We start from the raw sequence: 57254 nt of genomic DNA on the forward strand, positions 1-57254 counted from the left end.
TCGGCTCAACCACCGAAAAAGCACCGCCTACTCACCGTTCCGGCAGTGCTCCCCCGACGCTCAAGGCGATCGCGGGCAGGGAGTTGCAGATCAGGTCGAGCAGTTCGTCGCGGGTCATCACGTCGGGGTCGGTGAGCCACGAGATGGTGACCTCCTCGACGAAGGTCACCCATCCGGACACGGCGACGCGCGCGCGTGGGGTCACCTCCAGACCGAAGGCGGGGGCGTGTTCGAGGACGCGGTCGACCATCACCGAGCGGGTGGCGTCGGCGGCCTCGCGGACGGCGGGGTCGGCGCTCGAGGAGCCGCGCAGGAAGGCGGTGTAGGCGCCGCCGTGTTCGCTGACGTAGTCGACGAACGCCGACAGCGAACTGGTCAGGATGGCGATCGGGTCGTCGAGGGAGTCGTCGGGAGTGGTGCAGGCGATCAGCTGCTCCCCCTGGGCACGCAGGATGGCCAGGTGGAAGTCCTGTTTGGAGGCGAAGTAGTGGAACAGCAGCGCCCGGGACACCCCGGCGACCTCGGCGATCGCATCGATGGTCACCTGGTCGAGCGGCTTCTCGTCGACCATCGCCATGCCGAGTGCGATCAACTGGTCGCGCCGGGCCTCGGGACTCATCCGGGTGCGGCGTCCGGAGCGGGCCGTGTTCGCTGTGGTCACGTGGACGATCCTAGCTTATTGATCTGTCGTCAATAGCTATTGACCGCGGTTCAATAGATGTCTATCGTGACTTCCATGACAACGCATGATGTAGAGATCGCGATCGTCGGGGCCGGGTTCTCCGGCCTCGGAGCCGCCATCAAGCTCACCCAGAGCGGCGTCGACGACTACGTGATCCTCGACCGCGGCCGCGACTTCGGCGGCACCTGGCGCGACAACACCTACCCCGGTGCCGCCTGCGACGTCGCGTCGAACCTCTACTCCTACTCGTTCGCCCCCAACCCCGACTGGTCGCGGACCTACTCGCACCAGCCGGAGATCCACCGCTACATCAACGCGGTCGCCGACGCCCACGGTGTCCGCGACAAGGCGCGCTTCGGCACAGAGGTCACTCACGCCGCGTGGGACGAGGACTCCCGGCACTGGCTCGTCGACACCACCACCGACGGCGTCGACACCCGGTACCGCGCACGCCACCTGGTCGGCGCGGTCGGACCGCTCTGTGAGCCCAACCTGCCCGACATCGACGGCATCGAATCGTTCGGCGGGACGGTGATGCACTCCGCGCGCTGGGACGACACCGTCGACGTCACCGGCAAGCGTGTCGCGGTGATCGGCACCGGCGCCTCGGCGATCCAGATCGTCCCCGAACTGGCCAAGACCGCCGGCCGGCTCGACGTCTACCAGCGCACCGCCCCGTGGATCGTGCCCCGCACCGAACGGCCGTACACCCCGCTCGAGCGGTGGGCGTTCAAGAACATCCCGCTCACCCAGACCGCGGGTCGAGCCGGGATCTACGCCTCCAACGAGCTCATCGCGTTCGGGATGACCTACTCCCCCGCCGCACTCAAGCCGGTCCAGGCACTGGCCCGCGCCAACATCTTCCGCGGCATCCGCGACGGCGCACTGCGTGCCGCGGTCACCCCGGACTTCCAGATCGGCTGCAAGCGAATCCTGAAGTCCAACAACTGGTATCCGACGCTGGACCGGCCGAACGTCGACCTGGTCACCACCGGCATCGACCACGTCACCCCCACCGGCATCGTCACCCGCGACGGCATCGCCCGCGAGATCGACATCCTGGTGGTGGCCACCGGCTTCCACGTCACCGACTCGCCGGTGTTCGACAGCATCGTCGGCGTCGGCGGCAACAGCCTGGCCGCGGTCTGGGCCGAGGGCGGAATGCAGGGCTACAAGGGCGGATTCGTGCACGGCTTCCCCAACCTGATGCTCATGGTGGGGCCGTCCACCGGCCTCGGGCACACCTCGATGGTGTACATGATCGAGTCCCAGCTGAACTATCTCGTCGACTACATCGCCACCACCCGCCGGCTCGGCGCCACCCGCACCGAGGTGACCGCCGACGCCCAGCAGCGCTACAACGCCGGCATCCAGCACAAGCTGCGCAACAGCGTGTGGGTCAACGGTGGATGCGGGTCGTGGTACAAGGACGAGCACGGCAACATCACCACCCTGTGGCCGGGCTTCACCTTCGACTTCCGTCGCGCGACGAAGACATTCGACGCCGACGCCTACGACATCCGCACCGACGCCCCGCTCACCGCGCCGGTGTCGGCCGACGCCGTCCCGGCAGTCACCGGCGCCTGAACGCCCACACGAAACGAGAGAAGAAGCACATGAAGGACTTTCGCGACAAGGTCGTCGTCGTCACCGGAGCCGGCTCGGGGATGGGCCGCGACCTCGCCGTCAAGCTCGCCCGGCTCGGCGCGAAACTCGCCATCTCGGACCTGAATCCGGCCGGCCTCGAGGTCACCGAGAACCTGATCCGCGAGACCGGCGCACCGGTACACAGTCAGATCCTCAACGTCGCCGAGCGCGAGGCCGTGCTCGACTACGCCCAGGCCGTCGTCGCGCACTACGGCACCGTCAACGTCATCTTCAACAACGCCGGGATCGCCCACCACGGCGAGATCGAACGCACCGAGTTCAAGGACATCGAGCGTGTCATGGACGTCGACTTCTGGGGAGTCGTGAACGGCACCAAGGCATTCCTGCCGCACATCATCGCCTCCGGCGACGGCCACATCGTCAACACCTCCTCGCTCTTCGGTCTGCTCGCCGAGCCCGGCCAGGCCGCCTACAACTCGGCCAAGTTCGCCGTCCGCGGCTTCACCGAGGCCCTCAACCAGGAGATGATCGTCGCCAAGCATCCGGTCAAGGTGACCTGCGTGCACCCCGGCGGGATCAAGACCGCGATCGCCCGCAATGCGACCACCTCCGGCGATCACGACGCCAAGGCCACCGCCGACTTCTTCGACAAGTACCTCGCACGGATGTCCTCGGAGGACGCCGCCGACGTGATCATCAACGGGGTCCGCAAGAACAAGGCCCGTGTCCTCGTCGGCACCGACGCCAAGGTCCTCGACATCTGGGTCCGTCTCGTGGCGTCGAAGTACCAGTGGGTGACCGCCAAGGTGACGGGACTGGCCCTGTCGAAGGCCTGAGATCGGCCCGGGCGGCGTCTGTGCTCGCTGCACGATGACGAGCTGCTCGACCAGCACACGGCCGCCGTCGCCGTCCGCTGGTCGAGCAGCGACGTGGCGGCCGCTGGGACCCGCCGCCACCTCCCCGGTGAAAACGGACGAGTCGGGCATCACATTCGGCGTCACCCGGTCGGAGGAACCTGCCGACATCGTGACCAATGCCCCTCCCGCCCGAGGTAAGCCGTACCTAGCGTGAGAGATGTAGTCACGTGAACGTGTCTGCGGCACGGGAAGGCGGCCTTGATGACAACCCCCGATCTCACGATCACCACACCACTCGCAGATCTCCCGATCTCGGCGTCGGCGCGGATTCTCGGGTTCACCGACACCTGCCCCGACGCGGTGCGGCGGCGTCTGGCCGGGCTCGGATTCGTTCCCGGCATCGAGGTCGTCAAGATGCGCCGCGCCCCGCTCGGCAGCCCATGCGTCTACCGCGTGATGTCCTACGAGATCTGCCTGCGCGCCCGCGAGGCGGCCTACATCGAGTGCACGCCCACCGCCGTCGACGACGCCGTGGACGGGGGACGGGCATGAGCGACTGCCACGACCCGGGCGGAACCGACCTGCCCGACGCCGACTCCACCGGCGCCCCGATCGAACGTGTCGCGCTGATCGGCAGTCCCAACGCCGGCAAGACCTCTGTGTTCAACGGACTCACCGGCCTTCGGCTGAAGACCGGAAACTATCCGGGTGTCACCGTGGCCCGGTCGGTCGGCCGGTGCAAGGTGCCCACGCCGGCCGGCGCCGTCCACGGCGACTCCGGAAAGGCCAAGGCGCACACCACCGTATATCTGGAAGACCTTCCCGGCGCCTACAGCCTGAACCCGATCTCGCCGGACGAACAGATCGTCGCCGACCTCATGGCCGGCCGGCTCGCCGGGACCACCGCACCCGATGCCGCGCTCGTCGTCGTCGACTGCACGGTGCTGCAGCGATCGCTGTCGCTGGTCTCCGAGACGCTCAATCTCGGGATCCCGGTCGCCGTCGTCCTGACCATGACCGACGAGATGGAACGCCGCGGCGGTCACGTCGACCCGCAAGGCCTCTCCGATGCGCTCGGTGTCCCGGTGCGCGCGGTGATCGGCACCCGCAAGTCGACGCTGGAATCGGTCCGCGAGTTGCTGGCCGACCCGGCGTCGTGGAGCCGTCCGGCGGTCGGGCCACCCGATGACGCCGGCCCCCAGCACGCCGACTGGGTGGCATCGGTACTCGAACTCTCGGGCTACCGGGCACCCGCCCCGCACGGCGGCACCGCGATGGTCGACCGCCTGCTGCTGCACCCGGTGGCCGGGCTGCTGGCCTTCCTGGTGTTCATGTTCTTGTTCTTCCAGGTGTTGTTCACCGTCGCGGCACCGTTCCAGGACTGGATCGAGCAGTTCTTCGGCTGGGCGGGCACGATGGTCGCCGACCATGTGTCCCAACCCATCCTGGCCGACTTCCTCTCGACCGCCCTGATCGGCGGCGTCGGCGGGGTGCTGGTCTTCGTCCCGCAGATCCTGCTGATGTTCCTGCTGATCTCGCTGATGGAGAACGTCGGCTACATGTCGCGGGCGGCATTCCTCACCGACCGGGTGATGAGCCGGGCCGGCCTCGAGGGGCGTGCCTTCGTCGCGCTGCTGTCGTCGTTCGCCTGTGCGGTCCCCGGCATCATGGCCACCCGTACCCTGCCGTCGTCGAAGGACCGGATCGCCACCGCGATGTCGGCGCCGCTGATCACCTGTTCGGCACGTCTGCCGGTGTTCGTGCTGCTCACCGGCATGCTGATCCCCTCGGACTCCCGGTTCGGCCCCGTCCAGACCCAGGGTGCGGTGATGTTCGGGCTGTACCTGCTCGGAGCGGTGTCGGCGATGACCGCGGCCACGGTCCTCAAGCGCACCAAGTCGCTGCGCAGTGGCCTGATGCCGTTCTACATGGAGATGCCGCCGTATCGCATGCCGTCGCTCAAGTCGGTGGTCATGATGATGTGGGACTCCACCCGGATGTTCCTGCGCAAGGTCGGCAAGATCATCCTGCTCACCTCGATCGTGCTGTGGCTGCTGCTGTCGCTGCCCGCACACACCGAGCAGGCCGACCAGGTGCGCACCGATGCCGTTGCTGCTGCCGTCGCCGACGGTGCGACCGCCGACGAGGCCGACGCCGCCGGTGAGGCAGCATCGCGCTCGTATGTGATGGACAACAGCTTCGCGGCGTCGATCGGCAAGTTCGTCGAGCCGGTGTTCGCACCGCTGGGCTTCGACTGGCGGATCGACACCGGCATCCTCGGATCGTTCTCCGCCCGCGAGGTCGTGGTGTCGACACTCGGTCAGATCGCCGCCGCAGAGGACCCCGAGGATCCGGGGACGGCCCTGAGCGAGATGACCTACACACAGGGCCCGCACGAGGGTGAGAAGGTGTTCACCCCGCCGACGATCGTCGCGATGCTGCTGTTCTTCGTCTATGCGCTGCAATGTATGTCGACCGTCGGTGCGATCCGTCGCGAGACCAACTCGTGGCGCTGGCCGGTGATCGCGTGGACATACATGTTCGTGCTCGCCTGGGTGGCCGGCTATCTCGGTCACGTCATCACCGCAGCCGTCACCGGGTGAGGCCATGACGTCGCGGGAACGGCCGGTGATGTTGCTGCCGGCACCCACCGATCCGGCCGATCCCTCGGTGATCCGCTGGCGGGTGGGGCCCGGCCTGGTCCGGATGGACGGCGAGGTGCCGGCGACGCAGCTGCCCGGCGAGCTGCGGGCACTCGTCGACGCCGGCGTGCTCGAGGCGGTGCGGGTGCAGCCCGGTCGTGTCGACACCCGGCTGGCCGCCGGGCACGATCCGCGCACCGACGGCTCCGCCGTACGCGATGCCCTGTTCACGGTGCTCTCGCGCCCGGGCGGCTGGCCGGTCGCCGATGTCACGCCCGCGGTCGCCGCGACGGCACCCTCGGGACACCGACTCGACGACGCGGTGCAGGCCGGGGCCGACGCCGAACTGGCCGACGGCGTGCGGTCGGTGCTGGCCGGTGAGTTCGGCGGCTACACCGCTTCACACGGCGGCCGGGTGGAACTGGTCGACGTGGTCGGCGGGGTGGTGACCGTCCGGATGGGCGGTACCTGCCATGGCTGTGCGGCCGCCACGGTGACCCTGCGACAGAATCTCGCCATCCGTCTGCGCTCGCTGCCCGGTTTCACCGAACTGCGCAGTATCGGATGATCGGGGCGGCGGTCTCACCGACCGCCGCGCCGGCCTCAGATGCCGTGCTCGCCGAGCCAGTCCACCGCGAGATCACGGGGCTCGGCCCCCGACTGCACCTTGCGGGCCATGGTCGCCAGGTCGGCGGTGGTGATCTCGCCGGCGACCTTGTTGATCGTCTTGACCTGGTCGCTGCCGAGGGCCGCGGTGCGGTAGACGGGTACGAGGTCCTCGGCGCGGGGGCCGACGGTCACGGGCGGCGCGCTCTGCGGGGCCGATCCGGCCGGGGTGCTGGTCCCGGGCGACTGTTCGGGCACCGGCAGGGACTGCACCTTCCCGGCCGGACCTTCCGTGTCCTGTGCGGCGAGCTGCAGCGGGGACAGGATGCCCACCGCGGTGCCGGTGGCCACGCGCGCGACCACCGCGTGCACGTCGGTCAGGGTCTGCACCGGTCCCAGCCGGCAGCCGGCGTCGGCGAGGACATGCAGTGTCGCCTCGGACGGCGTGCCGGTCACCGCCACCGGGAGGCCGGCGGGCAGCCGCGCACAGCCGGACAGGTCGGTGACGCCGGTCGACGTGGCCAGCGAGATGGCCACCACCAGTTGCGGCGCATTGGTCACCGGGGTCGGGTCCCCCACCGAGACTCCCTGCGGCAGAGAACGATTGAGGTCGTTGTAGGTGTCCTCGGAGGTGGTCGGGGCGAGTTCGGGGGCCAGGCCGGCGAGCAGGGTTCCGGTGAAGGCACCGAACAGGTCCACCTCGGTGCGGGCCATCATCGACAGCAGCTGCGCGTCGTCACCGATCACCACGTCGCCGGAGACGGCGGTACCGGAGTTGCGCAGCGCCCCGGCATAGATCTCGGCCATCACCGACATCGCGGGCGTCCCGTCGGAACCCATCACCAGCGGATGCGGCGCCGAGGTGGAGCCGCAGCCGGCAAGGACGCCGACCACCAGCATCAGGGCAGCGAACGTGGGGATCAGCAGACGGATTCGCACGGCGTTCACGCTAGTGGGGCGGTGATCATGCGCGCGGGCGGGGGCGTCGTGCGCGGTCGCGTCGGGGCACATGAGGCGATCCTACGGTCAGCCCGGCGACGACCGAGGTGTTCGGACCGGCAGGCCCGCCCGATGGGCGTAGCATCCACCACGTGCCCCAGATCCCGAACCTCCGACCGGGAAGCCGCGGGATCGCCGCACGACGCGACCGACGGCCACTGCCGCACATCCCGGTACCGGTCGCGCGGGCGGTGGTCGACTGTGCGATCTACATCGACGGGGTGCGCCAACCCGGTCGGATCGCCTACGCCGACGCCTTCCGCACGGTCCGCGACAGCGGCGAAGGCTTCGTCTGGCTGGGACTCCATGCCCCCGACGACGACCAGATGACCGGTGTCGCCGAGGTTTTCGGTCTCCACGAGCTCGTCGTGGAAGATGCGGTGCACGCCCATCAGCGGCCGAAGCTCGAGATCTACGACGACATCCAGTTCCTCGTCCTGCGCACGGTCAAATATGTCGAGCACGACTCCATCGAGCAGGCCAGCGAGGTGGTCGAGACCGGCGAGATCATGATCTTCGTCGGACCCGACTTCGTGATCACCGTCCGTCACGGCGACCACACCCATCTGTCGGGGGTCCGGCACCGGCTCGAGGAACGCCCCGAGCGGCTCCGTGAGGGTCCGACAACGGTGATGCATGCGATCAGCGACCTCGTCGTCGACAGCTATCTGGCCGTGAGCGAGAAGATGGAGGACGACATCCTCGACATCGAACGTGCGGTGTTCGGGGCGCAGAAGAACTGGCTCAACATCGAGCCGGTGTATCTGCTCAAACGCGAGGTGCTCGAGTTGCGCCGGGCGGTCACGCCTCTGGCCGGGCCGTTGTCGAGGATCACCGCCAACGGCAATGCGCTGGTGCCCAAGGAGGTTCGGCGCCACTTCCGTGACGTCGCCGATCACCTCGCCACCGTGATCGAGCATGTGGTGGAGTACGACGAGTTGCTGAGCTCGCTGCTCGACGCCGCCGCGACCAAGGTGAGCATCCAGCAGAACGGCGACATGCGCAAGATCTCGGCATGGGTCGCGATCGGCGCCGTCCCGACCATGGTGGCCGGGCTGTACGGGATGAACTTCGAGTACATGCCCGGCTCCGACGACCGCCCCGGGTTCTTCATCGTGGTGGTCGCGCTGGTGCTCGCCTGCGTCGGACTGTGGGCGGTGTTCCGGCGTCACCACTGGCTGTGACGGCCGGGTCGTCACATGGTGGCGGGGCTGCGGTGCGGGTCGGTGACGTCGATACCCGCCTCGGACCACGCCTCCCGTAGTGCGTCAACACCTTTCAGACGCATCCAGGCCGCCTCGTTGGCGGTGATCGGAACCGCCCGCAGAAACCGGACGGGATCCATCGGATCGGGCAGCGAGAGTTGGCCCAGCACATCATCGTCGGTGATGAATGCGGTGAAAGGCGCACCGTCCCACAGCGGTTCACCGAGGTCGAGCAGCGCATCGGTACCCAGGATCAGACCCTCGACGGCCGGTGCCGCAGCCAGCGTCGCCATCCGGCGGTGCAGCCCCGGCAGGGCCACCCCGGCCTGCAGCCGCACCACGAGTTCGACGCGCGGTCCGCGCACCGGATCCGGGTTGAGATCCCCCGGGTCCGACATCGGGTGCCGAGCGCACCCCACCGTCACATAGGTGACCTCCGCATCGGCGGCGAAGCGCACCACGTCGATGGGCTCCACCCCCAGAAAGGTGACCGAGGCCCGCTGCGGTTGTCCGCCGAAGGACTCGACGAGGTGACTGTTGATCAGGTCGGTCACAGAAGCACTCACGCGTCAACGGTAGCGTTTGCGGCCTCGACGTCGTGAACGAGCCGACCAGCAGCCCCGGGCACACGCTAGCCTGGGACGGTGGTGAATGTCCTGGCCGTCGCGGACGAGGTGGTGGACTCGCTCACGCTCGGACGCGGGGCGATCGGACACCCCGACCTCGTCCTGGCTGCCGGTGACCTGCCGTTCGACTACCTCGAGACCCTGGCCACCGTCTACGACGTGCCGTGTGTCTTCGTTCCCGGCAACCACGACCGCGACCTGGGCGGATACCGTCGCGGACGCACCGGCTGGACGCGTGCGGGCATGCCGGCCACCTCCCCCGGCCCGGCCGGCGCGGTCAATGCCGACGGGCGGACGGTGACGGTGGCGGGACTGCGGATCAGCGGGCTCGGGGGCAGCCCGCGCTACAGCGACGGACCGAATCAGTACAGCGAGTCACGCCAGCGCATGCGGTCGTGGGGACTGCGGCTGCGCCCACGCACCGCACGCCCGCACATCCTGCTGACCCACGCCCCCGCCCGTGGGGTCGGCGACGCCGACGACCGCCCGCATCGCGGATTCGCCTGCTACCACGGCCTCGTCGCCCATCTGCGGCCGACACTGCTGATCCACGGACACATCCACCCCTACGGCGCACATCCCGCCGACCGGCCCATCGGCACCGGCACCGTGTCGATGAACGTCGTCGGATACTGCCAGTTCGAGATCGACCCCGCCACCGGCGACGTCGAGGTGATGAGGCGCAGACATGGCGCGTGACACCGGTTTTCCCGACGCCGACGCCGAGAACGACTTCCAGCGCATGCGGCGGCATGCCGAACTGGCCCGCCTCACCCAGTGGTTCACCCGCCAACCCGCCGACGTCAACACCATCCTGCCCTTCGACGAGGTCGTCGCCGCCCTCGGCCGCACCGGTGAGACCGCCCTCGGCCTGTTGCCGGTGGAGGTCTCCTCGATCGTCGGAAGCGTGGACCGCACAAAGGATTTCGACAGGTACTTCCGCCCCACGTCCTCACGGATCCGGGAACGGTGGCAGCGCCTGGCGGCGGCCCAGCGGCGCGGCGAGTCGGTGCCCCCGGTGCGGCTCTACCGGATCGGGACGATGCACTTCGTGATCGACGGACACCACCGGATCTCGATCGCCATCGCCCGGCACCTGCACACCATCGACGCCTACGTCACCGAGATCCACACGCGGATCTCACCGGAGGGCATCAACGTGACCGGCGACCTGATCCTCAAGGACCACCGCCGGCTGTTCCTCACCCGGGTGCCGCTGCCCACCGCGCAGGCGGAGGTGATCCGCTTCGGCGACCCGTTCGACTACGCCGAACTCGCCGAATGCGTGGAGGCGTGGGGGTTTCGTGCCGCCCAGGAGATCGGCGAGTTCATCAGCCGCACCGATGTGGCGCGCCGCTGGTTCGGCGAGGAGTTCCTCCCGGTGGTGCGCATGGCCCGGCGCGCGAACGTCCGGCCCGACCTCACCAGCGACTCCGAGCTGTACCTGTGGCTCGCCTGCGAACGCTACCGGCTGGTGCGCAAACACATCTGGGACGACGCGATCATCGACGAACTCCGCGACCACCCGCCACGCCGCCGCTGAACGGTCCCCGGTACCGCCCGTCACGGCCGGCGCCGGGGACACCGTTCAGCGCAGGTTCAGGCCCGACTCCTGGTCGAAGACCGCGACCTTGGCCGGGTCGAACCACAGCTCGGCGCGCGTCCCCCGACGCACCTGCGATTCCGGCGAGAGTCGCGCGATCATCTGTCCCCCACCGAGGTCGGCACCCGACTCCGCCGACAACTCGGCCAGCGCATCGTTGGCCGAGCGGGCCGACCCGATCGTGAAGTAGGCGTAGTTGTCCGATCCCATCGACTCGAGGACGTCGACGTCGGCGTCGAAACTCTTTCCCCGCGAACGGGTGTCGGCATCGAGGAGCGCCGCGTCCTCGAGATGCTCGGGGCGGATGCCGATCAGCACATGACCATTGCTGTGCACCGCCGACGCCTTTGCGGTGACCGACTGGTGATCGTGCAGCGGGATGGTGCCGATCGGGGTCGAGATCCCCTGCGCTCCCAGCGTTCCGGGCAGAAAGTTCATCGCCGGGGAGCCGATGAACCCGGCCACGAACACATTGGCGGGCTGGTTGTAGAGCTCCTGCGGGGTACCGATCTGCTGCACGTGGCCCGAACGCATCACCACGACCCGATCGCCGAGCGTCATCGCCTCGGTCTGGTCGTGGGTCACATACACCGTCGTGGTGCCCAGACGTGCCTGCAGACGGGCGATCTCGGCGCGCATCTGCACGCGCAGCTTGGCGTCGAGATTCGACAGCGGCTCGTCCATCAGGAACGCCTTGGGCGAGCGGACGATCGCCCGGCCCATCGCCACGCGCTGACGCTGACCACCGGACAGGTTGGCGGGCTTGCGATCCAGGTACGGTCCGAGGTCGAGAATCCGCGCGGCCTCGTCGACCTTGGTCCGGATCTCGTCCTTGGGCAGCTTGGCGAGGGTGAGCGGGAAGGCGATGTTGTCGCGCACCGACATGTGCGGGTAGAGCGCGTAGCTCTGGAACACCATCGCGATGTCGCGGTCCTTGGGTGCGCGCTCGTTGACCCGTTGCCCCGCGATCCGCAGCTCACCGTCGGTGATGTCCTCCAGGCCGGCGATCATGTTGAGCGTGGTGGACTTTCCGCACCCGGAGGGCCCGACCAGGATGATGAACTCGCCGTCGGCGATCTCGACGTTCACGCCGTGTACCGCGGTCGAACCGTCGGGGTACTGCTTGGTGACATTGTCCAGGACGATATCTGCCATGGGGTTATCCCTTCACCGCACCGGAGGTCAGCCCGGCGACGATTCGACGTTGGAAGAAGAGCACGAAGATGATGATCGGAATGGTGATGACGACGGCGGCCGCCGCGATCGACCCGGTCGGTTCCTCGAATTGGGTGCTGCCGGTGAAGTTCGCGATCGCCACCGGGGCGGTGATGGCCCGCTCGGTCGACGTCAGCGACAGGGCGAGCAGCAGGTCGTTCCAGGCGAAGATGAACACCAGGATCGCCGCGGTCACCACACCCGGCGCCGCCAGCGGTGCGATCACCTTGCGGAACGCCTGCCACGGTGTGGCGCCGTCCATCTTGGCGGCCTTCTCCAGCTCCCACGGGATCTCCCGGAAGAACGCCGAGAGCGTGTAGATCGCCAGCGGCAGCGCAAAGGTGATGTACGGCAGGATCAGACCGGCCCACGTGTCGAACAGCCCGATCCGGCGCTCGATGTTGAACAGCGGGGTGACCAGCGAGATCTGCGGGAACATCGCGATCAGCAGAGCCGCACCGATCAGCAGCCGCGTACCCGGGAAGTCCAGGCGCGCGACCGCATAGGCGGCCATCGTGCCGAGGATCACCGCGATCACGGTGGTGATCAGCCCGATCCCGATCGAGTTGATCAGGGCGCTGGTGAAGGCACTCGTGGAGAAGATGCCGGAGTAGTTCTCCAGCGTCCACTCCCGCGGGAAGAAGTTGCCGTCGGTGACGCTCGACGGCGGCTTGAACGACAGGCTGAGGATCCACAGCAGCGGGATGATCGCGTACAGGACGACCAGGATGTTGGCGATCGCCCACCAGAACTTGGACTTGACGCTGTGTGCCACCGGGCCCTACCTCCCCTCGGAATCGGAACCCGGCGCGGCGGTGCCGAATACCTTGATGAAGATGAACGCGATGATCGCGACGCAGATGAAGATCAGGATCGAGATCGCCGATCCCACGCCGAGATTGAACGCCTTGAACAGGTTGTCGTAGCCGAGCATCGAGACCGAGTACGTGTTGTTGGAACCCCTGGTGAGCACGTAGATGTTGTCGAACACCCGGAATGCGTCGAGGGTGCGGAACAGCAGCGCGACCAGGATCGCCGGCTTCATCAGCGGAAGGATGATGCGCCACAGGCGCGTCCACGCCCCGGCACCGTCGACCTGGGCGGCCTTGAGTAGATCGTCGGGCACCAGGGCCAGACCGGCCAGCAACAGCAGCGCCATGAACGGGGTGGTCTTCCACACCTCGGCGAGCACGATGATCGCCAGCGACGGCCACTGTTCGGTCAGTGGCGCGCTGCCGTCGGGCAGCAGGTTCGCGAGATAGCCGGTGCCCGGGGTCCAGGCGTAGTACCACGAGAACGCCGCGGCGACGGTCACGATGCCGTACGGGATGAGCACCACGGTACGAATCGTGCCGCGGCCGAACAGGGTTCGATGCATGACGAGTGCGATCGCCATACCCAGGACGAACTCGATGATCACCGACACCACCGTGATACCCACGGTGACACCGAATGCCGTCCACCAGTATCCGTCACTCAGCACGGTGCCGTAGTTGGAGAACCAGACGAACTCGCGTTCACCCGGCGCCGACAGGCTCGCCTTGTTCAGCGACAGCCAGACCGCGTAGACGATCGGATAGCCGGTGACCAGCGCCATCATCAGGACCGCGGGCAGGACCAGCCAGAACGCCAGTCGCCGTTCGGCTTTCTTGCCCTCGCTCAGCCGCGCCGGCTTGCGCTCGGGCTCCGGTTGCGGGGCCACCGCGGTGGCGACTCCCGCGGGCGCGGGGGCCGGTGCCCACCGGTCGTCCCCGCCGGCGGCACCCGCCGGTGCGATCTCCGCGGGTCGGGTCACCTTGCCGAGATCGGCCACGGGATCTCCGGTGCCGCGGCCGGCGGGACCCGAACCGCCCGGGTCGTCGGGGGCCTTCCAGATCTCCGAATGCACCGTGGGACCGAAGGTGTGCGGTTGCGTCACGTCCAGACCACGGTCATCCGACGGCTGACGCCCGGAACCCGGCCCGGCGTCGGGCATGGAATGCCGTCCGCGACGCGGGTTCTCGTCGTCGTTGCCCCCGGTGGCGGAATTGTCGCCGGTCGTGGGATTGTCACCGGTCATGGGATGAGCCCCTCCCCGTTGATCGCCTTGCGGACGGCGTCGGCCAGCTGATCGACGAGCACCTCGGGATCCCAGGCGCCGACGGGCGAGAGCTTGGCCTGCACCAGCGTCGAGATCGCCTGATAGTCGGGTGACTTCGGGCGTGACACGGCGTGACCGGCCTCCAGCTGCTGCCTGATGAGATCGCTCATCGGGTACGTCGCCTTGAACTCCTGGTCGTCGTAGAGCTCCCGGTTCACCGGCGGTGTCCCCGCGTTGATCGCATAGTACTTCTGCGCGGTCTGGCTGGTGATGCACGCCGCCGCCCTGAAGGCGAGGTCGCGCTGTTTGGACGTGCTGGCCACCGCGATGTTCAGACCGCCGATCGTACTGCGGGCCTGCATCGTCGGGCTCACACCGGGATAGGCGGCGAAGTCGAACTTCTCCCGGATCTTGGCGTTGATCGGAGCGAGCTGACGCAACTGCTCGACGGTCGGCGGGTTGTCCAGACCCGACAGGAAGTCCTTGTACTGACCGAGGTCGGTCAGGAAGGGCACACTGCCCGCGGCACCGTTCTCACGGATGCCGCTGAACACGAAGGGCCAGTTGACCTCATAGATCGCCTTGCCGCTCTCCATCCCGAGGCGTGCCGCGCCCTCGTCGGAGTTGGTCAGCGACGGGTCGTGACCGGGCGCGGTCGCGATCTGCTTCATCACCGTCAGCGCCTTGACCGTCGCCGCGCGATGCTCGGGGGTGTCGTCGAGCGTCACCTTGTTCGGGTCCTCGGGATCGACGACCTGCCCGCCGGCACTGGCCAGCACCGAGTTGAACCACACCATCAGGCCCTCGTACTGACGGCCCTGCACCATGATCCAGGTCGGTCCGCCCGTGGCGCCGCTCTTCGCGGCGTCGGCGAGCATGGCGTCCCACGTGGATGCCGGCGCCCGCTGCCCGAGGTCACGCACGACGTCCTTGCGGTACCAGAGCAACTGCGTGTTGGTCCAGATCGGGATCGCGTACAGGTGCTGACGATCGTCGGAGGGAGTGCGCCACAACGCGGTGTCGAGCGGACCACCGAGCGTGGACCGGGTGACCTCGGCGGCGAGATCCTCGGGTACCGGCACCAGCCAGCCCGCATCGGCGAACTCGGCGGTCCACACCACGTCCATGCCCATCAGGTCCAGGCTGTGGTCGTTGCCGGCCAGCCGCCGGGCGAGCTGCAGACGCTGGTCGTCTGCGCCCTTGGGCAGGGAGGTGGTGACGATCCGGTATTCACCGTTGGACTCTGCCGAACACTTGTCGGCCTGCGCCGCGATCGAATCCGCACCGTCGGCAGGCGGATACAGGTGCAGGACCCCCTCCTCGTAGCCCGAACCGCAGGCCGAGACCACCGGAATCGCCACGGCCAGCGCCGCGGCGGCGACGAGTGCCTTTCTCTTCAGCCCCCGAACCGGTTGCCGACTCCGACCAGCAATGCCCGTCCTTCGCCGCACGCAGCCTCCTCGATGTCGTGGATCTCGGGGGCAGGCGTCGAACACACGCCCCCGCAATCGTCTGGAGGTTACGCTAGACCCAGGCCCGTGTGACGATCAACACAATCGGGATGAACGTGCCATTTCGCGGCCGATCGTGACGTGCCCGTGTTGTTCGGTTCGGGGTTGCCACATCGGGGATTCGGCATCGTGGTGCACCGGTACCGTCGCCATCCGGGTACCGGTGTGATCCCCGCCTCGTCCGGGCCGGACAGGGCCCACGGGTACCCGGTGTGATGGGTGCCACCGGCGATCCGAGAACGTTGCGGCCCCGGCGATCTGCACTCGACCCGCGGACGTTCAGGGGTCGAGGCGACTCAGGGGTTGAGACGGGCGAGCATGTCGCGGGCCTTCTCCGCACTCTTGGGATCGCAGAGGACGTCGTAACGCCCGGCGACCAGCTGCATGGTGGAGGCGAAGTCGCGCTGACCGCGGGTCGCCGCGTACGGGATGGTGGCCGAGATCAGGCCGAAGACGATGCCGCCGACCAGGCCGAAGAGGATGGGTACCAACGGGTTTCCGGTGACGACCAGGGACACCAGCAGACCGAAGAACAGGCCCAGCCATGCGCCCGAGACGATGCCGCCGCCGATCACCTTGCCCCACGTGAGACGACCGATCACACGCTCCACCTGCATCAGGTCGACGCCGACGATGGTGACGTCCTCGACGGTGAAGTGCTCGTCGGACAGGTAGTCGACCGCGCGCTGCGCCTCGGCGTAGGTCGTGTACGAACCGATCGGCCAGCCCTTCGGTGGCGTCGGCAGACCCGGCGTCTGACGCGACGGCTGCATCGGGTTGCTCACTGTTCTGTCCTCCCAGTCACTACCCTTGCTCTCATGTCGGCGGTGAGCAAGGTGTTCGTGGCCAGGTTAGTCGGATTGGCCGTCCTTGGTCCCGACGGTGAGTCGATCGGTCGTGTCCGCGATGCGGTGATCGCCGTGCGTATGCCGGGCCAGCAGCCACGCGCGTTGGGCCTGGCCGTCGAATTGACCACGCGACGGCGCATCTTCGTGCCGATGCTGCGGGTCACCTCGATCGAGCCGGGCGCGGTGACCCTCAACACCGGGACCGTCAGTCTGCGCCGGCTGCACCTGCGTCCGGGAGAGGCGCTGGCGATCGGCCAGCTGCTCGACACCCGGGTCCGGATCGACGATCCCGATCTCGACGATCTGGCCGACGTCGACGTGACCGTGGTCGACCTCGGGCTCGAACGCACCCGCACCCGTGACTGGGTGGTCTCGCGGGTCGCCATCCGGCCGGTGCGGCGCGGACTGCGGCGCGGGGAGACCCATGTCGTGGACTGGCGACATGTCCACGGCCTCAACCAGGCCGCGCTCGAACTCCCCGGGCAGGGGGTGGCGCTGGCGCTGCTGCAGTTCGAGGGTATGCGCGCGGCCGACGTCGCCAACGCGCTGCGGGAGCTGCCCACCAAACGGCGCGACGAGATCGCCGCGGCACTCGACGACGAACGGCTCGCCGACATCCTGCAGGAGCTGCCGCCCGACGACCAGACCGACCTGCTCGCCCACCTCCACGTCGACCGGGCCGTCGACATCCTCGAGGCGATGGATCCCGACGACGCCGCCGACCTCCTCGGCGAACTGCCCGACACCGAGGCCGAGTCGTTCCTGAGCCGGATGGACCCCGAGGAGTCCGAGCCGGTGCGCCGGCTGCTGACCCACTCCCCCGACACCGCAGGCGGTCTGATGACCTCCGAACCGATCATCGTCGACCCGTCGACGACGGTCGCCGAGGCGCTCGCCCGGGTACGCGACCCCGACATGACCCCGGCCGCGGCCAGCCTGGTGTTCGTCGTGCGCCCGCCGACGTCCACCCCGACCGGGAAATACCTCGGGTGTGTGCACATGCAGGCGCTGTTGCGCGAACCCCCCGCCAACATCGTCGGCGGCATCCTCGACACCGACCTCGCCCATCTCAGTCCGGAGGACTCCCTGGAGACCGTCACCCGCTACTTCGCCACCTACAACCTCGTGTGCGGGCCGGTGGTCGACGATCAGCGGCATCTGCTCGGCGCGGTCAGCGTCGACGACCTCCTCGACGAGCTGCTGCCGCGTGACTGGCGCGAGACCGAGCCCGCCGACGAGGTGACGCCGTGACCGAATCACGAGGCCGTCGTCTCGACACCCCCCGCGAATCGCGGCGACCGAGGTTCAACCTCGACTCCGACATCGTCGGCGTCTACAGCGAACGCGTCGCCCGATTCCTGGGCACCGGACGCTACCTGGCCATCCAGACGGTGATCGTGATCGTGTGGATCGCACTGAACCTGTGGGCGATCGCGATCCGCTGGGACCCGTACCCGTTCATCCTGCTCAACCTGGCGTTCTCCACCCAGGCCGCCTACGCCGCCCCGCTGATCCTGCTGGCCCAGAACCGGCAGGAGAACCGCGACAAGGTGTCGCTGGAGGAAGACCGGATGCGTGCCGCCCAGACCAAGGCCGACACCGAGTTCCTGGCCCGCGAGCTGGCCGCGGTACGACTGGCCGTCGGCGACACCGTCACCCGCGACTATCTGCGCAAAGAGCTCGACGACCTGCTCGACGAGCTCACCGATCGCCTCGCCGCCCGGGCGGAGGGGCTCGACCGGCCCGCCGACGGCCGAGGCCACCACGGCGACGATCGTGGCCGGGGCGAGCAGCGCGGTTCCGGCCATCGAGATGCAGATGGTGAATCCGGGGTTCCGTTCCGCGACAATCGGAGCTGATTGTATGGTGGTCCCCATCGGCCGAAGGTGAGTTGCGCCACGTCGCACCGACCCACTCGGACCGAGATCGCTCTCACGGGGGGCGGGGGAATCGTGCGATGGAACATGATGGGGTGTGACGACGTGACAGGGCTGTGTGCAGCGCCAGGGGATGTTGCGGCGCGCGTGGTTCGTGCGGTGCCCGACAGTGCCGCAATAATCGAAGTTCTTGGCGGCGCAACACTGACAACCATTGCAGCACAGGGTGTTTCGATGTCCACGAATCGAGCCGGCCGATGAGGGCGCCCCGGTTGTTCCGCCGTTCCCGCGGCCCGCGCCGCAACGGTCCGGTGTCGCGGCGCGTGGTCACCGTCGGTGCCGGCAGCGCCCTGGTCGCCGCGATGGTGCTCGGTGCCGCCACCTCCAGCGCCCACGAGTCGGTGGTGCCCATCGCCGCCGACGACACCCCGCACTCGGTGGCCGATGTGGCCGTCGCCGCGCCGGTGGCCCTGCTCGGATTCGCCCCGCCGGCCGCTCGGCCCGCCGCGGCCGCGGCCACCCCGCAGCTACGCCTGGCCGCCGATCTGCCGACCGGGCCGCTCGGCATCCCCGGTGTGGTGCTGCAGGCCTACAAGCTGGCCGCGAACCGGGTGGCCGCCGAGTCACCGGCATGCAAACTCCCCTGGTTCCTGCTCGCCGGGATCGGCCGGATCGAGTCCAATCACGCGAGCAACGGATCGGTGGACCAGTTCGGCACCACCATCAACCCGATCGCCGGGCCGGTCCTGGACGGAACGCTGGCCGGTAACGAGGTGATCCGCGACACCGACGGCGGTGCCGTCGACGGCGACCCGAACCACGACCGCGCGATGGGGCCGATGCAGTTCATCCCCAGCACCTGGAAGGCATGGGGCACCGATGCCAACGGTGACGGCAAGGCCGACCCGAACAACATCTTCGACGCCACCTACTCCGCGGGCCGCTACCTGTGCGCCGGGGTCACCGACATCATGAGCGACGACCACAAGGTGTCCGCGGTGATGCGGTACAACCATTCACTCGAGTACGCCCGCAACGTGCTGTCGTGGGCGGCGGCCTATGCCACCGGTGCGATGCCGACCAACCCGATCCCCGAACCGAAGCGTGCCTCGACGTCGACGTCGAAGAGCCCGTCGCGGCCGTCGTCGTCGCGGCCCAGCGGCCCGTCGTCGGCGCCGTCGGTACCCGGGTCGCCGAGTCCGAGCACCCCGACCCAGCAGTGCTTCGGTCCGGTCTGCCTGCCGCCGGGGATCACCGTGCCCGGCCAGCCCGCACCTGCACCGACACCGTCGCCCAAGCGGACCACACCGACCACCACACCGGCCCGGTGACCGGCTGTGCCGTCCCGGTGACCGGTGCGCCGACCGCGGATCGGGGTCGTCGTGACCGGCGGCTAGGCTGGTGGAGATGACTACCGGAGTGACCCCCAGCGAATCCGCGGTCCGCGCAGCCCTGTCGAAGGTGTCGGACCCCGAGATCGGCAAGCCCATCACCGACCTGGGCATGGTGAAGTCGATCGCCGTCAACGACGACGCGAGTGTCGACGTGACGGTGTATCTGACCACCTCCGGTTGTCCGATGCGCACCGAGATCAGCGGGCGGGTCGAGCGCGCCGTCGCCGACGTCCCCGGTGTCGGCACCGTGCGCGTGGACCTCGACGTGATGGACGACGCCCAGCGGTCCGAGCTCCGCAAGAAGCTACGCGGCGATTCCGCCGAGCCGGTGATCCCGTTCGCCCAGCCCGGTTCGCTCACCCGCGTGTACGCCGTCGCCTCCGGCAAGGGCGGTGTGGGCAAGTCGTCGGTGACGGTGAACCTGGCGTGTGCCCTCGCCGAGCGCGGCCTGTCGGTGGGCGTACTCGACGCCGACATCTACGGCCATTCGGTCCCGCGCATGCTGGGCAGCGACGCCAAGCCGACGCAGGTCGAGAAGATGATCATGCCGCCCATCTCGCACGGGGTGAAGTTCATCTCGATCGGCCAGTTCACCAGCGGGAACACGCCGGTCACCTGGCGTGGACCGATGCTGCACCGCGCGCTGCAGCAGTTCCTCGCCGATGTCTACTGGGGCGACCTCGACGTGCTGCTGCTCGATCTGCCGCCGGGCACCGGTGACGTCGCCATCTCCATCGCACAGCTGATCCCGGGTGCGGAGATCCTGGTGGTCACCACCCCGCAGCAGGCGGCCGCCGAGGTGGCCGAACGGGCCGGTGCGATCGCCCTGCAGACCCGCCAGAAGATCCTCGGCGTGGTCGAGAACATGTCGTGGATGGAACTGCCCGACGGCACCCGGATGGAGCCGTTCGGGTCCGGTGGCGGCCAGACCGTCGCCGATCGCCTCACCCGTATGGTCGGCGCGAACGTCGACCTGCTCGGTCAGGTCCCGCTCGAGACCGCGCTGCGGGAGGGCGGCGACGCCGGGCAGCCGGTCGTGCTGTCGGCACCGGAGTCGGCGTCGGGTTCGGCATTGCGGGCGATCGCCGACAAGCTCGCGGTGCGGCGTCGTGGACTGGCCGGCATGAGTCTGGGCATCGACACCACACGCCACAACTGACCCGGACACGCCACAACTGACCCGGCGCCACCGGGATACCGCCGTCAGACAGCGGCGGCGGTTGTCGCCCGGTGCAGTCTTCGACGCGCACGCCCATCACCATCACGCCCGCTCACCGCGATCACGCCGGATCGCCGCGGACGATCACCCGACCGATTCAGGTCGCGTCCCAGTCGGTGATGTCGTGGTTGCCCTTCGCCGGGGTGTGCGCCGGGTCGGCGGCCGGCTGTGACCGCGCCGACGGGTCGGCACCGGGGGTCGAGGCGGGGCCGGAGGTCTTCGTCAGGGACGGTCCGGCGGGCTCCGGCGGGGTGGGAACCGGGGACGACACCGGCTTGACCGGCGGGATCTCGGTGGCCGACTTCAACGACGACGCGGCGTCGGTGAAGGTGTTGAGCACCGAGTCGTCACCGTTGAGCAGATGTTTGGTGACCAGCGCCTTGGGTGTCATGCCGCGCAGCTCGTTGAGGTCCGACAGCGGTTTGCGCAGGTCGTCGAACTCCGGACCCAGCTCGTTCTTCAGCTGGTCGCTCGCTCCGGTGGCGTAGTCGCGCACCTTGCGGATCGACTGCATGGTCCAGCTGATCGCGCCGGGCAGTCGTTCGGGCCCGAGGATGATGAGCCCGGCTGCGATCAGCACGACGATCTCGCCCCAGCCGATACTGCTGAACATTGCGCGCTTCCTGACTCAGTCGCTGGCCGGGGTGATCGTGCCGTCGAAGGTGCGACCGTCCCGCCAATAGGTGAACTTGACCGGCTCACCGATCTTCGCGGTCCGCACCGCCACCGTCAATTCGTCGGCACTCTCGATGGGCCGTCCGCCGAACGAGGTGATCACATCGTTCTCGCGAAGCCCGGCCTTGGCCCCCGGTCCGCCGTCGACGACGTTGCGGATCTGCGCGCCCAGCACGCGGTCGTTGCGGACCGAGCTGGCGTTGACGCCGATCTGGGGGTGGTTGACCTTGCCGTCCTTGATCAGCGCCTGGGCGATCGGCACGGCCTGGTCGATCGGGATGGCGAACCCGAGGCCGATCGATCCGCCGCCGGGCACCAGGCCCGCGGTGTTGATCCCGACCACCTTGGCGTCGTTGTCGACCAGGGGGCCACCGGAGTTGCCGGGGTTGATCGCGGCGTCGGTCTGGATGGCGTCGATCACCGCGTCGGTGTCGGACTCGGAATCGGGCCGCAGCGGCACCGCACGATTGAGCGCGCTGACGATGCCGCTGGTGACGGTGCGGTCGAGACCCAGCGGCGAACCGAAGGCGATGACCTCCTCGCCGATCTGCAGGTCGTCGGAGTTGCCGAGGTTCGCCACGGTCAGGTTGGCGACGTTGTCGACCTTCAGTACCGCGAGGTCGGTGCGCGGGTCGCGTCCGGCGATCCGTGCGGTCACCCGGTTGCGGTCGAAGAAGACCACCTCGAGTTTTACGTTGCGGTCGTTCGCGGCCATGGAGATGACGTGGTTGTTGGTGAGGATGTAGCCCTCACGGTCGATCACGAACCCCGACCCGGTGGCATAGGCGCTGCTCGTGCGGACGTCGATCGCGACGACCGATCGTTCGACGGCCTGGGCGACCCGCGCGACCGATGAGCGTGCGGTGGTGTCGTCGTTCTTGTCCGCGGTGGACAGTTCGACGGTGTCGCTGTTGAGCGGCGCGGCGACCTCCGCGGTGAACCGGCCCATCAGGCCGCCGACCACACCGATCAGCAGGGCGATCACCACGAGGGTGGCCAGCGCGTGCCAGGCGATGCGGCGGCCGAACAGGACGTCGCGGACCCCGAGCTTGGGGCCGGGGGTGGTGGGCGCGACGGTCTCGGCGGACATGGCGGGTCTGCTCAGCGAGGCCATGCTCTCCGGATCGCGCCACGGGTCGGCGGGAGGTTCGGGCTCGTCGGTCTCGCCGAAGGTGGCGAGCGGATCACGCTGCAGGGACTCGTCGCTGCCCTCGGGACGGCCGAATGCCTCGGCGAGTACCGGATCGGGAGCGGCGACCTGCGGCTGCGGGGAGTCGGTGCGGCGGCCCGCCGGCGCGAACGATCCGGCGACCCCGGAGGGACGGCCGAAGACCTGTGCGGTGCCGGGCGACACCGGTGCGTGACGACCGCCGGGTGCCGGAGCCGTCACGGCCGGCGTCACCGCGGGAGCCGCCGAGGCGGTGCGGTGTTCGACGGTGGGCCGCTCGGACGCGGTGTCGGCGGGGGTCGCCCGGTGTCCCGGGGTACCCGGCTGACCCGAACGGTTCGGGTGTTCGGCCGTCACGTCGTCGGCGCCGTCGGGCGCAGGGGTCGAGGGAGTGGTCGGCGGCTGTGCCGTGCGCTCGAAATCCACGTCTCAGCGGCCCCGCCACCGATTCATCCGCCCGCGGGTGACCGGCGGCGGTGTGCCGGGGAGGTCGGTGGGGCCGTCGGCTCGACGCCCCTCGCCCGCCCGGCCGTGGGCGGCCTGGTCGTGCATGTCGTGCGCTGCCTGATCGCGCATGTCGAACTCACGGGTCGGGATCTGGCTGAGCTGGCCGAGCAGACCGGTCGGGATGGAGACGGTGCCCGACGAGCGCAGGCGGGCACGCGCGGCCGTCTGGGCGTCGACCGCTGCGACACACTCGGGGCACAGGGCGAGATGGTGGGTGGCCCGCATGTGCGCGGTCATGCCGAGCTCGCCGTCGACGAAGGCGGCGACCGCCTCCGGGGCGAGGTGTTCGGTGGGGGCGAACCGGCGATCACCGGGTCCGGCGGGCCGCCGGATCGGCGCGAAGGAGGATCGTGCGGGAGTCCAGGAGGAGGCGTTCCACACCGATCGACGGCGGCGCATGCTCTCCGCGGACTCCGGGTGGTCGGTCATGTCACCGGCATCGGGTTGCCGTCGTGGGCCGTCCATCATCGTTTCGCCTTCACCCCTTTCGACACGTACCGGTGCTCTCGCGTGCGCGCCATGCGGGCCTGGACCCTACCGGCGACATCGCTGCGACCACGGTACGCGTGTTCCGCGTCGTCGTGGTCGACGCTTCAGCCTATCCGACACCCTCAACGACCGACCGCGCCCTGGGGTTCCCATCTCCGGCCGTCGACCTCGCGGATGCATCCGGTCGGGAAACGGGCCGGGAGGTCGTGGGGTCAGCGACCGATCGCGACCGAGCGCCGGTCGGTGTGACCGTTCGCCTGGAGATGGTCACGGATGGTCTGCCGGCCGCGGTGGATGCGGCTACGCACCGTTCCGAGCTTGACCCCGAGGGTGGTGGCGATCTCCTCGTAGGACAGACCCTCGATGTCACACAGGACCACTGCGGCACGGAACTCCGGACTCAGCGAGTCGAGTGCGGCCTGCAGGTCGGCGTCGAGGTTCGCATCGGCGTAGAGCTGCTCGGGGTCGGGGGTGTCGCCGGGGACCCGGTCGTACTCCTCGGGCAACGCCTCCATGCGGATCTTGTTGCGGCGGCGCACCATGTCGAGGAACAGGTTGGTGGTGATGCGGTGCAGCCACCCCTCGAACGTTCCCGGGCGGTAGTTCGACAACGAGCGGAACACGCGGATGAAGGTCTCCTGGGTGAGATCCTCGGCGTCGTGCTGATTGCCCGACAGGCGGTACGCGAGCCGGTACACACGATCGGCATGCTCACGAACCAGTTCATCCCAGGAGGGCATGAACATCTCGTTTCCGGTGGCGTCGAATCCCGCCGTACCGGTGGGGACCGTCTCGGTGGACGCCTCGAGCTCTGTCATCGTCGGTGGCCGGTTCCTTCCTCGCAACCCGTCATCACGCTGGCTCGCGTTCAGTATGTCGAACCTCATCCGCGTCGTCGATATTCCGACTCTGCGGAATTCCGACTCTGCGGACCTCATCGGCGTTTACCCTTCCGTATCGCCGTGTGGTCGCCGTATGAGACACCTGAGCTTTGTCTGAGGAACCCGGCGCCGACTCGCGGGCGTGCCGGTCACCGGCGCAGACGGGTATCGGCATAACCTCATTGGATGACCGACGAACGGCCGACAGACCCCGGCACGGCAGATCCCCGCACCGCACTGATCGACTACGCCGAGTCCGCCATCGTCGAGGACGACGCACTGCTCGCGGCGCGTGACCGCGCCGCCGAGCTCGGCACCGACCCGGTCTCCCCCGCCGTCGGTGCGCTGCTGGCCCTGCTGGCCCGGTCGACCCATGCGCGCGCCGTCGCCGAGATCGGTACCGGCACCGGCGTGAGCGGCCTGTGGCTGCTGGCCGGCATGGCCGCCGACGGTGTGCTCACCACGATCGACCCCGAACCCGAACACCACCGTGCGGCCCGGCTGTCGTTCTCCGGCGCCGACATCGCCCCCGGCCGCACCCGCCTCATCAACGGCACCCCGCACGAGGTGCTGCCGCGGCTGTCCGACGAGTCCTACGACATCGTCTTCATCGACGGTCCGCGCCTGGACATGCCGGCCTTCGTCGCCGAGGGCATCCGGATGCTGCGGGCCGGCGGCGTCCTGGTGATCCACCACGCGGCCGCCTCCGGCGCGGTGGCCGATCCGTCGCGCGCCGACCCGGTCACCACCGCGGCCCGGGATGCGGCGCTGCTCGTCGCCGACGACGACCGGCTGCTGCCGGTGGTGATCCCGCTCGGGACCGGGGTGCTCGCGGCCGCCAAGGCCCGCTGACCCGCATCCGGGAACTCCCCCGCGGTGTCGTGGGGCACGCCGAAGGCCGTCCACGGTCCAGGGACGAACCCGCAGAGACGAACCCGCCCACGGACCGGCGGTACCGGGGCCGTGGGCAGATGTCGGACACGCCCGGCCCGGGAGAAGGACCCGGGCCGGTGACGGGGCTCAGATGACGGGGCTCAGACGTCGGGGATCAGACGTCGGTGGAGAAACGCAGTCCGCCGTCGGGGATCTGGACGCCAGGCCACACGCGTGCGCCGCGCAGCAGCTCGCAGCGGGCGCCCACCTCGGCACCGTCGCCGATGACCGTGTCGCGGATGAGTGCGCGCGGACCGATCCGGGCACCCGAACCGACGATGGACCGTTCCACCACGGCCCCCGCCTCGATCACCGCGCCGTCGAAGATCACCGCACCGTCCAGACGTGCCCGCGGACCGATCTCGGCGCCGCGACCGACGACGGTGCCGCCGATCAGCACCGCGCCCGGGGCGATACCGGCTCCCTCGTGCACCAGCGACTCACCGTGCCGGTCACCGAGTGCGGGCGACGGCGCGATCCCGCGGACGAGGTCGGCCGAACCGCGCACGAAGTCCTCGGGGGTGCCCATGTCGCGCCAGTAGGCCTGGTCGACGTAGGCCTGCACATGACGGCCCTCGGCCAGCAGCCGCGGGAACACCTCGCGCTCCACCGACACCTCGCGACCGGCCGGGATCTCCTCGATCACCGAACGGTCGAACACATAGGTTCCGGCGTTGATCTGGTCGGTCGGCGGGTCCTGGGTCTTCTCCAGGAAGGCGGTGACGCGGCCGTTCTCGTCGGTGGGTACCGAACCGAAGGCCCGCGGATCACTCACCCGCACCAGATGCAGGGTGACATCGGCGCCGGTGTCGCGGTGGGTGGCGACCACATTGCGCACATCGGTCCCGCCCAGGACGTCACCGTTGAACACGACGATGGTCGACGCGGTGAGCTCGTCGAGGACGTTGCGGATGCCGCCACCGGTGCCCAGGGGCTCCTCCTCGGTGACATAACGCATGTTGAGGTCGAGCTTGGACCCGTCGCCGTAGTACTCGGAGAACACGTGGGCCTTGAACGAGGTGCCGAGCACCACGTCCTTGATGCCCGACGCCCCGATCCGGGAGAGCAGATGGGTCAGGAACGGCAGACCCGCGGTCGGGAGCATCGGCTTGGGTGCCGAGAGGGTGAGCGGGCGCAGCCGGGTGCCCTTACCGCCCACCAGGACCACCGCCTGCACATCGGACATGTCGATGTCGGGAACATCGGCCGCGGGTTGCCCGTGGCTGCCCACCGAGAAGAACGTCATGGTCTCTCCTTATGGATGAGGTACTGGTCGAATTGTGGCCGGTTCAGGCGTCGGCCGCAGCGGAGTGTCTGGCGGCGCGCACCGCGAGGCGGCACCGGATGGCGAGGCCGACCCGCAGGGCCAGCCGGATCGGGGCACGCAGCACCCCCGGGTTGCGGTCGGCCTGGAACCGGTAGGCGCTGCGATGATGCGCCGGGAGCATGGTCTCGGGCCGCTTGTCGGCGGTGTGACCCTTGGCGTGGGTGACCTCGGCACCCGGGATGTAGACGTTGAGCCAGCCGGCCCGGCCGAGGCGGTCGCCGAGGTCGACGTCCTCCATGTACATGAAATAGCGGTCGTCGAATCCGTTGATCGCGTCGAAGGCCTCGCGGCGCACCAGCAGGCACGAGCCGGACAGCCAGCCGACCGGACGTTCACTGGGTGCGACGTCGTCGGCGCGGTAGGCCGCCGACCACGGATTGGACTTCCACACCGTCCCGAGCAGGGCGTGTCCGGTACCGGACACCAGGTCGGGGACGCGGCGTGCCGACGGGTAGACCGAGCCGTCGGGTTCGCGGATCAGCGGGCCCAGCGAGCCGGCACGCGGCCAGCGGGCGGCCGCGGCGACCAGCTCGTCGATCGCGCCGGGCGACCACTCGACGTCGGGGTTGGCGATCACGATGAACTCCACGTCGTCGTCGAGTTCGCGGACCGCCCGGTTGATCGCGCCACCGTAGCCGAGGTTGCCGCCGGTGTGGACCAGCGTGACGTTGTCGTGCTCGCGGTCGGCGGCCTCGGGGGCGCCGTCACCGGAGCCGTTGTCGGCGATGATCACCGGCGGCACCGACGACGTGGCGTGCACCAGGCTCTCGAGGAAGGTGCGCAGGTGGTCACCGGACCAATAGGTCACCGTCACCACGGCCAGCTTCGAAGTCACCGGGTCAGCCTAGCCAACCGGACACCGGCCACCCACGGCTCGTCATTGCGCGTCGCCGGAGACCAGGGTGTCGTCGATCACGGACGTGTCCTCGGTCACCTCGGATTCGGATTCGGGGGTGTCGGATGCCGGCGACTCCGGGACTTGCGACCCCGAGACCGACGACTCCGAGACCGCGGCGTGCAGGGCCTGGCGCCAGTCGCGCAGCGGGGTGAGGCCTGCGGCCACCCAGGACGCCGGGGACAGGACCGAGTACGCCGGCCGCGGGGCGGGGCGCGGGAACTCGTCGGTGGTGCAGGGCCGTACGCGGTCCGGGTCGGCGCCGACCTCGGCGAACACCGCCTGGGCCACCTCCCACCAGGTGAGCGCCCCGGCGTTGGTGGCGTGCAGGATCTCCCCGGCACCGGTCGGCGAACCTGCGCGCGGGCCGCGGCGGGCCAGTTCCCACAGGCCGTCGGCGAGGTCGACCGCATAGGTCGGCGAGCCGGTCTGGTCGTCGACCACGGTGATGGTGTCGCGGGCGGCCTCGAGGCGGCGCATGGTGCCCACGAAGTCGGGGCTGTCGGGGCCGCCGGTGTACACCCAGGCGGTGCGCACCACGGCGGTCGACGGTGCGGCGGCGACGGCGGCCCGTTCGCCGGCGAGTTTGGTGGCGCCGTAGACGGTGGGCGATGTGGTGACGGAGTCGCTGTCGGCGGGTTCATAGGGGGTGACGCGGGGCGCGACCCCGTTCCCGGCGGAGCCGGCGGCCGGGCCGTCGAAGACGTAGTCGGTGGAGACGTGGATCAGCCACGCCCCGGCGGCCTCGGCGACGGCGGCCAGGTGGGCGGGTCCGTCGGTGTTGACCGCCGCGGCCCGTTCCGGTTCTTCCTCCGCCTTGTCCACCGCGGTGTAGGCGGAGGCGTTGATCACCACGTCACCGGCGGAGAGTCCGGCGAGTGCGGCGCGCACCGAGGCGGCGTCGGTGACGTCGATGTCGGCCGAGGTCAGTCCGTGTACGCCGATCCCGCGCGGGGCGCGGCGGGTGAGCGCGGTACCGAGCTGACCGGCGGCGCCGACGATCCAGACCGCACCGGGGCCCGCATGCCCGCCGGCGGTGGTCGCCTCCTCGGTCCCCGCGTTCCCCGACGTGCCCGTATCCCCCGACATCCCCGTATCCCCCGACATCCCCGTATCCCCCGACATCCCCGTATCCCCCGACGTGCCCGTATCCCCCGGTGCGCTGTCCGTGTGTGCCATGGCCGCCATCGTGCCCCACGCGGGGGGTGTCTGCCATGTCGCCGTACCCGACGGTTCGCCGTCTCCGGACCCGGTTCCGGATAGTCGGTTTCGAGGGGTTGCGCCACCGGTTCGTGACCGATCACTCGACGCCCGCCCGGCGTTGCGCCCCCGAGTTCACCAACAGATTCAGTAGCCTTGCGACTGCAAACCACATCAGGCACGTCCAGCACTCGAGTCACAGAGGTCCCAGTAGCCGAGGTCCCAGTAGCCGAGGTCCGGACGGACGCCGCCGAGACGACGGAGAAGGAAGACCACACGTGGAGTCCCGCCCCGACGGCGCGCGCCGACGGCCGAACCGGCCGAGTGGTGACGTGGAACCCCGCCCCGACGGCGCACGCCGGCGGCCGACCGGCGATGACGCCCGGTCGCGCCACGCACGCCCGGACTCCCCGGATGCACCGCGTTCCCGGCAGTCCGGCCACGACTCCCATGGACAGGCACGGGCCGAGATGCGCGCCGATGGCCCGCCCCCACGGCGGCGTGCCCGCCCCGAGTCGGTACCGCCCCGCGACGACTCGCCGCGGCGGCGTCCGGCTCCGGGCCCCGACGATACCGGCGGCGGCGAGGCACCCCGGCGTGGACCGCGGCAACGCTCCTCCGGCGAGATCCACACCCGCAGTGCCGAGGCGTCGGACCGTCCCCGCGCACCCCGTCAGCGCCCAGCCGCCGAGCGAACCCCCGGCGAGCGAACCCCCGGCGAGCGAAACCCCGGCGAGCGCACATCAGGTGACCGCACACCGGGTGAGCGGCCGGTCCGCCGTCGCCCGGCCGACCAGACCTCCGACACCCCCCGCTCGGGCCGGAAACGTCCCCCCGCCGACCCCGCGACACGCAAGGCCGCCCCGAACCGACGGGCCCCCGCACCCGGCACCTCGGAGCGGGACAGGGAAGGCCGGGATCGGGAAGACCGGGACCTGACGGCACAGCGTCCGGCAGGGCAACGGTCGTCGTCCCGGCGGCGCCCCCACCGGGCCACCCCCGACCAGAACATCCCGGACCGGAACACCCCAGACCGGAACACCCCCGACAGGGCCACCACCACCCGGGACACGACCGGCGAGAAGCGCCGCGTCCGCACCCGTCGGCGAGACACCCGGGCACCAGAAGCCCGGGCATCGGACACCCGTGCATCAGACACCAGGGCGGTTGCCGCCGCCGCACCCGCCACCGTCGACCCCGACACCGAGTCCGGGACCGATTCCCCACCGCCACGGCGACGGGGACGTATGACCGGGGTGTCCGGCAGCTGGATCGGCCGCGGACTCGTCGCCCTGGTGTCGGTGGCGGTGCTGCTGGGCACCGGCTACGTATGGCGTTCGGTGGACAACCTCGACTCCGACATCACACGCCTGGCCGGACTCGGCCTGGGCAACGGCAGCGACGGCGCCGTCGACATCCTGCTCGTCGGTACCGATTCGCGCAGCGACGCCAAGGGCAACCCGCTGACCCCGCAAGAACTGAAGATGCTGAAGGCCGGTGACGAGGTCGCCACCAACACCGACACCATCCTGCTGATCCGCGTCCCCAACGACGGATCGTCGGCAACGGCCATCTCCATCCCCCGCGACTCCTATGTCGACGTGCCGGGAATCGGCAAGACCAAGATCAACGCCGCCTACGGCGCCACCCGGGAATCGGTGCGGCGCAAGGCCGTCGAATCGGGCACCGACGAGGCCGACGCCGAGCGGGAGGGAACCGAGGCCGGACGCAAGGCCCTCATCGACACCGTCGCCGCACTGACCGGCGTCGAGGTGGATCACTACGCCGAGGTCGGCCTGCTCGGCTTCGTGCTGCTCACCAACGCCGTCGGCGGTGTGGACGTGTGCCTGAAGAACCCGGTCCGCGAACCCATGTCGGGGGCCCGGTTCAAGGCGGGACGCCAGACGCTGAACGGTTCGCAGGCACTGAGTTTCGTCCGCCAGCGTCACGAGCTGCCGCGCGGCGACCTCGACCGCATCACCCGCCAGCAGGTGTACATGGCCTCGCTGACCCAGAAGATCCTGTCGGCGGGCACCCTCACCGACCCGGGCAAGCTGAACGAACTGCAGAGCGCGGTGTCACGCTCGGTGATCATCGACGACGACTGGGACGTCCTCACCTTCGTCGAACAGCTCAAGGACCTCAGCGGCGGCCGGGTCAAGTTCGCCACCATCCCGGTGCTCGACGACCACGGATGGAGCGAGGACGGCCAGCAGAGCGTGGTGACCGTCGACCCGGCACAGGTGAAGACGTTCACGTCCAATCTGCTCGACCCGTCCCGGAACACCGGCCGCAGCGAGTACACCGTCGACGTGGTCAACGCCGGCACCGTGGACGGCCTGGCGGCCAACGTCTCCGGCATCCTCACCGCGAAGGGTTATCAGGCGGGCGCCACCTCGTCGACGCCCACCAACGATCGCGACTCGGTGGTCTATGCGCACGACGCCGACGACCCGGGTGCCCGGCTGCTCGCCAAGGATCTCGGCGGACTGACCGTACGTGCCGACCCGTCGATGCCCGAGCACCGGATCCGCGCCGTGCTGACCAACACCTACGATGGGACCGGCTCGGTGTCGGACGTGGGTGCGAGCTCCCCCGACACCTCGGACCAGGCCAGTACCCCGGCCGCCGCCAACCGGGCGGCGATCACCGCCAACTCCGACGGTCCGACCTGTGTGAACTGATGACGACTTCCGAGAAGACCCTCACCGCCGCGGTGTTCGACGCCGTGGACGACCACACCCGACCGGCGCTCACGTTCTACGACGACGCCACCGATGAACGCACCGAACTCAGTTGGGCCACCCTGGGCAACTGGGCCGCCAAGACCGCCAATTTCCTTGTCGCCGAGCTCGGTTCGGCGCCCGGCGACGACGTCGTGGTGGATCTGCCGGAACACTGGCAGACCGCGGGCATCCTCCTCGGGGCGTGGTGGGCCGGTGCCCATGTGCACGTACCGGGTGACGGTGGGCTCCCGGACTCCCCGATCGCGGTGTTCACCTCCGCCGAGGGCATCGACGCCCACCCGGACGCCGAGGAACTGCTGGTGGCCCCACTCGATCCCTTTGCATTGCCGGTCAAGGGACTTCCGCCCGGGGTCTCCGATTTCGGGTCGCGGGTGCGGGTGCACGGCGACCAGATGCGTGGCCCACGCTACGGCGGCCCGGCACTCAACGGTGTTGCGGGAGAGACGGTTCTGACGCAGGCCCGGTCGGCGGCACAGACCGCCGGACTCGAGCCCGGTGGCCGGGTGCTGTCGACGCGCGAGTGGCGGTCGGCCGCCGGGATCGTCGCCGACCTCCTCGGGCCGCTGGCGACCGGTACCGGGCTGGTGTGGGTGGCGCACCCGTCGGGTCCGCAGGATCGCCGGGCCGAGACCGAGCGCGCGGTCCTGCTGCCGGACTGACTTTCTCACCGACGCGGCGCGCCGCACTGCGTGATCGGGCGCACCGCACCGTGGGATCGGGCGCACCGCACCGTGGTGATCGGGCGCACCGCACCGTGGGATCGGGCGCACCGCACCGTGGTGATCGGGCGCACCGCACCGTGGGATCGGGCGCACCGCACCGTGGGATCGGGCGCACCGCACCGTGGTGATCGGGCGCACCGCACCGTGGGATCGGGCGCACCGCACCGTGGGATCGGGCGCGCCGCACCGCGGGATCAGGCAGAGTGGGGACCATGAAACTGCCTGCCGCACTCGCCAGGTCGAACAGATACGTGGCCAACCGGGTCCAGGGTCTGTGGGCCCCGTATCTCGCGCCGTGGGCCGTCGTCGAACACACCGGCCGCCGGTCCGGGACGCCGTATCACTGCCCGGTGCTCGCGTGGACCGACGACGACCGGCTCGGGATCGTGCTGGCCTACGGCCGGGACACCGATTGGGTACGGAATGTGCTGGCCGCGGGCGGCTGCGGGATCACGCGCCGGGGACGTCACCAGCGCCTGGTGCGGCCGCGGATCATCCCCGCCGACTCGCCCGATCTCCCCTTCGGTGCCCGCATCGCCGGGCGACCGTTCGAGTGGGCGCTGATGGGCACCCTCGTCGACGCCGACGACACGCCGGCCGGGGGCACCAGCGCATGAGCGACGACCGGCTCGACGACTTCACCGCCGAGGACGCCACCCACCTGGGCGTCACCCGGCGGGTGTACCGCAAGGGTTCCGGACCGGCGGTGATCGTGATCGCCGAGATGCCGGGGATCACCCCGGCGGTCGCCGATTTCGCGCGTCGCGTCGCCGATCTCGGCGCCACCGCGGTGATGCCCTCACTCTTCGGCACCGACGGCAAGGACGTCTACGGCGGCAACCCGGTGGGTGCCGCGGTGTCGACGGTGACCACGATGGCACGGGCGTGCATCAGCCGCGAGTTCTCGATCCTGGCACTGGGCAGGTCGTCGCCGGTCACCCGGTGGCTGCGGGCGCTGGCCGCCGACGAGCACGAACGCTGCGGCGGACCCGGCGTCGGCGCGGTCGGCATGTGTTTCACCGGCGGGTTCGCCCTGGCCATGGCCGCCGACGACCGGCTCCTGGCGCCGGTACTGGCACAGCCCTCCCTGCCGTTCGCCGTCACCGGCAGGCATCGCCGGTCGATCGACATCGGTGCCGACGACCTCGCCGCGGTCCAGGCCCGCTGCGCCAAGGGACTCCAGGTGATGGGCCTGCGGTTCGAGGGCGACCTCATGTCACCGGCCCCGCGGTTCCACAAACTCGAGGAACTGCTCGGCGACGCCTTCATCGGCATCGAGTTGCCCGACGCCACCGCCAACCCGGATTCGCCACTGCCCAAACCACATTCGACGCTGACCGCCGACCTCGTGGACGAGCCCGGCCAGCCCACCCGGGTGGCCCTCGATCAGGTCCTCGACTTCCTGCGTCGCCGCCTGGAGATCACCGCCCCGCCGACCTGACCGGCCTGCCGACCCGACCACCCAGACCTGACCGGCCTGCATACCGGAGCGGCCCGCACAGGACCGGCCGGGTGTCTCAGTCGCCCAGCAGCTTCGCCCGCAGGGCGGCATCCTTCTCGAGCACCATCTGCTCGAGGCCACGCTGGAAGCTCTCCATGCGGGCGCGCAGTGCGGGATCGGCGGCACCGAGGATGCGCACCGCCAGCAGGCCGGCGTTGCGTGCCCCGCCGACCGACACGGTCGCGACCGGGACACCGGCCGGCATCTGCACGATCGACAGCAGCGAGTCGAGTCCGTCCAGGTGACGCAGCGGAACGGGCACACCGATCACCGGCAGCGGGGTGGCGGCGGCGACCATACCGGGCAGGTGCGCGGCACCGCCGGCACCGGCGATGATCACCTCGATGCCGTTCTCGGCGGCCGCGGTCGCATAGTCGAGCATGCGCTGGGGCGTGCGGTGCGCCGACACCACACCCACCTCGAACGGGATGCCGAACTCGGCGAGTGCCTCGGCGGCGAGCTGCATCGTCGGCCAGTCGGAGTCGCTGCCCATGATCAGCCCGACGCGGGCCTTCAGGACGTGATCGGCGGCGCCGGCCGCGTCGTCGCCGCTCGTGGTTCCGGTGCTGTCAGTGATCCCGGGCATCAGTGCCCCTCCCATCCATCGGTCCACACCGCCGTGGACATCCAGTGCGCGGCACGTTCGGCACGTTCGCGGACCGAGGCGAGGTCGTCGCCACCGGCTCCGACGATATTGACATGCCCGATCTTGCGGTCGGGCCGCTCCCCCTTGCCGTACAGGTGCACCTTGGCTTCCGGGATGCGCGCCATCAGGTGGTGCAGGCGCTCGTCCATCGACATCTGCGGGGCCTCGTCGGCGCCGAGGATGTTGGCCATCACGGTCACCGCCGAACGCGGTGCGGTGTCGCCGAGGGGGTAGTCGAGCACAGCACGCAGGTGCTGTTCGAACTGCGAGGTGACCGCACCGTCCATGGTCCAGTGCCCGCTGTTGTGGGGGCGCATCGCGAGTTCGTTGACGAGCAGTTCGCCGTCGACGGTCTCGAACAGTTCCATCGCCATCACACCCACGACGCCGAGTTCGTCGGCCAGCCGCAGTGCCATCTGCTGGGCCTGCGCGGCGAGCTCCGGGTCCAGACCGGGGGCCGGGGCGAGCACCACCGCGCACTGTCCCTTGCGCTGGATGGTCTCCACCACCGGCCACGCGGCACCCTGCCCGAACGGCGAGCGGCCGATCATCGCCGACAGCTCGCGACGCATCGTCACCTTCTGTTCGGCGATCAGGTCCACCCCGGTGTCGAACTGCTCGTCGAAGACCGCCATCGCGGCGTCGCGGTCGTCGACGATCCACACCCCGCGTCCGTCGTAGCCGCCACGGATCGCCTTGAGCACGATCGACCAGTCGTGCCGGTCACCGAACTCGGTCAGGCGGCCGCGGGCCAACCCCAGGTCGCCGGAGAGATCGGCGTAGTCGGGTACGGGCAGTCCCAGCTCCGACAGCCGCAGCCGCATGGCGCGCTTGTCCTGGGCGAACTGCAGGGCCGTCGACGGCGGGAGCACCGAGACGCCCTCGGCCTCCAGGGTCTGCAGATGGTGCAGCGGCACACCCTCGTGATCGAAGGTGAGGGCCACCGATCCGCGGGCCGCGGCCCGCAGGTCGTCGATGTCGTCGTGTGAGCCGAGTACGACGTCGGCGCTCACCTGGGCGGCCGGGTCGTCGGCGGTGGCGGCGAGTACCCGCAGACACTGCCCCAGAGCGATCGACGCCTGATGTGTCATCCGGGCGAGCTGCCCGCCACCGATCATGGTGACGGTCGGCATGGCCGCGCCGCCGGACCGGTCGTGCGGGGGTGCGGGGATGCGGGGGTCGGCGCCGGGCGCGCCGTCAGGCGAAGTCACGCGATCCATCGTGGCATGCCCGGCATGTCGGGCGCATGACCGACCGCGGTGAAGTTACCACCCGGTCGGGGTCCTACACTCGTGTCTTGTGCCATTCATCGATGAGACCGTAGCCCGGCTACCGGAGCCGGTCCAGCGGCTGGTGATGAAGCACCATGAACTGATCAAGTTCGCCTTGGTGGGCGGCACCACGTTCATCTTCGACATGGTGATCTTCTACTCGCTGACGTTCACCGTGCTTCAGAGCAAACCCGTCGTCGCGAAGATCATCTCCGGCGTCCTCGCCACCATCCTGAGCTACATCCTCAACCGCGAGTGGGCGTTCAAGAACCGCGGTGGCCGTGAGCGCGCGCATGAGGCATTCCTGTTCTTCGGCATCAGCGGTATCGGCGTGTTGCTGCAGGCCGCGCCGCTGTGGGTGGCGAACAACGTCTTCGACCTGCGCTCCAATCTCGGTTCGCTGGAACTCGCCGTCGTCGACTTCATCCTCGGATTCCTGATCGGCAACCTGCTGCAGATGGCGTTCCGGTTCTGGGCCTTGCGCAAGTTCGCCTTCCCGGAGGAGAACCTGCGCGGCGGTGACGCCGGATCGACCGATCTGTACCCGAGTGTCGAGGAACTCAACGATGAGGAACTCGGTCACGCCTGACGTGTGGTCGTGGCGAGCCCGGTCCCGGCGGCCCCGATCCCGGCGCCGACGCCGACGCCGACGCCGACGGCACCACCACCGAGAAGATCGGCGGCCGACGCCGGCTCAGTTCCAGGCGACCACCGTCGGCCTCGACGAGTGCACGCGCCAGCGACAGCCCCACGCCGTTGCCCGCACCGGCGGAGAAGCCCCGCCGGAAGATGTCCTGCACGAGGTCGTCGGGTACTCCCGCGCCGTCGTCGGCGACGGTGATCCGCACCATGTCGCCGGCCAGGGCCCCCACGCCGATCCGGCAGTCCCCGGCCCCGTGCTGCAGGGCGTTGTCGACCAGCACGCTGACCGCCTCCCGCAATCGGCCCGGGTGGGCCGACAGCGCCACCGGCCGGCCGGTGTAGGTGGTGCGCAGCCGTCGGCCCTGTGCGTCGAAGGCGTTCTCGAAGTCTCCGACCAGCGTGGTGATCAGCTCGGTGACGTCCAGGCGCACCGGCTCGGCGGGATCGTCGCGGGACGCGGCGACCATCTCGTCGAGTTCGGAGGCCAGGCGTTCGACCTGCGCGAGCCCGGCCTCGGCCTCGTGGACCACGGCGGGATCGTCGTGCAACGACAGCTCGTCGAGGCGCAGCTGGATGGCGGTGAGCCGGCTGCGCAGCTGATGTGAGACGTCGCCGACGATCTCGCCCTCCCGTTCCAGCCGCAGCGCGATCTCGGTGTTGGCGTCGCCGAGCGCCCGTGACACCCGGTCGAGTTCGGTGATGTCGTAGGTCTTCCACTCCGACCGGAAGTCGCCGCGCGCCATCGCCGCGGCCCGGTCGGCGAGGTCGATCAGCGGGTCGGCGATCCGGCCGGCGGTGACCGCCGCGGCGACGGTACCGGCGGCCAGCGACGACGCCACCACCAGCAGCACGATGCCGACGGCGGCGAGCTGGTCGTTGCGGACGTCGTCGAGCGGGATCTCCAGGACCAGCGATCCGGCGTCACCGAGGCCGATGCTGTCGGTCATCGCCGGGCCGGCGATGTCGGGGCCGACGGTGCGACTCGACGAGCGGCCGCTGTTCTCGGTGTAGGTGAGGACCAGCCGGCCGCCGTCCGGGATCAGGGCCAGCACCGAGGCGGTGTCGAGCCGGGCGGGGTCGAGCGCGGCGTCATGCCCGTCGTCGGTGCGGATGAGCTGATCGGAGATCGACTTGAGGCGGCTGTCGAGGGTCTGGTGTGCGTTGTCGCCGACCCACCACCAGGCGATCACCGACAACGGGATGCCCAGCAGGGCGCCGACCGCCACCAGCATGGCGATCATGGTGTAGAGGATGCGGCGACGCATGGACGTGGCCGGTCAGCGGCCGCGGGTCACGGGTCGAACCGGAACCCGACTCCGCGCACGGTGACGATGTGCCGCGGCCGGTCGTGCCGGTCGTCGCCGATCTTGCGGCGCAGCCACGACACGTGCATGTCCAGGGTCTTCGACGACCGCAGGTCGGCCGATCCCCACACCTCGGTGAGGATCTCGTCGCGGCTGACCACCTCACCCGCGCGTTCCATCAGGAACCGCAGGAGGTCGAACTCCCGGTTGGCCAGCACCAGGTCCTGGCCGTCGATCAGCACCCGGCGGCCACGGGCGTCGAGCCGGATGTCGCCGCCCTCGAGGACCACGTCGTCGGCGGTCTGCCTGCGACGCAGCAGCGCACGCACCCGGGCCAGCAGCTCGGCCAGCCGGAACGGTTTGCCGACGTAGTCGTCGGCACCGGCGTCGAGGCCGACGACGAAGTCCACCTCGTCGGTGCGGGCGGTGAGCATCAGAACGGCCAGTTCGGGGCGGCGGGCGCGCACGCGCCGGCAGACCTCGAGCCCGTCCATCTCCGGCAGTCCGAGATCGAGGATCACCAGCTCGAAACCACCGTCGACGGCGCGTTCGAGGGCCTCGGTGCCGGTGCCGACCACCTCACAGCCGTATCCCTCCCGGGACAGGGCGCGGGCCAGCGGTTCGGCGATCGCGGTGTCGTCCTCGGCGAGCAGAACATCGGTCACAGGGCAGTCCTCTCCCGGCGGGTCATCGGCGGGTCCGGCGGTCACGGGCGTGGTCGGCATCCGGGTCGGCGTCGTCGTCGCGGTGATCCCGACGATCATCCCACCGGTCATCACCCCGGCCCACATCTCCCCTGCCCACATCTCCCCTGCCCACATCTCCTCTGTCCACGATGTCGAGCACCTCGTGGTAGAGCAGCGCGTGCACCTTCTCGACCTGGGGGATGTCGGCGAACTCGAGCGGCTCGTCGGAGGCCGACTCGATCATCAGGGTCCCGGTCCGCAGCATCCGGTCGACCAGACCGTGACGGAACTCGACGGTGTTGATCCGGCCGATCGGGATGTCGATCCCCGACCGTGTGAGGATGCCGTTGCGGAAGATGACGCGCCGGTCGGTCAGCACGAAGTGCGTGGTCTTCCACGACACCAGTGGGCGGACGAAGAACCAGATCGCCGCCGCCGCCCACAGCACCCCGATGGCGATGTAGGCGACCGTCGCCGACGTCGAGGTGAGTCCGGTCGACGACACCACACCGAGCAGCAGGCCCGCGACGGCGCTGACGAGCACGAAGAGCAGGAACGGTCCGAGCAGACATTTCCAGTGCGGATGCCGGTGCAGCACGATCCGTTCACCGGGCGCCAGGTTCTCCCGTGGATATGCCATGCGGTCAGCATAGGCGCGGGGTCGGCACGACCGCGGAGCGTCGGGAGGACGGGGCACCGTCGGTAGACTGACGACCGAATATTTTCTTCTCGACGAGGTTCAGGAGACGCTCATGACCTATCGCGACCCCCGGGATCCGCGCACGTCGAAGTATGAGCCCGGGTACGCACCGGACTCGCGTGCGTACAGCCGGCAGGATCCGGCCTACCAGGACCCCGGCTACCAGAATCCTGCCTATCAGGATCCCGCCTATCAGAACCCGGCGAACGCCTACGGGCAGGACCCGTACGCGCAGCAACAGCAGCCGCCGCGACCGGCGGCCCAGCCGCGCAAGCGCGTCGGCCCGGACATCAACGTCGGCATGTTCGTCGGCGGCATCGTGATGACCGGTGTGGTCACCGGACTGGCCGCCTGGCTGGTGGCGTGGATCATCCGCAGCATCGTCGACCAGGTCAACGCGAGCGGCCGGTTCGGCATCTGGAACCCGGTCGCCAACGACGAGATCTGGTTCGCGCTCACCGGTTTCCTGTGCGCCGTCGCAGCCGGTGCGCTGTGGTACGTGCTGCAGATCATCACGCCCACCCCCGACGCGTTCTTCCGCTGGATCGTCGGACTGCTGATCGCCGCGGCGGTGATCATCCCGATCGTCGCCTACGCCTCCGGCCAGATCTCGGTGGGCATCGGTACCGCGGTCATGCACCTGGTGATCGGCCTGCCGATCTTCTCGCTGGTGCCCGCGATGGGACACAAGAGCGTCAACAGCGGCCGCTGATCCGTCCCCGGGGCGAGTACTCCGGGGACGGCTGCTCCCGGCGGGCCGGCGCCTGCGCGGGCGCTCAGTCGTCCTCGGGCCGCAGGTGTACGACGTCGGCGGCGGTGGCGCTGACCTGTTCCCCGCTGTCGGTGCGGACCACGATCCGTCCGTCTGGGTCGACGTCGACGGCCGTCCCCACCCGCACGTCGTCACCCGGCAGGATCAGCCGCACGCGACGGCCGAGGGTGTCGCAGCGGTCGCGGTAGCGGCGGGTGATGGTCGCGAGATCGTCCGGCCATCCCAGGCCGCCGAGGGCCCGCAGGTAGTCGACGGCCAGCGCGGCGGCGTCCACCGGTTCACCGAGTTCGATGCGCAGGCTCGTCGCCGTCGGCACGGGTAGCTGATCGGCGGTCATGTCGGTGTTGAAACCTGTTCCGACCACCGCGATCCCGCCGGGCACCGAGTCGGTCGCCGCAACGTACTCGGCGAGGATCCCCGACACCTTCTTGTCCCCGATCAGCACGTCGTTGGGCCACTTCAGCATCGCCCGCAGGCCGGTGGTCTCCTCGATCGCGGTGGCCACGGCGAGCCCGGTGGCCAGCGACAGCCAGCCCAGGGTGTCGGTGTGCCCGCGGACCGGCAGCACCGCCGAGATGGCCAGCTGCGCACCGGCCGGGGCCTCCCACACCCGCGAGTGCCTGCCTCGACCGGCGGTCTGGTCGGTGGTGATGCGGGCGGTGCCGACGATGTCGGGCTCCGATGCCCGCGCCACGAGGTCGGCGTTGGTCGAACCGGTCGAGTCCACCACTTCCACCCGCTGCCAGATCGTGCCGGCCAGCCGGTCGCCGAGACGGTCGATGCCGGAGCGCAGATCCGAGGGGTCGCCGGAGGTGAGATCGGTCATGACCAGTCACCCTACGGGGCGCTGACCTGCTTCGGACGCGGTATCCCACTTCCCCGACCGATCGCTCGGGAACATGAGTGAAATCTCACGTTGGGGCGGGTTGACGGGGGTCACACTCCTCTGGCTAGCATCGGATTCCATGACCACTGCTTCGTCCGACTCCGGCGCCGCGCCGAATATCCACACGACGGCCGGAAAACTCGCCGATCTGCGCCAGCGACTCGAGGAAGTGAAACACCCGGTCGGCGAGGCCGCGGTGGAGAAGGTCCACGCCAAGGGCAAGATGACCGCCCGCGAGCGTATCGAGAACCTGCTCGACGAGGGTTCGTTCGTCGAGCTCGACGCCCTCGCCCGCCATCGCAGCATCAACTTCGGGCTCGCCGACCGTCGCCCGCTCGGCGACGGCGTGGTGACCGGCTACGGCACCATCGACGGCCGCGAGGTGTGTGTCTTCTCGCAGGACGTCACCGTCTTCGGTGGCAGCCTCGGCGAGGTCTACGGCGAGAAGATCGTCAAGGTCATGGACCTGGCGATCAAGACCGGCCGGCCGCTGATCGGGATCAACGAGGGCGCCGGTGCCCGCATCCAGGAGGGTGTGGTCTCCCTCGGCCTCTACGCCGACATCTTCTACCGCAATGTCCGTGCATCCGGCGTGATCCCGCAGATCTCGCTGATCATGGGTCCGGCCGCCGGCGGCCACGTGTACTCCCCCGCACTCACCGACTTCGTGGTGATGGTCGATCAGACCAGCCAGATGTTCGTCACCGGCCCCGACGTCATCAAGACCGTCACCGGCGAGGACGTCACCATGGAGGATCTGGGCGGCGCCCAGACCCACATGACCAAGTCGGGTGTGGCGCACTACGTCGGCTCCGACGAGCAGGACGCCCTCGACTACGTCAAGGAACTGCTGGGCTACCTGCCGAGCAACAACCGCGCCGAGCCGCCGCGTCTGCCGGTGGCCGCCCCGGCCGCGGGGTCGATCGAGGAGACCCTCACCGAGGAAGATCTCGAGCTCGACACCCTGATCCCGGATTCGGCCAACCAGCCGTACGACATGCACGAGGTCATCCGCCGCATCGTCGACGACGAGGAGTTCCTCGAGGTCCAGGCCGAGCGTGCGACCAACATCATCGTCGGCTTCGGCCGGGTGGACGGACGCAGCGTGGGCATCGTCGCCAACCAGCCGACCCAGTTCGCCGGCTGCCTCGACATCGACGCCTCGGAGAAGGCCGCACGCTTCGTGCGCACCTGTGATGCGTTCAACGTGCCGATCGTGACCCTGGTGGACGTCCCGGGCTTCCTGCCGGGCACCGACCAGGAGTACAACGGCATCATCCGCCGCGGCGCCAAGCTGCTCTACGCCTACGGCGAGGCCACCGTCGGCAAGATCACCGTCATCACCCGCAAGGCCTACGGCGGCGCGTACGACGTGATGGGCTCCAAGCACATGGGTGCCGACGTCAACCTGGCCTGGCCGACCGCCCAGATCGCCGTGATGGGCGCCTCCGGTGCGGTGGGCTTCGTCTACCGCGGCCGCCTCAAGGAGGCCGAGGCCAACGGTGAGGACGTCGACGCGCTGCGTCTGGAACTCCAGCAGGAGTACGAGGACACCCTGGTCAACCCGTACGTCGCCGCCGAGCGTGGCTACGTCGACGCGGTGATCCCGCCGAGCCACACCCGCGGCCAGATCGCCACCGCGCTGCGGCTGCTGGAGCGCAAGATGGTGACCATGCCCCCGAAGAAGCATGGGAACATCCCGCTGTGAGCGCCGACGAGACGACCGGCGTGAGCGCCGGGGAGAACGCCGCCGAGAAGGCTCCCTTCCTGCGTGTGGTGAGCGGTAACCCGACCGCCGAGGACGTCGCCGTGCTGGTGTCGGTCCTCGCCGCGGCCGGCGGATCGGGCTCGGGCCCGGCCGACACCGAACCCCGCAACGAGTGGGGCCGCCCGGTGGACCGGCTGCGCCCGCAGTGGGGTTCACCGCTGGGCTTCACCAACCTCGGCCGCTGACGCCGGTGGCCACCACCGGGCGTACACCGCGCCATGAGGTGATCCTGGGGTCGGCGTCGCCGGCACGGCTGTCGGTGCTGCGCCGGTCGGGGCTCGACCCCCGGGTCGTGGTCTCCGACGTCGACGAGGACTCCGTCCTGGAGGGTCTGCTCGGCGCCCCGCCCGAGGATGTGGTGGCCCGGCTGGCGATGGCCAAGGCCGACGCCGTGGTGGCCCGGCTGGTCGCCGAACGTTCCGGCACCGATCCCGGACCCCACGCCGACCGCACCGTGGTGATCGCGTGTGACTCGATGCTGCTGTTCCGTGGCGCGCTGACCGGCAAACCGCACACCCCCGAGGTGGCGATCGCCCAGTGGAAGCGTGTGCGCGGACATTCGGCGCAGTTGCTGACCGGCCATCACGTGAGTGTGCTGGCCGGTCTGGACGTGGTGGCCTCGGCCAACGACACCTGCACCACCACCATCGAGTTCGCCGACGCCACCGACGCCGAGATCGAGTCGTATGTGGCCACCGGTGAACCCCTGGAGGTGGCCGGCGGGTTCACCCTCGACGGTCTCGGCGCATGGTTCGTCGACGGCATCGACGGCGACCCGTCGTCGGTGATCGGTATCGGTCTGCCGACGGTGCGCCGGCTCCTGACGCGGGTCGGGATCGCCGTCGCCGACCTCTGGCAACCCGGCTCCTGATCACCGGTGGTCCCGATCACCGCCACGATCTGATCCGCCGGCACCGGTTCTCCGGTGCCGGCGGTGTCGTGTCCCGGCCGCTGTCATGTCTGCGCCGTCCCGGCCGGGGTCAGGTCTGCGCCGTCCCGGCCGGGGTCAGGTCTGCGCCGTCCCGGCCGCTGTCGTGTCCCAGAGGGTCTCGGTCGTTCCGGCCGTCAGCCGAACACCTCGGGCCAGTACTTGGTGAAGCAGTTCACCGGCTGGCCCTGTCCGAGCGATGGTCCGAAGAAGCCGAGGGAGATCGCGCCGATCCGCTGTGTGGCGGTGCCGTGGCCCTGGCCGGGGGCCGGGTCGGCGATCTTCTGCAGCAATGCGACGGCCTGGGTGATGTCGGCGATCGACAGCTGGTGGCGCTTGAGCACGGTGGCCGCCCAGTTGCCGGCCAGGCAGTCGGCGATCAGCTCGGCGTTCTCCCCGCGCGGCTCCGACCGCGGACCCAGCCCGCCGGCCTGTGCGATGCGGTCGACCACGGCGTGCCCGTACTCGTGTGCCACGACCGTCGCCGCGGTGAACTCGCCCTGGAACCCACCGATCTGATCGAGCGGGCCCTGGACCAGGAAGGTGCCGGTCCAGATCCCGACGAAGGTCTCCACCGGCAGGATCACCGATCCCTCGACCCGTTGCCCGGAGCCGTCGGCGGCCACGTCCACCGGGCAGAAGAAGGCATTCGGGGTGTCGGACTCGACCACCGTGTCCCGGTCGTCGGTGTCGGTGCACGAGGAGCGGAAGGTCTCCCCCGAGGCGACCAGTACGCGGCCGGGATCCGGGTTGCCCCAACCCAGTTCGTCGAACCACGGCCCCCAGGTGCCGTCGAGGTCGTCGAGCACCGAGCTCAGGTACGCCGGGACCTTCTGCTGCGCATTGCCGGCGGTGATCTGTCCCTGCATCAGCGACGACGTCGGCACCGGCAGTGCGGGGCAGTTCCCGGCGGTACAGTCGCCGGGGACCGAGCCGGTCGGCGCCGACGACGATCGTGTGGTGCTGCTGCGCGGGGTACTCGAGGCCGTCGACGACCCGGATGCCGAGGTCGTCGCCGTGGTGGTGGCGGGAGACCGGGTGGGGACGGCCTCGTCGTCGCCGCCGGTCGAACATGCGGCGAGCCCGATCGCCGTGACCGCGATCGCGACGACGAGTCGGAAACGGGCCGAGCCTGGACGCATCATGTGAGGAATCTAGCAACGCTTCGGGGTGCGGCCGAACAGGTTGTCACCAGTTGAATGACCGGGAGGTCGCGACACCGCAGACCGTGATGTCGCGGTTGTCCCGACCGGCTGCCGATGCCGCGAATCGCCGCACCGACCCGGTTGGCCGCCCGCCGCACCTCGCGACTGGGTAGGCTTTCTGCGGGACCGCGCAGCCCGCCGATCCCTGACCCACTGTGGGAGAGGTTGTTCAGTTGAGCGTTGAGACCGACCAGAATCCGGCCTTCGCCGATTACGCGCACCCCGAGCGGCTGGTGACGACGCAATGGCTCTCCGCGCATCTGGGCAGCAAGGGACTCAAGATCATCGAGAGCGACGAGGATGTGTTGCTCTACGACATCGGGCACATCCCGACCGCCCAGAAGGTCGACTGGCACCTGCACCTCAACGATCCCGTCACCCGCGACTACATCAACGGTGAGCAGTTCGCAGAACTGATGCGCAGCAAGGGAATCGAGCGCGACGACACCATCGTCATCTACGGCGACAAGTCCAACTGGTGGGCCGCCTACGCACTGTGGGTGTTCACCCTGTTCGGCCATGAGGACGTCCGGCTGCTCGACGGCGGACGCGACGCGTGGATGGCCGAGGACCGCGACACCTCCTTCGACGTCCCGGAGTACCCGCGGTCGGACTACCCGGTGGTCGAGCGCAACGACTCCGCGATTCGTGCCTTCGCCGCCCAGGTCCGTGAGTCCCTGGGCACCGAGCCGCTGATCGACGTGCGCTCGCCGCAGGAGTACACCGGTGAGCGCACCCACATGCCCGACTACCCGGAGGAGGGTGCACTGCGCGGCGGTCACATCCCCACCGCGGTGTCGATCCCGTGGGCCAAGGCGGCCGCACCCGACAGCCGTTTCCGCAGTCGCACCGAGCTCGACGAGATCTACGGTGGCCTCGACCCGCAGACCCCGACCATCGCCTACTGCCGGATCGGTGAGCGCTCGAGCCACACCTGGTTCGTGCTGACCCATCTGCTCGGATTCGGCAGCGTCCGCAACTACGACGGTTCGTGGACGGAGTGGGGTAACGCCGTGCGCGCACCGATCGTCGTCGGTGACGAGCCGGGTACCGCGCCCAGCTCGTCATGAGTCTGCCCCCAGCTCTCGCCGAGATCGTCGACGACTTTGCGGCCGCAGGCGATTCGGACCGCGTCACCATGCTGCTCGAGTTCGCCGGCGAGTTACCCGACCTTCCCGAGGACCTTCGCACCGAGGCGATGGAACCGGTACCCGAGTGCCAGTCCCCGGTGTTTCTGTCGGTCGACGCCGACGACCCGGGGTCGGTGCGCCTGTTCTTCAGCGCACCACGGGAGGCCCCCACCACCCGGGGATTCGCCTCGATCCTGCACCAGGGTCTCGACGGCGCGTCGGCTGCGGAGATCCTGGCCGTGCCGGGCGACTTCTATCACGATCTCGGGCTGGCCGCGGCGGTCAGCCCGTTGCGACTGCGCGGGATGGCCGGGATGCTCGGCCGGATCAAGTCGCAGGTGCGCGCGCAGACCGGAGCCGGCCCCGCCGGCACCGGATCGGCGACCCCGCCCGCGGGCTCCCCGACGTCGGACTGATGAAGTTCATCCAGATCCTCGAGGAGCCGATCGAGCCGGGCGGGCTCGTCGAGTGGACCCCGTTCACCCCGGGCGGCCTGGGCACCTGGAGCCCGGATCCGCGGTTGACCTCACACAATCACGAACAGCACCTGCGGGCGGCGTTCGAGTACCGTGCGCGCACGCACCGGGAGGGCGGCCGCGAGTCGTGGCTGGGCGTGTCCGTCGAGTTCGACGAGGCGCTGTCGATCCCGGCGTTGCGCGCGACGCTGCGGTTCTGGATCGACCGGCACGAGGTGCTGCGCAGTCACGTGGTGATCACCCGCGACGGCTTGCGGCGGCTGACCACCGCACCGGGGACGGTCCGGCTGAACATGGGTCGGATCGGCTGGTATGCCGAGCCCGGACCGCTCGTCGAGCAGCTGGCCGGTTCCTTCGACCGTGCCACCGCCCCGATGCACTGGCCCGCCTACCTGTTCGCGACGATCGGCCGGGAGTCGTCGTTCACGCTGATCTTCACCGCCGACCATTCCCTGCTCGACGGGTACTCGCTGATCATGGCCCAGCACGAGCTCACCACGATCTACCGGGCGATGCGCGACCACCGGCCGGTGGACCTGCCCGAGGTGGGCAGTTACGTCGACTTCAGTGCCGCCGAGCGACGCCAGGCCGACCAGGACGGTGCCGACCACCCGGCGGTGAGCACCTGGAGCAGATTCCTGCAGGCCGGCAGCGGCGACATGCCCGCCCTGCTGTCGGCGTCGGCCGACACCACCACCGTCCCCGGCCCGGCCGCCGGCGGTGAACGGCCCCAGGAGTCGCGGTCGGGGGTCATCACCGACGACGACACCGCGAACCGGTTCGCCGCGGTCTGCGCCGAGGCCGGCGGATCGCTCACCGCTGGGGTCCTCGCCGCGTTCGCGATGGTGCACCACGACATCACCGACGACCCCGAGTTCCGGTGCGTGCTGCCCCGGCACACACGCAACGACGCGCGCTGGCTGGCCGCGCTCGGCTGGTTCGTCGCCGTCGCACCGTTCTGTCTCGACATGTCCGATTCGCCCACCTTCGACCAGACGGTGGCGCGGTCGACCGCGGAGTTGAAGCATTCCCGACAGGGGGCATCACTGCCGTATCTGCGGGTGGCCGAGCTGATCGGCCACAGCGGGCATCCACGATTCGTGATCTCGTTCATCGACACCCGCTATGCCCCGGGTGCGGCCGCCGCCGACGCCGGCCGGGCGAAGGTGCTGCGCAGCCACTCCTACTCCCCCGACGAGGTCTACATCTGGATCAACCGCACCCCGTCGGGCCTGCGGTATTCCACCCGCTTCCCGCACCACGCCGACGCGGAGCTCGTGCCCGGGTTCCTCGCCGCCTTCGCGGCCTGTGTGCGGGCCGTCGCCGATGGCAGCACATTCAACTCGCGGATGTGACCCACACCTCCACCGATCGTTTGCTCGGTGGGTTAGGGTGAATGCCGGTGTGTGCGCCGCCTAGACTCCAGGAGGTGCGCCACGCCGGTCGCGGACACCCTGTTGTGACCGGTGCCCAGAACCCGATTTCGGCGCCCTATCCGGACGCCGTGCCGAACCGCCCCGTGGCGCGCACGCGACGCGGCGCCCCCAAGTAAGGCCCAGGAGAACAAGTGCCCAGTCCCTCTGCCATCAGCAAGGTCCTCATCGCCAACCGTGGCGAGATCGCCGTCCGTGTGATCCGTGCCGCCCGTGACGCCGGGATCGCCAGTGTCGCGGTGTACGCCGAGCCCGACGCGAACGCGCAGTTCGTCAAGCTCGCCGACGAGGCCTTCGCGCTCGGTGGTCAGACCTCGGCGGAGTCGTACCTGGTCTTCGACAAGATCCTCGACGCCGCCAAGACCTCCGGCGCCGACGCCATCCACCCCGGCTACGGCTTCCTCTCGGAGAACGCCGACTTCGCCCAGGCCGTGATCGACGCCGGCATCACCTGGATCGGCCCGTCGCCGCAGTCGATCCGCGACCTCGGCGACAAGGTCACCGCCCGCCACATCGCCCTCAAGGCCGAGGCCCCGATGGCGCCCGGCACCAAGGACCCGGTCAAGGACGCCGACGAGGTCGTCGCCTTCGCCAAGGAGTACGGCGTGCCGGTCGCGATCAAGGCCGCCTTCGGTGGCGGTGGCCGCGGCATGAAGGTCGCCTACACCATCGAGGAGATCCCCGAGCTGTTCGAGTCGGCCACCCGTGAGGCCATCTCGGCCTTCGGCCGCGGCGAGTGCTTCGTGGAGCGCTACCTGGACAAGGCCCGCCACGTCGAGGCCCAGGTGATCGCCGACCAGCACGGCAACGTCATCGTCGCCGGTACCCGCGACTGCTCGCTGCAGCGCCGCTTCCAGAAGCTGGTCGAGGAGGCCCCCGCACCGTTCCTGACCACCGAGCAGCGCGAGCGCATCCACTCCTCGGCCAAGGCCATCTGCCGTGAGGCCGGCTACTACGGTGCCGGCACCGTGGAGTTCCTGGTCGGCAACGACGGCCTGGTCTCCTTCCTCGAGGTCAACACCCGCCTGCAGGTGGAGCACCCGGTCACCGAGGAGACCTCCGGCATCGACCTCGTGCGCCAGCAGTTCCGCATCGCGCAGGGCGAGAAGCTCGAGATCTCCGAGGATCCGACGCCGCGCGGACACTCCTTCGAGTTCCGGATCAACGGCGAGGACGCCGGACGCAACTTCCTGCCGGCCCCCGGCCCCATCACCGTCTACCGTGAGCCGTCCGGCCCGGGCGTGCGCGTCGACTCCGGCGTGGTGGCCGGCGACGTCATCGGCGGCCAGTTCGACTCCATGCTGGCCAAACTGATCGTCACCGGTGAGACCCGCGAGCAGGCGCTCGAGCGTGCTCGCCGCGCACTCGCCGAGTTCGAGGTCGAGGGTCTCGCGACCGTGCTGCCGTTCCACCGCCACATCGTGTCCAACCCCGCGTTCATCGGTCACACCGACGAGAACGGTGTCGAGTCGTTCGACGTCTACACCAAGTGGATCGAGACCGACTGGGTCAACCCGATCGAGCCCTACACCGGTGGCGAGGCCATCGAGGACGACGACACTCCGCGACAGAACATCGTCGTCGAGGTCGGTGGCCGCCGCGTCGAGGTGTCGCTGCCGGGCGATCTGGCCCTCGGTGGCGGGGGTGCCGGCGGTGGCGCCATCCGCACCAAGCCCAAGGCCCGCACCCGCAAGAAGGGCGGCGCCGCCGCTGCGTCGGGTGACGCCGTCACCGCACCGATGCAGGGCACCGTGGTGAAGGTGGCCGTCGAGGAGGGGCAGACCGTGGCCGCCGGTGATCTGGTGGTGGTCCTGGAGGCCATGAAGATGGAGAACCCGGTCACCGCCCACAAGGACGGTGTCGTGACCGGACTGGCCGTGGAGGCCGGTGCCGCGATCACCCAGGGCACCGTGCTCCTGGAACTGAAGTGACGTTCGCCTGATCGGGTTGCCGTAGTGGAACCCATCGAGATCAACGCCGGGACGTGGTATCTGCGGGCGCTTCGCGCCGACGAGCGGATCACCGACGTCCCGGCGTTGTCGGCTCTCGGGATAGATCAGCCCGCCACGTATGTCGCTGCGGCCGAACATGATTGGCACACCGAGACCCGATTCACCTGGGCGGTGTGCATCCCCACCACCGGCGAGCTCGTCGCCGTGATCGGGGTCGACGCCGACCGCGGCCTGTGGGGTCGTTGCCGTGACGGCCACGACGAGGCACTCACCACGGCGATCGGCCCGGTCACACGGTTCGCCGACGGCGCGCTCGGACTCGGTGCCGTGGGGCCCCTCACCGACGGGCTCTGAGATCCCGATCGCCGGATCCCGATCGCCGAATGTCCCGGGTCAGTCCGGCACGTCGTGATCGACACCGGTCGCGAGATCACCGCATTCCACCACCGTGACGTCGTCACGGCCGCGCAGATAGGTCTGTGCACCGACGTCACCGGCCAGGACCGCCCGGACGCCGCACAGATGGTCCGCGCCCAGATACACCGGATGACCGGACCGACCGTCGTAGACGGCGCGGACGAGCGCGTCCCGCCGACCGCCCGCGGTGGCCACGATCCGCGCCACCACGTCGGACCCCACGTCCGGCGTGTCAACAACATGTAAAACAACCCCGTCCATCTCGGGCCGATCGGCGACGTGATCGAGTACCGCACGCACACTCGCCGAGACTCCCACAGCCCAGTCCGGGACCGTCACCGCCTGCGACTCCGGCGGCGGATCGACGAGTGCGGCCCCCATCGCGACCAGCACCTCGGCGCACCCGCCACGTCGCAGTGCATCGACCGCGATGTCGAGCCACTCTCCTTGCTGGGCAAGGATTTTCGGGATACCAAATCTTCTGCCCCCGCCGGCCGCGAGAACCGCACCGACATCCATGGCCGATCCCCTTTCCGACGGTGACGAAGACCCGGGTCCACCACGCCCACGGTAGTGCCGCCCGACGGCATCAGACCACCGAACAAGGCGTGGTTACACCACCGCAATATACGATCACGCGGTCGCGAGAACCGTTGCGCGGGTCCACTATTTAGCTGCTGATGCGGCGGTGTTCCTCATCCATCATCGCCGCATCGAACCATGTTCATCCGTCGCAGGGAGATGGCGATGTCCACCGACTCGGCCCCAGCCGCATCCGTACCAGCCAAGCGCAAGCGGGTTCATCCCGTCGACCAGGTGCCACCCCCCGGCAGACTGGTCGCGCTCGGTGCCCAGCATGTCGTCGCCTTCTACGCCGGTGCGGTCCTCGTCCCGCTGCTGATCGCGCGGGCGATCGGCCTCGACAACGAGGCCCTCACCATGCTGATCACCGCCGATCTGTTCACCTGTGGCATCGCCTCGCTGCTCCAGTCGGTCGGTATCTGGAAGATCGGCGTGCGCCTCCCACTGCTGCAGGGCATCACGTTCGCGACCCTCGCCCCGGTGATCCAGATCGCCAATCAGCACGGCGGCGGACGCGTCGGCCTGCAGACGGTGTACGGCGCGGTGATCGCGGCGGGCGTCTTCACCTTCCTGATGGCGCCGTTCTTCGCGAAGCTGATCCGCTTTCTGCCGCCGGTGGTGACCGGAACACTGATCACCATCATCGGGGTGTGCCTGATCCCGGTGGGTGCCGGGGATGCGGTGACCGATCCCAACCAGCACCTCAAGGATCCGGGCAACTGGAAATGGGTCTGCTACGCCCTGGGCACCATCCTGCTGATCGTGTTGATGCAACGGTTCTTCCGCGGCTTCATGGCCACCATCGCCATCCTGCTGGGTCTGGTGGTGGGCACCTTCGTGGCCTGGCTGTGCGGTGACGCGCACTTCTCGTCGGTCGGTGAGGCCGACTGGCTGGGCTTCACCCCGCCGTTCGCGTTCGGCTGGCCGCAGTGGGACATCGTGGCGATCGTGTCGATGATCGTGGTGCTACTGGTGGTCGCGGTGGAGTCGACCGGGTCGATCTTCGCCACCGGTGAGATCGTCGGCAAACGCATCAAGTCCGACGACGTGGCCGCGGCGGTCCGGGCCGACGGCGTCGCCACCATCATCGGCGGGTCGTTCAACTCGTTCCCCTACACCGCGTTCTCCGAGAACGTCGGCCTGGTGCGCCTGACCGGCGTGAAGAGCCGATGGGTGGTGGCCTGCGCCGGTGTCATCATGATCATCCTGGGGCTGCTGCCCAAGCTGGCCAAGGTGGTCGAGTCGATCCCCGCCCCGGTGCTCGGCGGTGCCGCCCTGATCATGTTCGCCACCGTGGCGATCGTCGGCATCCAGACCCTGACCTCGGTGGACTTCACCGATCACCGCAATCTGATCATCGCCGCCACCTCGCTCGCGGTGGCGCTCTACGTCCAGTTCTCGCAGTCGTCGGCACCGACGACGGTGATCGAGAAGGGTGCCCCGGTCGACGTCCCGGCATTGCCCGGTGTCGACCAGGCGATGCCCAACCTGATCCTGCAGATCCCGTTCTCGACCGGCATCACGATGGGTGCGATCACCGCAATCCTGTTGAACCTCTTGTTCTTCCACATCGGGAACAAGGGTCCGGCGGTGGCCGGCGGCGGCGCCATCACCCTCGACGAGGTCAACGAGATGAGCGTCGAACAGTTCCGGGAGACCTTCGGCGAGGTGGTCCAGGGGGTGGACTGGGTGCTCGACCGCGCCTTCGACCAGCGGCCCTTCGACGACGTTCACGACCTGCGCAGCGCCTTCCAGGAGGCGATGCTCACCGGCAGCGACACCGAACAGCTCGACCTGATCCGCGCCTTCCCCGATCTGGGCGCCGAGGACGAGGAGACCGGCGAACTGCAGGCCGTCGATCACAAGGGGCTCTCGCACCTCGAGGAGACCGAGCACGAGAACGTGGTGAACCTCGCCGCGGCGTATCGCGATCACTTCGGCTTCCCGCTGGTGATCTGTGCACGCGAGACCGAACGCTACGACCGGGTGCTGCGCAGCGGCTGGGCGCGGATGGACAACTCGTCGACGTCGGAGAAGTCGTTCGCGCTGATCGAGATCGCGAAGATCGCCAACTACCGGTTCGACGATCTCGTCGCCGATGCGAACCCGATCACCTCGGCCCGGTTCTCGCGTCAGCCCGAACTCTCCTAGGCTGGTCTGCGTGCGAAGAGTCGATTGGCGAGGTTTGTCCAGTTTCAACGAGCTCAGTGAGCGGCAGGCCATCAGTACCCTCTACGAATGCTGCAGTTCGTCGATCTGGGCGCTCCGCGTCGCCAGGGCACGGCCGTTCACCGACGACGACGCCCTGCTCGACTATGCGGACCTGATCCTCGCCGAACTCACCGAGAGCGATCTCGACGAGGCGTTGTCGGGACATCCGCGGATCGGTGACCGCGCCGACAATCCGTCCTCGCAGCGCGAGCAGTCGGGCGTCGTCGGCGCCGAGGCCGCGGTGCTGTCCGAGTTGAAGGAACTCAACGCGGCCTACGAAGAGCGCTTCGGCCACGTCTATCTGGTGTTCGCCAACGGTCGTCCCGCCGCGGAGCTGCTGGGCATCCTCAAGGAACGCATGCGCAACGACCCGGACACCGAGCGCCGGGTGATGCGCATGGAACTGGGCAAGATCAACCGCAGCCGCCTGACCCGGATGCTCACGCCCGCGGTCGAGTATGTTGACGACTGATCCGAGCAGAGGAGCAGCAACGCGATGACCGGTTTGTCCACCCATGTCCTGGATGCCACATCCGGTACCCCCGCCGTCGGGATGTCGGTGATCCTGCAGGACGCCGCCGGCGGCGAGCTGGCGTCGGGGGTCACCGACGCCGACGGCCGGATCGCGCAGGTGAGCACGCAGCCACTGGTCCCGGGCATCTATCACCTGGTGTTCGAGACCGGTGAATGGTTCTCCGACAACGACATCGAGGCCTTCTACCCCGAGGTCGACATCTGCTTCACCGTCGACGACGCCGATCGCCACTACCACGTGCCGGTGTTGCTGAGCCCGTTCGCCTACTCGACGTATCGGGGCAGCTGACCCGACGGTGATCGAGCCGGCGTCCTCGGGCGGTCGAGCAGACTCCTCACGATGGTTGAGCGCGACGCACCCCCCACGATGGTTGAGCACGACGCACCCCCCACGATGGTTGAGCGCGACGCACCCCCCACGATGGTTGAGCAGGACGTCCTCGCGCAGCGAGGCCGACCGTCCGTCGAAACCTCCCTCACCCACCGCTGGAACGCACCCTCGCTCCGCTCCTCATCAGACCAATCAGCCACAAACGATGGTTGAGCAGGACGTCCTCGCGCTAGCGAGGCCGACCGTCCGTCGAAACCTCTGCAACGTCACGCCGGGATCCGGCCACCCACGCGTACGGGCCCGCGACATCGGTGCCGATAGCAGAGCCGTTTGCCGTGCTGCGGTATGGCTGGCCTATGATGGGCGGCGCAGTTGGTTCGCCGGCCGGGATGTCATGGAGCCCCTACACCCGATCGTCGGCGTCGAGCCCGTGCGATGCCTCACGGCGTCGGGCGGGTGAGAGGGAATCCGGTGTGACTCCGGAACTGTCCCGCAGCGGTATGTCGAAACGACCGCCGTCACATGCACTGGGCCCCGCGCCCGGGAAGCGACGGCCAGTAGGTTCCGCGGAGTGATCCGCGCCTGTCGCCGAGTCCGAAGACCTGCCTCCTGTACCGGCCGCGCCGCGGTCGGTGGCTCGTCGCCTCGTGGACTGGGTGCAGGTCGGACATGCTGACTTCGAGGTCGTCTTCTCACGTACCTCTCTGGGGCTGCCCGCCGCACCTGCAATGGCGACGACCGTCGGAAACCATTGCAGGAGTGAATGTCTCATGTCCGAGAGGACCAACTCACCCTTTACCGCGACCGTACTCGGTGCTCCCCGGATCGGTCCGCGTCGTGAACTCAAGCGTGCCATCGAGGGCTACTGGGCGGGCCGTGTGGACGCCGCCGAGCTCGAGGCGACCGCTGCCGGCCTGCGTGCCGACACCATCGCCCAGCTGTCGGCCGCCGGGCTCGACTCGATCCCGGTCAACACCTTCTCCTACTACGACCAGGTGCTCGACACCGCGGTGATGCTGGGCGCCCTGCCCGAGCGGGTCGCCGCGATCTCCGATCCGCTGGACCGGTATTTCGCCGCCGCGCGCGGTACCGCCGACGTCGCTCCGCTGGAGATGACCAAGTGGTTCGACACCAACTACCACTACCTGGTGCCGGAGATCGGTCCCGACACCACCTTCACGCTGAACCCGGAGAAGGTGCTGGCCGAGGTCGCCGAGGCGCGCACCGCCGGGGTGAACGCACGCCCCGTGGTGGTCGGGCCGATCACCTTCCTGGCGCTGTCCAAGCCGATCGGTGCGGGTTCGCCGCTGGACCGGATCAACGAGCTGCTCCCCTGCTACCTGGAGCTGCTGCGTGTGCTGGCCGAGGCGGGTGTCGAGTGGGTGCAGATCGACGAGCCCGCCCTGGTCACCGATATCGCCTCGGGTCTGCCCGCGCTGGCCGGGTCGGTGTACTCGGCGCTGGCACAGGCGTCGGCGCGTCCGAAAATCCTGGTCGCCACCTACTTCGGTGACGCCGGAGAGGCACTGCCGGCACTGGCCCGTTCCGGTGTCGACGGTGTGGCGGTGGATCTGATCGAGGGCCGCCTGGAGAGCGTCGTCGACGTCCCGGAGCTGTCGCGTCTGCATGTGGTCGCCGGTGTGGTCGACGGCCGCAACATCTGGCGCACCGATCTGGAGAAGGCTCTCGCCACCCTGGGTACCCTGCTGGGTTCGACCGGTTCGCTGGCGGTGTCGACGTCGTGCTCGACGCTGCATGTCCCCTACTCGCTGGAGCCGGAGACCGAGCTCGACGACAACCTGCGGGGCTGGCTGGCGTTCGGTGCCGAGAAGTACACCGAGGTCGCCACCCTGTCGCGGGCGCTGACCGGCGGACGTGAGGCAGAGGCCGCCGCGTTCGACGCCTGTGCGGCTGCGTTGGCCACCCGCGCCACCGATCCGCGCGTGCACGTCGACGCCGTCCGTGAGCGTCTGGCTGCGGTGAACGATGCCGACGTCACTCGTGGCGAGGCCGCCACCCGTCTGGCCGCGCAGAACGAGCGGCTGGACCTGCCGGCGTTGCCGACCACGACGATCGGCTCGTACCCGCAGACCTCGGCGATCCGTCTGGCGCGTGCGGCACTGCGCAAGGGCGAGATCGATCAGGCCGGCTACGAGCAGAAGATGCGCGACGAGATCAAGTCCGTCGTCGACCTGCAGGAGCAGATCGGCCTGGACGTCCTGGTTCACGGTGAGCCGGAGCGCAACGACATGGTGCAGTACTTCGCCGAGCAGCTCGACGGGTTCTTCGCGACCGTCAACGGCTGGGTGCAGTCGTACGGCACGCGTTGTGTGCGCCCGCCGATCCTGTTCGGCGATGTGGTGCGTCCGCGCCCGATGACCGTCGACTGGATCACCTTCGCCCAGACGCTGACGGCAAAGCCGGTCAAGGGCATGCTGACCGGTCCGGTCACCATTCTGGCGTGGTCGTTCGTCCGCAACGATCAGCCGTTGTCGGAGTCCGCCGATCAGATCGCCCTGGCGATCCGCGACGAGACGGTGGATCTGGAGAAGGCCGGCGTCGGCATCATCCAGGTCGACGAGCCGGCCCTGCGCGAGCTGCTGCCGCTGCGCAACGCCGACAAGCAGGCGTACCTGGACTGGGCGGTGCGGGCGTTCCGGCTGTCGACGGCCGGTGTCGAGGATGCAACCCAGATCCACACGCATCTGTGCTACTCGGAGTTCGGTGAGGTCATCGACGCGATCGCCGAGCTCGACGCCGACGTCACCTCGATCGAGGCGGCCCGGTCGCATATGGAGGTGCTCGACGACCTCAACAGCGTCGGGTTCGCCAACGCCGTGGGTCCGGGTGTCTACGACATCCACTCCCCGCGCGTGCCCGGCACCTCGGAGATCGAGACCTCGCTGGCCGAGGCACTCAAGGCCGTCGGCCCGCAGCGTCTCTGGGTGAACCCGGACTGTGGCCTGAAGACCAGGACAACCGATGAGGTCACCGAAGCGCTGACCAACATGGTCGCCGCAGCGAAGTCGGTTCGCGCCGGCACCTGACATCGGCGGAGGTTTCGGCTCAACCATCGGCATCAACACCATGATTCGATGGTTGGGCCGGGCCCGACCCCGAAGCTCAAGGTCCAGTGTCCGCAATCACGGCACAATTTGGTGGTTGAGCCGGGACCGAGCATCGCGAGGACCCGAGTCGAAACCCGGCGAGTCGACGGTGTCGGTGACCACCTCAAACCGGGTGGTTGCGTTCCGAACCCGGCCGGCGGAGGTTTCGACACGACTTGTCGCTACGCTCCGCATCGGCTCAACCATCAACGGCGGCAACATGATTGATAGAGCACCACGGTTGGTGGTTGAGCCG

Annotated in this window: 54 protein-coding genes and 1 riboswitch; of the genes, 31 read left to right on the forward strand and 23 right to left on the reverse strand. The window is 69.3% G+C overall.

Annotated features, from left to right (window positions below):
* Window positions 1–31: 31 nt before the first annotated feature.
* Entirely contained in the window at window positions 32–619 is a 588-nt protein-coding gene (locus tag GD1_RS08945; protein WP_059036790.1) for a TetR/AcrR family transcriptional regulator, read from the reverse strand.
* Between the two features lie 117 nt (window positions 620–736).
* Here GD1_RS08945 and GD1_RS08950 point away from each other — a divergent pair, with 117 nt between their 5' ends.
* The 5 genes from GD1_RS08950 (at window position 737) to GD1_RS08970 (ending at window position 6357) form a co-directional block, all read left to right on the forward strand.
* Window positions 737–2269: a flavin-containing monooxygenase gene (locus tag GD1_RS08950; protein WP_059036768.1), complete on the forward strand. Its 1533-nt coding sequence runs from the start codon at window positions 737–739 to the stop codon at window positions 2267–2269.
* Window positions 2270–2298: 29 nt separating this feature from the next.
* Entirely contained in the window at window positions 2299–3126 is an 828-nt protein-coding gene (locus GD1_RS08955) for an SDR family NAD(P)-dependent oxidoreductase (protein ID WP_059036769.1), read from the forward strand.
* A 282-nt stretch (window positions 3127–3408) separates the two neighbouring features.
* Complete coding sequence (locus tag GD1_RS08960) at window positions 3409–3699, forward strand: FeoA family protein (protein WP_059036770.1); 291 nt, start codon at window positions 3409–3411, stop codon at window positions 3697–3699.
* Window positions 3696–5750, forward strand: a complete 2055-nt coding sequence (feoB, locus tag GD1_RS08965; protein WP_059036771.1) for a ferrous iron transporter B — start codon at window positions 3696–3698, stop codon at window positions 5748–5750. Before GD1_RS08960 ends, feoB begins: the two co-directional genes overlap by 4 nt.
* A gap of 4 nt (window positions 5751–5754) precedes the next feature.
* The gene (locus GD1_RS08970; RefSeq protein WP_059036772.1) at window positions 5755–6357 is read left to right on the forward strand and encodes a NifU family protein; all 603 of its coding nucleotides are present in this window, start codon (window positions 5755–5757) and stop codon (window positions 6355–6357) included.
* A gap of 35 nt (window positions 6358–6392) precedes the next feature.
* On the opposite strand, the gene GD1_RS08975 is transcribed toward GD1_RS08970, so the two are convergent.
* Complete coding sequence (locus GD1_RS08975) at window positions 6393–7295, reverse strand: type 2 periplasmic-binding domain-containing protein (RefSeq protein ID WP_059036791.1); 903 nt, start codon at window positions 7293–7295, stop codon at window positions 6393–6395.
* 200 nt (window positions 7296–7495) lie between these two features.
* Here GD1_RS08975 and GD1_RS08980 point away from each other — a divergent pair, with 200 nt between their 5' ends.
* Complete coding sequence (locus GD1_RS08980) at window positions 7496–8578, forward strand: magnesium and cobalt transport protein CorA (RefSeq protein WP_174519032.1); 1083 nt, start codon at window positions 7496–7498, stop codon at window positions 8576–8578.
* Between the two features lie 11 nt (window positions 8579–8589).
* Here GD1_RS08980 and GD1_RS08985 read toward each other — a convergent pair whose 3' ends face one another.
* Window positions 8590–9165 (reverse strand): suppressor of fused domain protein, encoded by a 576-nt coding sequence (locus GD1_RS08985; RefSeq protein WP_053778000.1) that lies wholly within the window; start codon window positions 9163–9165, stop codon window positions 8590–8592.
* Window positions 9166–9243: 78 nt separating this feature from the next.
* Here GD1_RS08985 and GD1_RS08990 point away from each other — a divergent pair, with 78 nt between their 5' ends.
* Complete coding sequence (locus GD1_RS08990; RefSeq protein ID WP_053778001.1) at window positions 9244–9924, forward strand: metallophosphoesterase family protein; 681 nt, start codon at window positions 9244–9246, stop codon at window positions 9922–9924.
* Complete coding sequence (locus GD1_RS08995; protein ID WP_020792397.1) at window positions 9914–10768, forward strand: hypothetical protein; 855 nt, start codon at window positions 9914–9916, stop codon at window positions 10766–10768. The genes GD1_RS08990 and GD1_RS08995 overlap by 11 nt, the downstream gene beginning before the upstream one ends.
* A gap of 45 nt (window positions 10769–10813) precedes the next feature.
* Here the strand turns inward: GD1_RS08995 and GD1_RS09000 are convergent, their stop codons facing one another.
* From GD1_RS09000 to GD1_RS09020, 5 genes are all read right to left on the reverse strand, one after another.
* Window positions 10814–11983, reverse strand: a complete 1170-nt coding sequence (locus GD1_RS09000; RefSeq protein WP_053778002.1) for an ABC transporter ATP-binding protein — start codon at window positions 11981–11983, stop codon at window positions 10814–10816.
* Between the two features lie 4 nt (window positions 11984–11987).
* Entirely contained in the window at window positions 11988–12818 is an 831-nt protein-coding gene (locus GD1_RS09005; protein ID WP_020792395.1) for a carbohydrate ABC transporter permease, read from the reverse strand.
* Between the two features lie 6 nt (window positions 12819–12824).
* Window positions 12825–14102: a carbohydrate ABC transporter permease gene (locus GD1_RS09010; RefSeq protein WP_082366003.1), complete on the reverse strand. Its 1278-nt coding sequence runs from the start codon at window positions 14100–14102 to the stop codon at window positions 12825–12827.
* The gene (locus tag GD1_RS09015) at window positions 14099–15523 is read right to left on the reverse strand and encodes an extracellular solute-binding protein (RefSeq protein WP_082366011.1); all 1425 of its coding nucleotides are present in this window, start codon (window positions 15521–15523) and stop codon (window positions 14099–14101) included. Before GD1_RS09015 ends, GD1_RS09010 begins: the two co-directional genes overlap by 4 nt.
* 407 nt (window positions 15524–15930) lie before the next feature.
* Window positions 15931–16419 (reverse strand): YflT domain-containing protein, encoded by a 489-nt coding sequence (locus GD1_RS09020; RefSeq protein ID WP_020791551.1) that lies wholly within the window; start codon window positions 16417–16419, stop codon window positions 15931–15933.
* Between the two features lie 33 nt (window positions 16420–16452).
* On the opposite strand from GD1_RS09020, the gene GD1_RS09025 reads away from it, so the two are divergent.
* From GD1_RS09025 to GD1_RS09040, 4 genes are all read left to right on the forward strand, one after another.
* Complete coding sequence (locus tag GD1_RS09025; RefSeq protein ID WP_053778003.1) at window positions 16453–17733, forward strand: magnesium transporter MgtE N-terminal domain-containing protein; 1281 nt, start codon at window positions 16453–16455, stop codon at window positions 17731–17733.
* Window positions 17730–18341, forward strand: a complete 612-nt coding sequence (locus GD1_RS09030; protein ID WP_053778004.1) for a DUF1003 domain-containing protein — start codon at window positions 17730–17732, stop codon at window positions 18339–18341. Before GD1_RS09025 ends, GD1_RS09030 begins: the two co-directional genes overlap by 4 nt.
* A 275-nt stretch (window positions 18342–18616) precedes the next feature.
* Window positions 18617–19690, forward strand: coding sequence for a lytic transglycosylase domain-containing protein (locus tag GD1_RS09035; RefSeq protein WP_059036773.1), 1074 nt, complete (start codon window positions 18617–18619; stop codon window positions 19688–19690).
* Window positions 19691–19766: 76 nt separating this feature from the next.
* Window positions 19767–20912, forward strand: coding sequence for an Mrp/NBP35 family ATP-binding protein (locus GD1_RS09040; RefSeq protein ID WP_059036774.1), 1146 nt, complete (start codon window positions 19767–19769; stop codon window positions 20910–20912).
* Between the two features lie 157 nt (window positions 20913–21069).
* On the opposite strand, the gene tatB is transcribed toward GD1_RS09040, so the two are convergent.
* The 4 genes from tatB to sigE form a co-directional block, all read right to left on the reverse strand.
* Window positions 21070–21585 carry a Sec-independent protein translocase protein TatB gene (gene tatB / locus GD1_RS09045; RefSeq protein ID WP_059036775.1) on the reverse strand — a complete coding sequence of 172 codons (516 nt, stop codon included), beginning with the start codon at window positions 21583–21585 and terminating at the stop codon, window positions 21070–21072.
* 15 nt (window positions 21586–21600) lie between these two features.
* A complete protein-coding gene (locus GD1_RS09050; protein WP_059036792.1) occupies window positions 21601–23049 on the reverse strand; it encodes a S1C family serine protease in 1449 nt (482 codons plus the stop codon).
* A 195-nt stretch (window positions 23050–23244) separates the two neighbouring features.
* Window positions 23245–23790, reverse strand: a complete 546-nt coding sequence (locus tag GD1_RS25190; RefSeq protein ID WP_053778006.1) for a hypothetical protein — start codon at window positions 23788–23790, stop codon at window positions 23245–23247.
* Window positions 23791–24023: 233 nt separating this feature from the next.
* Window positions 24024–24629, reverse strand: coding sequence for an RNA polymerase sigma factor SigE (sigE, locus tag GD1_RS09060; RefSeq protein WP_020793416.1), 606 nt, complete (start codon window positions 24627–24629; stop codon window positions 24024–24026).
* A 249-nt stretch (window positions 24630–24878) separates the two neighbouring features.
* Here sigE and GD1_RS09065 point away from each other — a divergent pair, with 249 nt between their 5' ends.
* On the forward strand, window positions 24879–25544 hold the full coding sequence (locus GD1_RS09065) for an O-methyltransferase (RefSeq protein ID WP_059036776.1): 666 nt from the start codon (window positions 24879–24881) through the stop codon (window positions 25542–25544).
* 196 nt (window positions 25545–25740) lie between these two features.
* Here the strand turns inward: GD1_RS09065 and manB are convergent, their stop codons facing one another.
* The 3 genes from manB to rfbD all read right to left on the reverse strand — a co-directional run bounded on the left by manB (window position 25741) and on the right by rfbD (window position 28936).
* Window positions 25741–26811 (reverse strand): mannose-1-phosphate guanylyltransferase, encoded by a 1071-nt coding sequence (manB, locus tag GD1_RS09070; RefSeq protein WP_238403910.1) that lies wholly within the window; start codon window positions 26809–26811, stop codon window positions 25741–25743.
* A 103-nt stretch (window positions 26812–26914) separates the two neighbouring features.
* A complete protein-coding gene (locus GD1_RS09075) occupies window positions 26915–27787 on the reverse strand; it encodes a glycosyltransferase family 2 protein (protein ID WP_083533989.1) in 873 nt (290 codons plus the stop codon).
* 42 nt (window positions 27788–27829) lie between these two features.
* Window positions 27830–28936, reverse strand: a complete 1107-nt coding sequence (gene rfbD, locus GD1_RS09080; RefSeq protein WP_083533990.1) for a dTDP-4-dehydrorhamnose reductase — start codon at window positions 28934–28936, stop codon at window positions 27830–27832.
* A gap of 1358 nt (window positions 28937–30294) precedes the next feature.
* Between rfbD and GD1_RS25750 the strand changes: the two genes are divergently transcribed.
* The 4 genes from GD1_RS25750 (at window position 30295) to GD1_RS09105 (ending at window position 33957) form a co-directional block, all read left to right on the forward strand.
* Window positions 30295–31731, forward strand: a complete 1437-nt coding sequence (locus tag GD1_RS25750; RefSeq protein ID WP_059036794.1) for an LCP family protein — start codon at window positions 30295–30297, stop codon at window positions 31729–31731.
* The gene (locus tag GD1_RS09090; RefSeq protein ID WP_053778008.1) at window positions 31731–32453 is read left to right on the forward strand and encodes a TIGR03089 family protein; all 723 of its coding nucleotides are present in this window, start codon (window positions 31731–31733) and stop codon (window positions 32451–32453) included. The genes GD1_RS25750 and GD1_RS09090 overlap by 1 nt, the downstream gene beginning before the upstream one ends.
* A gap of 275 nt (window positions 32454–32728) precedes the next feature.
* The gene (locus GD1_RS09100) at window positions 32729–33133 is read left to right on the forward strand and encodes a nitroreductase family deazaflavin-dependent oxidoreductase (protein ID WP_053778027.1); all 405 of its coding nucleotides are present in this window, start codon (window positions 32729–32731) and stop codon (window positions 33131–33133) included.
* A complete protein-coding gene (locus GD1_RS09105) occupies window positions 33130–33957 on the forward strand; it encodes a dienelactone hydrolase family protein (RefSeq protein WP_059036779.1) in 828 nt (275 codons plus the stop codon). The genes GD1_RS09100 and GD1_RS09105 overlap by 4 nt, the downstream gene beginning before the upstream one ends.
* Before the next feature lie 76 nt (window positions 33958–34033).
* On the opposite strand, the gene purE is transcribed toward GD1_RS09105, so the two are convergent.
* The gene (gene purE / locus GD1_RS09110) at window positions 34034–34603 is read right to left on the reverse strand and encodes a 5-(carboxyamino)imidazole ribonucleotide mutase (RefSeq protein WP_274381598.1); all 570 of its coding nucleotides are present in this window, start codon (window positions 34601–34603) and stop codon (window positions 34034–34036) included.
* Complete coding sequence (locus tag GD1_RS09115; protein WP_083533992.1) at window positions 34603–35883, reverse strand: 5-(carboxyamino)imidazole ribonucleotide synthase; 1281 nt, start codon at window positions 35881–35883, stop codon at window positions 34603–34605. Before GD1_RS09115 ends, purE begins: the two co-directional genes overlap by 1 nt.
* Before the next feature lie 79 nt (window positions 35884–35962).
* Between GD1_RS09115 and GD1_RS09120 the strand changes: the two genes are divergently transcribed.
* Entirely contained in the window at window positions 35963–36523 is a 561-nt protein-coding gene (locus GD1_RS09120; protein ID WP_217997888.1) for a GtrA family protein, read from the forward strand.
* On the opposite strand, the gene GD1_RS09125 is transcribed toward GD1_RS09120, so the two are convergent.
* From GD1_RS09125 to GD1_RS09135, 3 genes are read right to left on the reverse strand one after another with little or no spacing between them, the layout of a single operon-like run.
* Window positions 36495–37841 carry a sensor histidine kinase gene (locus GD1_RS09125; RefSeq protein ID WP_059036780.1) on the reverse strand — a complete coding sequence of 449 codons (1347 nt, stop codon included), beginning with the start codon at window positions 37839–37841 and terminating at the stop codon, window positions 36495–36497. The two genes, GD1_RS09120 and GD1_RS09125, sit on opposite strands and share 29 nt — an antisense overlap.
* 26 nt (window positions 37842–37867) lie before the next feature.
* Window positions 37868–38545: a response regulator transcription factor gene (locus tag GD1_RS09130; RefSeq protein WP_053778031.1), complete on the reverse strand. Its 678-nt coding sequence runs from the start codon at window positions 38543–38545 to the stop codon at window positions 37868–37870.
* Between the two features lie 22 nt (window positions 38546–38567).
* Entirely contained in the window at window positions 38568–39206 is a 639-nt protein-coding gene (locus tag GD1_RS09135) for a PH domain-containing protein (protein ID WP_083533994.1), read from the reverse strand.
* A gap of 112 nt (window positions 39207–39318) precedes the next feature.
* Here GD1_RS09135 and GD1_RS09140 point away from each other — a divergent pair, with 112 nt between their 5' ends.
* The gene (locus GD1_RS09140; RefSeq protein ID WP_053778010.1) at window positions 39319–39978 is read left to right on the forward strand and encodes a hypothetical protein; all 660 of its coding nucleotides are present in this window, start codon (window positions 39319–39321) and stop codon (window positions 39976–39978) included.
* A gap of 64 nt (window positions 39979–40042) precedes the next feature.
* On the opposite strand, the gene GD1_RS09145 is transcribed toward GD1_RS09140, so the two are convergent.
* Entirely contained in the window at window positions 40043–40864 is an 822-nt protein-coding gene (locus GD1_RS09145; protein ID WP_053778011.1) for a biotin--[acetyl-CoA-carboxylase] ligase, read from the reverse strand.
* Between the two features lie 139 nt (window positions 40865–41003).
* Here GD1_RS09145 and GD1_RS09150 point away from each other — a divergent pair, with 139 nt between their 5' ends.
* From GD1_RS09150 to GD1_RS09160, 3 genes are read left to right on the forward strand one after another with little or no spacing between them, the layout of a single operon-like run.
* Window positions 41004–42632 (forward strand): acyl-CoA carboxylase subunit beta, encoded by a 1629-nt coding sequence (locus GD1_RS09150; RefSeq protein ID WP_059036781.1) that lies wholly within the window; start codon window positions 41004–41006, stop codon window positions 42630–42632.
* Window positions 42629–42877 (forward strand): acyl-CoA carboxylase subunit epsilon, encoded by a 249-nt coding sequence (locus tag GD1_RS09155; protein WP_059036782.1) that lies wholly within the window; start codon window positions 42629–42631, stop codon window positions 42875–42877. Before GD1_RS09150 ends, GD1_RS09155 begins: the two co-directional genes overlap by 4 nt.
* Window positions 42878–42882: 5 nt before the next feature.
* Entirely contained in the window at window positions 42883–43563 is a 681-nt protein-coding gene (locus GD1_RS09160; RefSeq protein WP_053778032.1) for a Maf family protein, read from the forward strand.
* A gap of 194 nt (window positions 43564–43757) precedes the next feature.
* Here GD1_RS09160 and GD1_RS09165 read toward each other — a convergent pair whose 3' ends face one another.
* Complete coding sequence (locus tag GD1_RS09165) at window positions 43758–44765, reverse strand: neutral zinc metallopeptidase (RefSeq protein WP_238404001.1); 1008 nt, start codon at window positions 44763–44765, stop codon at window positions 43758–43760.
* A 233-nt stretch (window positions 44766–44998) separates the two neighbouring features.
* Here GD1_RS09165 and GD1_RS09175 point away from each other — a divergent pair, with 233 nt between their 5' ends.
* From GD1_RS09175 to GD1_RS09195, 5 genes are all read left to right on the forward strand, one after another.
* Window positions 44999–45895, forward strand: a complete 897-nt coding sequence (locus GD1_RS09175; RefSeq protein ID WP_053778013.1) for a sulfurtransferase — start codon at window positions 44999–45001, stop codon at window positions 45893–45895.
* Window positions 45892–46371: a SufE family protein gene (locus GD1_RS09180; RefSeq protein WP_059036784.1), complete on the forward strand. Its 480-nt coding sequence runs from the start codon at window positions 45892–45894 to the stop codon at window positions 46369–46371. The genes GD1_RS09175 and GD1_RS09180 overlap by 4 nt, the downstream gene beginning before the upstream one ends.
* The gene (locus GD1_RS09185; protein WP_059036785.1) at window positions 46371–47786 is read left to right on the forward strand and encodes a condensation domain-containing protein; all 1416 of its coding nucleotides are present in this window, start codon (window positions 46371–46373) and stop codon (window positions 47784–47786) included. Before GD1_RS09180 ends, GD1_RS09185 begins: the two co-directional genes overlap by 1 nt.
* Before the next feature lie 212 nt (window positions 47787–47998).
* On the forward strand, window positions 47999–49795 hold the full coding sequence (locus tag GD1_RS09190) for an acetyl/propionyl/methylcrotonyl-CoA carboxylase subunit alpha (protein WP_059036786.1): 1797 nt from the start codon (window positions 47999–48001) through the stop codon (window positions 49793–49795).
* A 24-nt stretch (window positions 49796–49819) separates the two neighbouring features.
* The gene (locus tag GD1_RS09195; RefSeq protein ID WP_020792106.1) at window positions 49820–50170 is read left to right on the forward strand and encodes a GNAT family N-acetyltransferase; all 351 of its coding nucleotides are present in this window, start codon (window positions 49820–49822) and stop codon (window positions 50168–50170) included.
* Between the two features lie 39 nt (window positions 50171–50209).
* On the opposite strand, the gene GD1_RS09200 is transcribed toward GD1_RS09195, so the two are convergent.
* Complete coding sequence (locus GD1_RS09200; RefSeq protein WP_020792109.1) at window positions 50210–50752, reverse strand: nucleotidyltransferase family protein; 543 nt, start codon at window positions 50750–50752, stop codon at window positions 50210–50212.
* A 228-nt stretch (window positions 50753–50980) separates the two neighbouring features.
* On the opposite strand from GD1_RS09200, the gene uraD (GD1_RS09205) reads away from it, so the two are divergent.
* From uraD (GD1_RS09205) to metE, 4 genes are all read left to right on the forward strand, one after another.
* Window positions 50981–52966, forward strand: coding sequence for a 2-oxo-4-hydroxy-4-carboxy-5-ureidoimidazoline decarboxylase (gene uraD, locus GD1_RS09205; RefSeq protein WP_059036797.1), 1986 nt, complete (start codon window positions 50981–50983; stop codon window positions 52964–52966).
* A 10-nt stretch (window positions 52967–52976) separates the two neighbouring features.
* Window positions 52977–53498, forward strand: a complete 522-nt coding sequence (gene uraD, locus GD1_RS09210; RefSeq protein WP_053778017.1) for a 2-oxo-4-hydroxy-4-carboxy-5-ureidoimidazoline decarboxylase — start codon at window positions 52977–52979, stop codon at window positions 53496–53498.
* Window positions 53499–53522: 24 nt separating this feature from the next.
* On the forward strand, window positions 53523–53849 hold the full coding sequence (gene uraH, locus GD1_RS09215; RefSeq protein WP_059036787.1) for a hydroxyisourate hydrolase: 327 nt from the start codon (window positions 53523–53525) through the stop codon (window positions 53847–53849).
* A 478-nt stretch (window positions 53850–54327) separates the two neighbouring features.
* Window positions 54328–54496, forward strand: a riboswitch (cobalamin riboswitch).
* A gap of 165 nt (window positions 54497–54661) precedes the next feature.
* Window positions 54662–56938, forward strand: a complete 2277-nt coding sequence (gene metE, locus GD1_RS09220; RefSeq protein WP_059036788.1) for a 5-methyltetrahydropteroyltriglutamate--homocysteine S-methyltransferase — start codon at window positions 54662–54664, stop codon at window positions 56936–56938.
* Window positions 56939–57254: the final 316 nt, after the last annotated feature.

The sequence above is a fragment of the Gordonia desulfuricans NBRC 100010 genome (assembly GCF_001485495.1).
Lineage (GTDB): Bacteria > Actinomycetota > Actinomycetes > Mycobacteriales > Mycobacteriaceae > Gordonia > Gordonia desulfuricans.

Bases quoted from the DNA above. Each gene is read 5' to 3' on its own strand.
- GD1_RS09025 (WP_053778003.1), top strand. From the start codon at position 16,453: ATGTCGGCGGTGAGCAAGGTGTTCGTGGCCAGGTTAGTCGGATTGGCC.
- sigE (WP_020793416.1), bottom strand. From the start codon at position 24,629: ATGACAGAGCTCGAGGCGTCCACCGAGACGGTCCCCACCGGTACGGCG.
- GD1_RS09105 (WP_059036779.1), top strand. From the start codon at position 33,130: ATGAGCGACGACCGGCTCGACGACTTCACCGCCGAGGACGCCACCCAC.
- GD1_RS09185 (WP_059036785.1), top strand. From the start codon at position 46,371: ATGAAGTTCATCCAGATCCTCGAGGAGCCGATCGAGCCGGGCGGGCTC.
- uraH (WP_059036787.1), top strand. From the start codon at position 53,523: ATGACCGGTTTGTCCACCCATGTCCTGGATGCCACATCCGGTACCCCC.
- GD1_RS08950 (WP_059036768.1), top strand. From the start codon at position 737: ATGACAACGCATGATGTAGAGATCGCGATCGTCGGGGCCGGGTTCTCC.
- GD1_RS08955 (WP_059036769.1), top strand. From the start codon at position 2,299: ATGAAGGACTTTCGCGACAAGGTCGTCGTCGTCACCGGAGCCGGCTCG.
- GD1_RS09180 (WP_059036784.1), top strand. From the start codon at position 45,892: ATGAGTCTGCCCCCAGCTCTCGCCGAGATCGTCGACGACTTTGCGGCC.
- GD1_RS09040 (WP_059036774.1), top strand. From the start codon at position 19,767: ATGACTACCGGAGTGACCCCCAGCGAATCCGCGGTCCGCGCAGCCCTG.
- GD1_RS09000 (WP_053778002.1), bottom strand. From the start codon at position 11,983: ATGGCAGATATCGTCCTGGACAATGTCACCAAGCAGTACCCCGACGGT.
- GD1_RS09150 (WP_059036781.1), top strand. From the start codon at position 41,004: ATGACCACTGCTTCGTCCGACTCCGGCGCCGCGCCGAATATCCACACG.
- GD1_RS09140 (WP_053778010.1), top strand. From the start codon at position 39,319: ATGACCTATCGCGACCCCCGGGATCCGCGCACGTCGAAGTATGAGCCC.
- GD1_RS09035 (WP_059036773.1), top strand. From the start codon at position 18,617: ATGAGGGCGCCCCGGTTGTTCCGCCGTTCCCGCGGCCCGCGCCGCAAC.
- feoB (WP_059036771.1), top strand. From the start codon at position 3,696: ATGAGCGACTGCCACGACCCGGGCGGAACCGACCTGCCCGACGCCGAC.
- tatB (WP_059036775.1), bottom strand. From the start codon at position 21,585: ATGTTCAGCAGTATCGGCTGGGGCGAGATCGTCGTGCTGATCGCAGCC.
- GD1_RS09065 (WP_059036776.1), top strand. From the start codon at position 24,879: ATGACCGACGAACGGCCGACAGACCCCGGCACGGCAGATCCCCGCACC.
- GD1_RS08970 (WP_059036772.1), top strand. From the start codon at position 5,755: ATGACGTCGCGGGAACGGCCGGTGATGTTGCTGCCGGCACCCACCGAT.
- GD1_RS09145 (WP_053778011.1), bottom strand. From the start codon at position 40,864: ATGACCGATCTCACCTCCGGCGACCCCTCGGATCTGCGCTCCGGCATC.
- GD1_RS25190 (WP_053778006.1), bottom strand. From the start codon at position 23,790: ATGATGGACGGCCCACGACGGCAACCCGATGCCGGTGACATGACCGAC.
- GD1_RS08975 (WP_059036791.1), bottom strand. From the start codon at position 7,295: ATGCTGGTGGTCGGCGTCCTTGCCGGCTGCGGCTCCACCTCGGCGCCG.
- purE (WP_274381598.1), bottom strand. From the start codon at position 34,603: ATGCCCGGGATCACTGACAGCACCGGAACCACGAGCGGCGACGACGCG.
- metE (WP_059036788.1), top strand. From the start codon at position 54,662: ATGTCCGAGAGGACCAACTCACCCTTTACCGCGACCGTACTCGGTGCT.
- GD1_RS09165 (WP_238404001.1), bottom strand. From the start codon at position 44,765: ATGATGCGTCCAGGCTCGGCCCGTTTCCGACTCGTCGTCGCGATCGCG.
- GD1_RS09125 (WP_059036780.1), bottom strand. From the start codon at position 37,841: ATGCGTCGCCGCATCCTCTACACCATGATCGCCATGCTGGTGGCGGTC.
- GD1_RS09100 (WP_053778027.1), top strand. From the start codon at position 32,729: ATGAAACTGCCTGCCGCACTCGCCAGGTCGAACAGATACGTGGCCAAC.
- GD1_RS09200 (WP_020792109.1), bottom strand. From the start codon at position 50,752: ATGGATGTCGGTGCGGTTCTCGCGGCCGGCGGGGGCAGAAGATTTGGT.
- GD1_RS25750 (WP_059036794.1), top strand. From the start codon at position 30,295: ATGACCGGGGTGTCCGGCAGCTGGATCGGCCGCGGACTCGTCGCCCTG.
- GD1_RS08945 (WP_059036790.1), bottom strand. From the start codon at position 619: ATGAGTCCCGAGGCCCGGCGCGACCAGTTGATCGCACTCGGCATGGCG.
- GD1_RS09135 (WP_083533994.1), bottom strand. From the start codon at position 39,206: ATGGCATATCCACGGGAGAACCTGGCGCCCGGTGAACGGATCGTGCTG.
- rfbD (WP_083533990.1), bottom strand. From the start codon at position 28,936: ATGTCGGGGGATACGGGCACGTCGGGGAACGCGGGGACCGAGGAGGCG.
- GD1_RS09115 (WP_083533992.1), bottom strand. From the start codon at position 35,883: ATGGATCGCGTGACTTCGCCTGACGGCGCGCCCGGCGCCGACCCCCGC.
- GD1_RS08995 (WP_020792397.1), top strand. From the start codon at position 9,914: ATGGCGCGTGACACCGGTTTTCCCGACGCCGACGCCGAGAACGACTTC.
- GD1_RS09090 (WP_053778008.1), top strand. From the start codon at position 31,731: ATGACGACTTCCGAGAAGACCCTCACCGCCGCGGTGTTCGACGCCGTG.
- uraD (WP_059036797.1), top strand. From the start codon at position 50,981: ATGTCCACCGACTCGGCCCCAGCCGCATCCGTACCAGCCAAGCGCAAG.
- manB (WP_238403910.1), bottom strand. From the start codon at position 26,811: ATGTCCGATGTGCAGGCGGTGGTCCTGGTGGGCGGTAAGGGCACCCGG.
- GD1_RS08960 (WP_059036770.1), top strand. From the start codon at position 3,409: ATGACAACCCCCGATCTCACGATCACCACACCACTCGCAGATCTCCCG.
- GD1_RS09010 (WP_082366003.1), bottom strand. From the start codon at position 14,102: ATGACCGGTGACAATCCCACGACCGGCGACAATTCCGCCACCGGGGGC.